Genomic DNA, 57,671 nt, shown 5'->3' on the forward strand with positions numbered 1-57,671 from the left:
TACCGGCCCGCGGCATGTGAAACGTCGCAAACTGAGGCCTGACACATGACCGTACCCGATCACATGTACAAACTGTTGAAAGAATCTCTTGCATTGAACGGGGCATCCACACATGGGAGGGAGACCCAATGCTGCTTCGTCAGAAGTTTGGCAAGGCAAACGTGACGTCATTGGTTGAGCGCATCAGTCGCTTCACTGTGTTGCAAATGAACTTAAACCGAACAACTGCCCGCGTTATGGGGTATCTGGCGAAAGTCATGCGAACTCTGCCCTTAACGGCGCGCAAGTCTGTGACTTTTGATCAGGGTTCCGAGCTCATGGAGAGGCTGCACTTGCAGGCCTAGGTCGGCACCAAAACATGGTTCTACTATCCCTCAGAACCGTTGCTGAAGGGAACCGTCGAAAACGCCAACCGAAGGGCAAGACGTTGGCTGCCGCGAGAAATCGACCCCATCAATATCTCCAATCATCATTTGGAGAGTATCTGTGCCCGCCTGAATGCCACACCTAGCAAATGTCTGGGATGGAAAACGCCTGCTGAGGTGTTCAAAGAAAAGGTCTTGATTAAAGCCCAAAACTCACCCCAACTCAAAAGTCGCGGTTCATGTAGCGCTCACATGATGCAGCGCGAAAAAACGCGGCACGATCAAGTTTACAATTAATATGGCTCAGAAACAGAGGCCACAGTGATAGCTGGTCCATCAAAAACACTGTCAAAGGGTCCGTTTCCAAATTGTCCTCCTAAGCCAGAAATACTAGCTACTGGCGCTCCGCCTAGAAGGCCAACGATATAATCGACACATTCATCATCGGGGTTGAGGAATAGGAGTTTCTCTAGCTCCTGCTGAAGCACAGAGCGATCACTAATGTTCTTGTAAGCTTCGCAACGAATGTTAAGATTTATCAATGCCGCAGTTCGTGCATCCGCGTCTTGCGAAAAAGCCGCATCTGGAACTCCCATGCGCAATGTAATTGCCGCTAACGCTGCTACGATCCCAAGTTTCTTATTCATTTCGTCATCCCCTTATCTATTATAATAGAAGCGATAAAGTCATCAAATCTGCATAATTGCGTTAGACCTGAAATGGTCTTAAGGCAGAATCGCGAGCACGCATCATCATATTCTAGCCACTTGCTTGCCTAATTCTTGCCACAATATCAAGCCCTTTAAGGCAACCGTGCCTTATTTTGCAAAAAACAGACTGTTTCCAATAAATGACGGAATTCCCAAAAAACGGACGCTTGGTGTTGGCACACGGTGTCAAACGGACTTTAGGCAATAAAGGTTGTTTTCATTATGTTGCGATCAAGACACATGCATCGTGCCTAACAAAACCACGAGTTCTCAAACCAAACGGTTCGGATATCGAGGAAAATTATAGTCTGGACACATCTTCAATCGACTCAATTCTACTAAAGGGTGCTCGTTGATGGTTTGCCACAGCGCCGGTGCAATTGCTGCGATTCCAAAAGCCGCTAAGTAAGTGTATAAATTGAGTACACATGCGTGATCGCCTCTTGGAAGAATTGGGCAGAATCCTAAGTCTAAGATTTAGTCTGATTGGGATAACTTTTCTGGGCCGAAATGTATTACGTATCGGGGTCACAAAAAAACGATCATTCAACTTCACATCGTTCAGCACTCTTCCTGGCCAGTTGGAGCTGTCACAAAACGCGCTGATGGTCAGCATTCTGCTGTGCGCCCAACCGTTCGACGCAACATGTTTAACAAGCTTTCAGCTTGAGTGTAATATTTCACAACTCTGCGGAAGCCCGCATTCAACCATCTATTAATCGCGACGGGAGTGCCGTCGGACAAGTTCAAACTCGCCTTATCTAGGCCTGTAAGGCTATGTTTTTAGCCGAGCACGGGCCGCGCCACTCGGCGAGAGCGGCGGTTCGGACTAACTTGAAATGAACTCTTTGCGAAAGGCTGCGATCCTGACTGAAACGGTTGAAAACGGATGCGTAAACGGAAATAAATTTCTGCAGACTTTGCGTCCGACGAAAGCGGAGCATAGCACGCGCACTTCGTGGAAAACGTAGGTGTGAATTTTGGCTCTATTGTTATTCAGGCGGCCGGCCTCATTTCTGGTCACATTCCCGATAACTTTCGTCGTAGCATCATTTGAACGTAACCTGTCAGTCACGATGATTTTCCCTAGCCCATAGCGTTTCATCACATCATTATGAATTTGGGGGCTACGACACTTGGTGGCGTAGCTTTCCAGCACCTCTCCTTCGTAATCCACAGCTCGTACTAATAGTGTCGCTCGCCGTTCATTTTTACGAAAACCTCATCCAGATGCCAATTCCATTGAGGTCAGGATCACAATCGCTCCACTCGTTTGCGCCGGATTTCCGAGGCGAACATCGGGCCGAACCGGGACCAACAAAACGGAATGGTTTAATGGTTAACGTCGATGCCGCATTCGTATCGCAAGTCTTCTACATTTATGAGGTAGAGTGGAAAACTGACGTACATCATCACCGCAAGGCGAATGATCTCTTGGCTCGTTTTTGAAATAGCTAAAGGAAGTGGATTTTGTAATACACTGAAGCTAGTTGGCTACCCCGGTTCGCATAGGTCAGTTTCCTCTGACACTACCTTCCGGTGCGTTCCAAAAGTCAACTTTTGTCCCTTTAAGGCATGAACTGCCAGAGCTAGCCTATCGTTTGATTTCTCTGGATTCGTCGCGTTAAAAACAAATCACAGTTTGAAGCGAGATTTATTATTGAGAGGCTTTTATCTTCTTTACGTCCACGCCCCGAGAAATCAATTTATAGTCAAACTTGTTCTTCGAATAGACCCCATGCTTGAAATAGAAAGTCTTGGACTTGAAGGCCCCCTTAAAATTGGGTTGGGAATAGATTCCTGAGACCGCTGGCTTGCCATCAACCCAAACATCAGTACTAAACTCACCACGCCCTTTGAATTGGATCAGAATCCGAAGGTTATGCTCCACCCCATCACGACTTATTGTAACATTTGGTCGCCCGGTTTCTCGGATTTCCTCTTCGCACTGTTTACCGGACCCGAATTTAACGCCGCTTTGCAATCTGATAGTTCCATTCGGCGCCACTTGGACTTTTAGAGGCGGAGCACAGCTGTCACGACCGTCATGAATTTGGAAAATGTCGAATTTTTCCTTTGATTTGCTCTTCATGGCGACGTTTGTCTCGAACAGATATATACCCGTAATGTTGGAAGAGACCTTTTCGGATTTGATTTCCGCACGTTGATTGTATGACCCGTTTTCACAGCCGTTGGTACTTGTTTTGAAGGTGTAGGTTCCTCGCTTTCTCTTTATTGCTCCTTTGTCAACCGAGCATGATATCGTCCAGCGGTCCAAGGGCGTGGCGTTACCAGATACGGGCAAGCAGAGCGCACAGAAGAGAACAATGGTTGATATAGCATTCATAAATCGGCCCTTTCTTCGATAGTTTTTTAAAACGTAACTCATTTCAGAATAAGGATTCTGATTTTCCCACGGTTCCAATGCTTTGAACCAGAAGACACATTCTGCTCATTTGCCAATTATTGTACACCAAAAAGACCGACTTAAGAATAAACGGTGGTGTCAGACTAATACGAACTCGTCGCAGCTAGGCTAGGATCCCTGCCCTTTTATGCCGCGCAAAGACCGCTCCACTCAGCCAGAGCAACGGTGCGATTGGCTTAGAAATGAACTCTTTGCGATAGGCTGCGATCCTGATTGAAGTGGTTGAAAACGGATGCGTGAACGGAAACAAATTCCTGCAAACTTCGCATTCGGCGAAAGCGGTGCATCGCTCACTCTCGTCGTCGGAACGGCAAGTGTGAATTCTCAGCGCGATTGTTTTTCCAGCGTCCTGTTTCCTGTTTAGCCGCGCTACCAATCACCTTCATCGCGGCGCCGAATGAGCGAAGTTTGTCAGTGATTATAGTCTCAGGTTGGCCGTACCGTTTCATCGCTTTCTTCATGAAATTAAGGGCTGCGCCCTTATCGCGACGTTTGGTGACGTAGCTTTCCAACACCTCACCTTCATGGTCAACCGCACGCCATAAGTAGTGACGTTCGCCGTTTATTTTCACAAAAACCTCATCTAGGTACCACTGCCATTGAGGCCAGGATCGCAATCGTTCCACTCGTTTCTTTCGTATCTCAGGTGCAAAAATTGGCCCGACCCGGCTTCACCAAACCCGAACTTTTTCGTGGCTGACGTCAATCCCTCGTTCGTGGAGTAAATCCTCTACGTTTCGAAGTGAGAGCGGAAATCGGACGTAGAGCATCACCGCTAGACGGATGATTTCAGGGCTCGTTTTGAAATAGCGAAAAGGGGAGTGTTTTGTCATGGCCCTAACCTAGTTACTTACCCCGCCCCGCCCCGCTCAAGTCAGTTTCCTCTGACAACACCCGCGACTAGATCAGGACCGGGCGGGATAGTAAAATTTAAGCTCGGGCAGTTCGAAGGTAAAAAGTTGAACGCAATTCGCTGCAATTCTAAGCGATTTTTTTATGTGGGGTATTATTTGCGGTATCTAGTCATATTCGTCATTTTATCTAATGATTTCAATAGAAAGTGGCGGAGGAGCAGTCCGTTAGGCAATATTTCAATATTTGAAAATATATAATTATTTCAAACACTTAATAATTAATGCCGTCAACGGTAGTCGGCGAAATGTGCACCATATTGTGTACCGAAGTGTGTACCCATTTTGGCATTCACTCATGCACCGCCTCGACGAAAAACTAGGGGAGCGTTGCGGAAATTGAGACAGAAAACTTACACTTCAAGCTTCAAAATTGGGAGGACAATGCGCTAAACACTCATTGAGGTGGTGTCAGACCAATTCGAACTCGTCTCGGCAAGGACATCGAGGCTGTCCTTTATGCCGCGCAGAGTTCGCGCCATTCAGCAAGAGCGGCAGCGCGATTGAGCTTGAAATTGTTTCTGCTGTAGAGCGCGCGTTCTTGGTTGAAATGGTTGTAGACGGAGGCATGAACGGTGACGAATTTCTGCAAACTTCGCATGCTGCGGAACCGCTGCATGGCTCGTTCTCGTCGTCGAAATGGCAGGTGCGAGTTCTCGGCTCGATTGTTCAACCAACGGCCTGTTTCTTGCTTCGGAGCATTGCCGATGACTTTCATCGCAGCAGCATATGAACGTAGCTTATCCGTTACGATGATCTGCGGCGGACCGTGCCGCTTCATTGATTTCCTGAGGAATTTCAATGCCGCCTTGCGATTCCGACGCTTGGTGACGTAGCTTTCTAGCACCTCGTCTTCGTGATCCACGGCCCGCCAAAGGTAGTGCGTTTCGCCGTTGATCTTCACGAATACCTCGTCCAGATGCCACTGCCAGTTCGAGTAAGAACGCATCCGGCTAACCCGGTTTCTGCGGATTTCAGCGGCGAACATCGGACCAAATCTATTCCACCAATATCGAACTGTTTCGTGGCTTATGTCGATGCCGCGCTCGTGCAGCAGGTCCTCGACATTTCGGAGCGAAAGCGGAAAGCGAACGTACATCATGACCGCCAGGCGAATGATCGCAGGGCTGCTGTGAAAGTACTTGAAGGGGTCGCGTTTTGTCATGGATGGACGCTACGGAACCGCCCTGCCCGCCTCAAGTCAAACCCTTCTGACAAGACCCCAGAGATCCCTCTAGCACCAACTAGCTCTGCTCGGCTTGGCATTTCTTTAGGGCTACGATTGCGCGCTGGCTACCCGCTAAATCGATTTCTTCAGAGTCACCACTCTCACCAATAATCGTGACTGATAAACGCTTTCCGATTTCAGTTGTGAATTCTGGGTTGTTGAAAAAAGCATAACCTCCGAGAATCCCATTCTCGGAAACGCCCAGAACCTCGCCACCAAAGCGGGAAACTCCAAAATCGAAAATCACTGTTTTGGTTTCTGCAACCTTAATTCCAAACCAGTTCTGGTTAAAGGCGGCAAAAAAGGCGCCCTCACGGTTTGGAACGAACCCCACCCGAACGATAGTTCCGCTCGGAAAACCGCGCTCCATGAAACATCCGTTGTCCGCAGAAGAGACAACTTTTATTGCCCAATCTCCTGACATGTCCCAGTCCTGTGCCGGGCCGGCGACAACGCTGCTTGCCATCAAACAAAAACATCCAAATGCGAGCTTTAACATCGGGTTACTCCTTTTCCGCCAAGGGCAGTTTGTTCATGTGCAAGGCTCCGAGTTTTGAACCAATATTCCGAAGCTCATTAACAAACGGGCCATGGTAAGTTACGTTTTCCTGTATCTTTTATTCATTTTAATTGGAGAATGTCTGGCTGGCAGGGTGTCCTCTCGGCTGGCATTTGATCGGCTCCATCCGTGCGCTTCATGCGCGAACCACCAATATCCAACTTGAATTTAGGTTCAGACAGCTTGCCCGTGACATCGAAGGGCCATGCGCTGCGTGACAAAGGCTTGCCTGCGCGCCTTGGTTCGGCTCTGATTTGGATTTGATCCTGCACCCAGTCAACTGCGCCACGCGCCACGAGCTGAACGCTTCGTGTTTCAACGACGACGGAGTCAAAACTTACGTTGCCTGCGTTGATCTTAATTGGAGCTCTGACACATCTAATTTCAGTTTGGCGTGCCGCCAGTTCTTCAGAGAAAAGCCACGGAAATATGCCCAAACCCGCGAGTTCCAGTAGACTCGTCCCGATATACCCATTGCCCATGTTGAGGGCCGCTGAGCCGTAAAGGGAGTTCGCGAATACTTTGGCCGATTTGATATTTCCAGTCACGTCAAAGTTCGCGTTTAGCTTGCCGCCGGCATCGATTTTCAGTCCTATAGCATCAAGAATTTTCCCAAAATCCCACCCGTTAGTAGACCCTGAGACCTTCGCAATATCGGGGTTTTCTAAGGCATTCATTGAGGCTTCGACCTTGAAATACCCATCTCCGTAGAAAAACTCGAGGGGGCCAGCTTGGATCATGCCTTCTAGGGCTACGAACGTGCTGGACATTGAGGAAACGCCCGCATCACCGATGAACTCTTTCAACTCAAGCCCAATTTCCAGGTCTGTTTCCGTTAGAATGCGTGTGAGGCTTAATATTTCAGCATCTTCATCTTCTAAAACAAGAGGCTGAATTGGTGGGCGTTCGTCTTCTGGTTCTGCAGCCTCGTTGGAGGGAGCGCCTTTTCCCCTTGTTTTTCCAAGTTCCACAATAGCTTTAGCACCATCCCGAAGGTCCTCAAGACGCATTCTTTCGCTTAAGACAGTTCCGCGAATGACATTGATCTCCTGACTCAGATCGAAAGATACGTTCGTATCTAGATCACTTTTACCGGCCTTAAACTGAATGCCTATGTCGGCGGTTTTATCTTCCCCAGTGAGCTTTAGGCCAAGTTCGAGCTTTCCAACATCAACTGGTTCAACCTGCAATGCCGTGAGGAAGCTGGCAGAATCCTCAATATTCAAACTCGCAGCAATATTCACTCCATCCAACTTGGTTACATCTTCGATTGAGACTTCCGCATCCAATGCCCACAAGTCGGTATCTTCGGAGCGCGCTGAAAGGTTTTGCAGGCTTAGACTACCAGAAGCATCAGACACTCCGAAATCGGCAACGATGCGCCCGAACTTGGCAGCCTCGTCTTCGGAAAGCGACTTGAGTAGCAGCGACGACGGCCCCGCCAGTGTTCCAATCAAATCAACTGATTTGAACTTCAGGGCGTCGCCAATGTCGCCAGATGCTGTTAAAAACGGCGCAGCCTCGTCGCCGACATTAGCTTTAATATCCTGCAGACCAATTGTCCCTTCGGGAGTCACTTGGATGCGGCCAATTGATACAGGACCAACTTCGTCTAACCCAAAATCAGATGCATTTGTGCTCAAAACCAATTTTTCGAATTCAAGGTTTTGGTTTTCGCTGACAACGCGGGCATCGATTCCGACCAGCCTAATGTCTTTGATGGCTTCTGCTTTTGCGGGTTGTTGACCTTCAGGATGCAAACGCGCGAGCATTTGAATATCAAAACCCTCTCGTTTCATCAGGTTGTCGACGCCACCCTGGATGGTGATTTCTTGCCCTTCACTCAGTTGCAACACGGTGTCGATATCTTGGATCGACAGGTGATCCGCTTGGGACTTAACCGTGGCTGATAGGTTCCCGCGCCCTTCAAAGCTACGTTGCAAACCTAAAACATCAAAAACTTCGCCAATTTCTCCAGTGTCCAGATCAAAATTGGCCGAGTGACCGCCGCCTTCATCCGCACTGATTACTTCGCCATTATATGATAAAACGATTTGCCCGAAATTGACTATATTGGTGAATGGTTTTCCCTTGGGGTAATCACCATTAAGTTCAAAGGCCTCGCCGTTTACGGAACCATTACTGGTAACGGATACTAAATTACCGTCCTCCAGTTGTTCGAGAAGAACTGATTTGAGGTCAAAGTTGAATTCGAAGCCGTTTGGTTTACTGTCTATCAAGAGGCCAATATTCGTGAACGTCACGGTTTTATCTTTGAGGAAGCTTAAGATCGAGGTATTTTCGGATCGTGTGGCTTCTGTCGGAGCCCCTTCCTCAACAACAGTTTCTTCGACGACAGGGGCCTGCAAACTCTCGCCGTCTGAATCCGTTAACTTTTCTTCCCAACTTGTTGTCCCGTCGTCTTGGGTCAGTAAATTTACCTGAAGGCCGTCAATGATCAAATTGTCTAGAACGATGTGCCGGTCCAATAATGCTGGCAAGTCGAGATCCCATTCAAGTAGGCTCAACTCGGCCAAGTTTACGTTCGAAATTGTTGTGCTCGGAATGCTTGCGCCACTGACATGGACGCGCGTTGTTCGGCCGAGAAGCACACGAACATCGCCTTCGACCAGAAAATCTTGCCCGAGTTGTTTCGTCAGAATATTGCCGACCAGAGATTTGCGAAAATCCGAGAACAATGACGCGGCCAAAACCATCCAGACAAGTAAGGCCGTCACAACTAAGAGAACCACCAGCCATTTTACAGTCGATACAATCCATGTCGGCAAATCTCTTCTCCCCAATTTATTTCTCTCGTTTGCCAGCAGGCGATTTCAGCTCTCTACCACCCAATACCGGATCCACCTCCAAAGTGGGGCAATTGAGATTCCGCAATCAACACCTACTGTCAACCGCTCCAATGCGTGATTGTTTTCATCGAAAATGGATGATGGGTCCGTGTTCAAAGTCTTTAAAAATGACACATCTCCTTTTTCCAATCGATGGAGTGACAGTGTAATCACATTTCCCGAAAGGTCTACATACTTACACGATGGGTTTGATATCTTTCTGTTTTTTCGCCTGAATTCATACGTTCCAGCGATTGGTTAAATGTCCTAATTCTTATCGATGGCGATTGGCGGAAGCCCTCTGTTCAATGGTAAGCGGTGCGTCACTTCCCAAAGTTCCACGGCAGTAACTGCTCAATATCCTTCTGTTTGTGGCCGTTCGCAATGGCTGTGAGAACGCCAGTCAGATAAGCATGCGGCTCGATTTTGTTGAGCTTACAGGTTTCGATAATTGACGCAAGCATAGCCCATTTCTGTGCACCCGCATCATGACCCGCAAAGAGCGCATTCTTTCGGTTCAACGCGATGGGGCGCATGCAACGTTCCACAGTGGTATTGTCGATCTCGATGCGCCCATCGGTGAGGAACAAGTTCAAACCGTCCCAGTATTTGGCAATGTATTTTAACGCCAATCCCGTTGGGGATTTGGCCGAGACCTGCGCACTGTTGTATGTCAGCCATTGTTCAAAGACCTCCATGCGTGGCAACGTTTTTTCCTGACGTATTACTCGACGCTCATCAGCAGGCATGCCCCTGATCTGAGCCTCAATACGGTAGAAAGCTTTGATCTGTTTCAGGCCTTCCTCAGCGATAGGGGCAACATTGTTGATGGTCAGCTCGAACAATTTGCGACGTGCGTGTGCCCAACAATAGGCCAGCGCAATGGGGACGTCATTGCCGCGATTTTTAACACGATTATATCCTGTATAGCCGTCAACTTGGAGAACGCCACCAAACCCCTGCAATATCTCGACAGCATGCTTGCCAGCCCGACTTGGTGCATATGTGAACGCCACGGCTGGGGGCGCAGATCCGCCCCATGGCCTGTCATCTCGGGCAAGTGCCCAGAGATAACCTGCTTTGGTTTTCCCGCGCCCCGGATCGAGAACTGGGGCGGTCGTTTCATCCATAAAGAGCTTGGTGGATATTTTTAGATCCGCCTTCAGGCATTCATAAACTGGCGTCAGTTCATATGCGACGCGGCCCAACCATGTCGCCAGTGTTGACCTATCCAGATGCACACCTTGGCGCGCAAAGATGCCTGCTTGCCGAAACAGTGGTAAATGGTCTGCGTGTTTGTTTATAACAATCGTTGCCAAGGTTGCTTCAGTAGGCATCCCGCCTTCGATCAGGTGTGGCTTTGCTGGCGCTTGGACGATGCCATTCTCACACGCACGACACGCGTATTTTGGCCGACGCGTGACCAACACACGGAACTGGGATGGCACTATATCCAAACGCTCAGTGACGTCTTCGCCAATGATATGGCGTTCGCAACCGCAGTCACAAATGATGCAGTCTGGCTTAAGGACCTCCTCAAAGCGCGGCAAATGCTTGGGCAATGATCCGCGATTGGTGCGCCGCGGCCAGATAGCTGTTGCGCTTTACGGCCTTGCATCCATGCCCCAGCACTTGAAATCCGGGCTTGCTTTTGAGCGGGAAAGTCGTAGCTTTGACGCTTACAGTGATCGGGCAAAATTCCGCACCAAGTTATTCCACTTGAGGAATGCCAGTTTAAGCTATTTCTGGGAGAGAAATTAAATGAATTACCCAATCCGAACTTTTTTTGGCTTGGCATTAGCCTGTTCAGGGCTGACTCCGGTCTTTGCGCAGGACGTTCCTCATACCGCACCCGGCAACGCCGAATACTCCCCCTATCCAGAGCAGAACTTTCCAAATCAGGTCTTCTTTGGGGATACGCATCTGCACACGTCATATTCGACCGACGCAGGCCTTTTCGGGAACAAACTCGGCCCGGATGAGGCCTATCGTTTTGCCAAGGGTGAAATGGTAGAGTCCAGTACCGGTGTTCCTGCACGTCTGGACCTCCCACTGGATTTTCTTGTTATTGCGGACCACGCAGAAAACCTTGGCCTTTCTCCTCTAATTGCGGATTCCGATCCCACGCTTTTGGAAAGTGATTGGGGGCGTGAAATCCACGATCTTACCAAGGCCGGAAAGCTGGCCGATGCCTATACAATGTGGGCTGGTCGCCTCACTTCTCGGGATGATCCGCTTGCAGATCAAAAAGAACTTGTTGGAACAATGTGGGAGCAGATTACGTCCGCTGCTGAGACGCACAATACCCCCGGAAGCTTTACGGCTTTGATTGGGTTTGAATGGACCTCGACCCCGGGCGGAAGCAATCTTCATCGAAATGTGGTTTTCAGAGACGACAAATCGTTTGCAGATCAGATCATTCCGTTTTCAGTCTACGATTCCGAGGACCCGGAAGACCTTTGGGCATGGATGGCGGAGTATGAAAAGAATACTGGCGGCAAGTTACTTGCCCTTGCCCACAACGGAAACGTGTCGAACGGGCTGATGTTCGACGACGTGACATTTACCACCAAGGAACCGCTGTCACGGGACTATGCCGAACGCCGCATGCGGTGGGAACCTCTGTACGAAGTGACGCAAATCAAAGGCGACGGTGAAGCCCACCCGAGCTTGTCGCCGGACGATGAGTTTGCCGACTTCGAAACTTGGGACAAAGGCAGTTTCGGCGCGGCCAAGGATCCCGATATGATACCGCGCGAATATGCGCGCGAAGCTCTTAAGCGTGGCCTTGCTTACGAAGTTGCACTTGGTATCAACCCGTTCAAGTTCGGGATGGTCGGCAGCACGGATGCCCATACATCGTTGACAACTTCACAAGAGAACAACTTTTTCGGCAAAGTTTCTGCGGTAGAACCGACTGCTGATCCAATTCGGTTTGACGAAATGATTACAGGTTATTTGCCGGACCCAGAGGGCCGCGACTATATAACCCGTCACTATGAGGCGTCCGCATCTGGATTGGCAGCTGTCTGGGCGCGTGAGAATACGCGCGAGGCCATCTGGGATGCTATGAAGCGAAAGGAAGTATTTGCGACAACTGGCACGCGTATGCGGGTGCGCCTGTTTGGCGGATGGTCCTATACCGAAGCCGATTTGGTACGGTCCGATTTTGCGGCCTATGCCTATGACCACGGCGTGCCAATGGGGGGAGATCTGTCTACAGCCTCCACTGAGGCACCAACATTCCTAATTCAGGCACTGAGAGACCCGAATGGGGCTAATCTTGACCGTATTCAGATTATCAAAGGTTGGACGGCGGGCGATGGAGAGACTCACGAGATTGTCTATGACGTTGTGTGTGGAGGAGACAGGGTTGTTGAAGGCACCAGATGCGCAGAGGCTGTCGGCAACACAGTAAATGTAGAGGAAGCAACCTATGATAATTCGATTGGCAGTGGAGCTCTTCAATCACATTGGAGCGATCCGGACTTTGACAGTTCTCAGAGCGCCTTCTACTATGTTCGTGTCCTTGAAATACCAACCCCGCGATGGACAACGTTTGATGCGAAAATCTTTGGAGTTGAGCGCCCAACGGATGTGCCTGAAAGCATTCAGGAGCGCGCCTACACCTCGCCCATTTGGTACACGCCGAAATCGTGATCTACAGAAACACTCGATTGGACGAAGTCGCTAAGGCGGTTTCGTCCAATCAGTTCGGTCTGTTGCTCAATTTGATCGGCATAGAAACTTCGTCCCGTCTGATGGGATATGAGCAGGTACGTTGATGTCGCGCATTTTTTTGACCATCGGCAGGATTGTGAAATCTCCGTTGCTCCACTTTTTCCTGATTGGGGCCGCAATTTTTGCGACTTTCGAAGCTGTCTCGGACGGGCCTGAATATCAGGCCGCCGATGTCATCACCCTCACGCCGGAAGCCGCCGGGCGCCTTGCCGAAAGGTTCACCGCCACCCGGTTTCGCCCGCCGACGCCAAAAGAGATGGACGGCCTGATGCGATCCTGGGCGCTGGAAGAAGTCTATGTGCGAGAGGCTCTGGCCCTTGGTCTGGACCGGGGCGATCAGGTGGTGCGACAGCGTCTGAACTTGAAGATGCAGTTTCTGGCAGGGTCCGGCGCCGCCGTACTGGAACCCGACGACGCTACGCTGCAGGCCTATCTGGACAGCAACCCGGATAGTTTCTTGCCACCTGTGTTTATCGCGTTCGACCAACTGCTGTTGCCGAATGAACAGCCCAAGGTCATCGAGGAGATCCGCAATCGTCTGGAGAATGGCGCCGATCCCGCGACACTGGGTTCGCAGAGCCTGCTGCCTGGCACGCTCGCCATGACACCCGCGCCGGTCGTCGAGCGAACTTTCGGAACGGGCTTCTATGAGGCGCTGGCCATCTTGCCAGTCGGCGTTTGGGAAGGCCCGGTGAAGAGTGGCTATGGCTGGCATCTTGTGCGCATCACGGCCAAAAGCGAGCTTCCGGTCCCTCCACTCTCTGAAATCCGCGACCGGGTCGAGGCTGAATGGCGCGCCGCAAAATCAAAAGAATTGCAGGCAAGTTTTGGCGAGGCGCTGCTCGGGCGTTACTCCATTAACATGCCGCGCGCGGACGAGGTTCTGGGGCAATGAGGCGGCTACTACTGGTGCTTCTGAGCCTTTTCGCAACCTGTCAACCGGTACTGCTGTCTGCCCATGCGCTTGATCCGGGCTATCTCAATCTTGCCGCGATGGGGGAAGACCGTTGGCGGGTGACCTGGCGCATACCGGACCAGGGCGGCCGCCCGATGCCAATCGAGGCTTTGCTGCCCGAGACCTGTTCCTACGAGCCTCCGCCTGCGCCGGTTTTCGACGGGCGCGCCTGGATGAGCAACTGGGTTGCTACATGTCGGGGCGGATTGACCGATGGTGTCATCGAAATTCGCGGGCTGGATCGCACAAATACGGATACGCTGGTCCGATACGAACTGGAGCCAGGCAAGTCGCAAGTTTACCGCCTGACATCCGAAGAAGTCGCCTTCACCGTACCATCGAACCCGGGCCTCATTGGTGTCCTGTCGAGCTACATAGCACTCGGCGTCACTCATATCCTCGAAGGTGTCGACCACCTTCTCTTTGTCTTCGCGCTGTTGCTTCTGATCCGTAACCGGTCCCGGCTCTTTTGGGCGATCACGGCATTCACTCTGGCCCATAGCGTCACGCTTGGCGCCGCCACCCTGGGCTTGCTGAACCTTCCTTCGCCCCCGGTCGAAGCAGTGATCGCGCTGTCCATCGTTTTCCTGGCATACGAATTGAACTTTGCGCCAAGGGACCGCGACCAGGTGACCCAACGATTCCCCTGGATCGTCTCGTTTGCATTCGGCCTTGTGCATGGTCTGGGCTTTGCCGGAGCACTGCGCGAGATAGGCTTGCCACAAGACGACATTCCTCTCGCCCTGTTCTCCTTCAACATCGGCGTCGAACTCGGACAGCTTCTGTTCATCGCAGCGGTTCTGACCATTGGTGTCGTGGCGCAACGTCTCTTCCCGCGAGTCCAAACCCATGCGGCGGCTCTGACGCGAGTGGCAAGCTATGGAACCGGCAGCTTGGCAGCATTCTGGGTGATAGAGAGGGTCGCATCGTTCTGACCAGCCATCTGCTGCAATATGCACGAACGTCTGACCCACGGCGCAGAGTTCTTCCAGCCGTTCCTCATACGCTTTCCGTGAAATACACTGCCTGGGTCGTCGACCTTGTCGTAAGCATCCGGCGTGGACCGCGGCTAGCCTCTGGCATATCCGCCGCTGTGACCTCGACACCGCTTTCGATGCTTGGTGGTAACCGCTCCATTGTTACCGCAGTGACTGAGCCTTAATTCGGCTGTCTCTGACCTGCCCCCCAAGGCTCCCTCATTTATAACGAGAGTTTGCGGGTTTGGATTTCATATTCTTCATCGTCAGTCTGGGCAAGCGCGTCGTGCGCGGAGCCTTCAAATTTCTCAAGCGCTCGACGCGCTTCTGCGGGTGTTTGGTTTTCCAGCGATGAATGCGGTCTGACGTTGTTGTAGTCGTAGCGCCAAAGGGCCAGTTTGCGGCGGGCATCGTCTAACGTGTCAAACAGTTCTTCGTGAATTATAGCCGAAAGTTGACGGGGCGGTAAAAAGTGGTCGTCCGAGCGTTTGTGGTGCCCGTTTCTACACTTTTTGATTGCGCAATTACCCTTTGCTTTCATGCCAGCGCCGCAGATCAGGCGACAGGCCCGGCTTTATGCCTGAACTGCCGTACATCTGCGGATATTCAGTCCTAGGGCGCGCAGATTGACTGTGTATCGCATCGCAGGCATGCCACGAACCCGCAAATGCGCAAGGTTCATCTGATATTTCAGGCGTGACATTGTCGCTTCGATGCCCGCGCGCCAGCGATAGATTTCTCGGAATGTATCGCTGCTTTCGTAAAGTCTTCGTTTCCGGTTTTTGGCTCGTGTTGGCGTGTATTGAAAGCGAGCGAATTGCCCATCGTGTTTCTCTGCCTGCACAAGACAGCGTGCCCTGTCGGGGCATTCCCTGCATGTGGAAAGATCTAAACGCGCCTGCCGTTTCGTGGTTGACGCAGAGGTCGACACCGGTGCGACGCCGTTTGGACACTCGAGCACCAGACCGGCCTCATCGAGGCTGAAGTCCTCGAGGGTCAGGCACCCTGAAGAGCCGCCTTTGGCCGTCCGTGCTGGTGCCGTGAGGTCAATACTGCGGTCATCGGCCAAGGTCATGTTGTCAGCCGACCCATAATGTGAATCGGCCAGCAACACTTTCGGCGTGAGCGAGCGGTCGGCAAGGTCGTCCAATGCGTCTGGCAATCGGTGCCCGTCATGCACTGTCATCTTGTGAACCGCCACATGGGTGATCAGATCGGGTGACCGGGGTTCCGCTTTATGCGTGGGACTATCATCTTCGGCATAGGTTTCGACGATCTGCGCCATATAGCCCAACCCCTTGTGAGCATTGTAACTGGCGTCTGGATCAGAAGGGTTGCTGACGCCATCGCAGGACATCTCCGCTGGTTTGCGCGGCATGGCGATTGTAGAGAGTGTATCCTCATCCTCTCCTTGTGAAATCTCGAACTGCTCATTCAGGACCTGATCCAGCAACAGATATCCGGGCATTTGTGCAGCCGCCGTATTTCTGAACTGTGTCACAAGTTGCAGCAGATCGCGCCCGGCCTCATCAAGCCTGCGCCGGGACGTGCTTGGTGCTGTATTCGAAAAGCAGCCAGCACCTGTCCGATCAACATATCGCCGGATGATGTCGTCATCGATCAGCGCATGCAGCGCGGGATCAAACAGCTTAAGCTCACGCGCAAATTTCGAAATGGTCTCGACGACGATCCCGAGCCGCGTAAGGCTTCGCATGGCCGAGCGTAACGCGGTAGAATCCATGCGCTGGCGGCTGGTATCCACCGCAAAGGCACGCACCAGGCGATCAGTCATACTACGGAACAAAACCTCATCGAGCCCTTGTGCAATAAAAAGACGGCGATAATTCCGCAAAGTCTTCTCGCAGAAATAACAATCCGCCTCGAAACGTACATCCAGAGCATGATGCCAGGCCATGTTGAAAGCCAATGCCTCAACCGTTGCTGCATCGCTTAGATCGTGCAATTGTTGCAAGAGCAGAACACCGATGACGATGTGGAAATCCTTCGATGGACGTCCCATACGCTCGTCAAAATGAGGAAACAGTTCATCAACCGGAAGCTCTTCAAGAAGATGGTTTCTGAAAACCTCAGCCCAAGAGCGATCCAGCAGCCGACGCCGCTTCTCGCCCAATTCCGACCGGCGATCAAACAAATCTCCGGTCCGTCTGTCACGCAATGTAATCATGCTTAAATATAGACCGACTGGCATCCTAATTGAACCGACTTTTCACCGCCCCGTCGAAAGTTGGTGACGGCCCAGATGGGCGGCATATCATAGCGTTGTTAGGACGCCGCAATTCTCATTGAGAAAAGGATATGCCACATGACCAAGAATACAGTAATCGACTTCACGAAACCAAGCGATTTTTTACCTGATCCGTTAACAGATGTGCTGCGCGCAGGAGCACGGGAGATTCTGGCCACTGCGGTGCGCGCTGAGGTGTCGGAGTTCCTAGCAGGTCACGTCCACCTTTTGGACGACGAGGGTCGCCAGCGGTTGGTACGGCACGGGTTTCTGCCGGAACGCGAAGTTTTGACCGGGATCGGCAAGGTGTCAGTCCAGGTTCCTCGGGTGCGAGACCGTGGGGCAAACGCGGATGGCTCGAAAGTCCGTTTCAACTCGTCGCTTATCCCGCCCTATTTGCGCAAGGCAAAGTCTGTGGAGGAATTGCTTCCGTGGCTCTATCTCAAAGGCATCTCGACAGGGGACTTCAGCGAGGCACTGGCTTCGTTGGTGGGCCCGGATGCCGAGGGGTTGTCATCCTCGACAATCACACGTCTTAAGGCAACCTGGTGGGACGAGTATGAGGTCTGGCGCAAGCGCGATCTGACAGGAAAGCGCTACGTCTACATCTGGGCCGATGGTGTCTACTTCAACCCGCGCCTGGACGATGATCGTCAATGTATGTTGGTGATTATTGGCGCGGACGAATACGGGGACAAGGATGTTCTTGGTATCATGGATGGGTTCCGTGAGAACGCGGACAGCTGGCGTGATCTTCTTCGTAGCCTAAAGAAACGGGGACTAACGATTGCGCCCGATCTGGCCTGTGGGGACGGTGCACTGGGCTTTTGGACCGCACTGCGGGACGTGTATCCCACGACGAAAGAGCAGCGCTGTTGGGTCCACAAAATGGCCAACATCACGGGCGCGATGCCAAAGCCCATGCATGAGAAGGCCAAGGCGGGGTTGCAAGACATCTGGATGGCCGCAACGAAGAAGGAAGCAATTGCCGCCTTCGATCTGTTTGTTGAAACCTACGGAGTGAAATACGAGCGGGCGGTCAAAAAGCTGACCAAAGATCGTGACGTGTTGCTGACCTTTTACGACTTCCCAGCCGAACATTGGAAACACATCCGAACGACAAACCCAATCGAAAGCATCTTCGCCACCGTCCGCAATAGGACCCGCAAGACCAAGGGCTGCCTGAGCAGGAAAACGGCCCTGTCGATGGTCTTCAAGCTGATGATGTCAGCCAAGAAGAAATGGCGAAAGCTCAGCGGCACAAACCGACTGCCCGAAGTCATTCAAGGGGTTGAGTTCAAAGACGGGATCAAGCAAATTCAAAAAGCCGCCTGATTAGACCGTCACCAACTTTTGGGCATAGCTCGAATCATTTGATTGCATACGGACTGTCTCTCCGCCATCACGCTGGCGCATGCATTTATGGATAAATATCAAATACTTACGGGCAGCCTCTTGATTGCTACCACCCACGCTTAGATTGTATAAGCCCCAATTATCTGTATTCCCTGCCTAATGATCCAATCAGCACTCGAATTCCATCGTGCAGCCCCGCGCTGGGCTACGCTCCTCCGACATAAAAATGGCCCCACCAAAGCAGGGCCATCCACTCAATTCAAATTGGTTTTAGAAGCTTTCGTTACACTCGCGTGCCGCTTCCATCGCTTTGAGCGTCCCATCCAAGTTGATGATAAACGCATATTCAGCCCCCGGGAAAACCGTCATTGTGTATTGTTTGGCAATGTCAGTTGCGAGATTAGAGTTCACTTCGGCGCGGAAATATCCGCCTGTATACCCGTTGCTCACATTGGCCCGCATGCCTTTAGATTCACCCTTGTAATAGTTGTCGCCGACAATAATCTGCAACTCTTGAATTTCGCCTTCTTTAATATCAGTTTCATTCTGGGTAAAAACGCCGAGATATCCAATGGCATGATCCTTCGTAAGGCCCATTTGAACTACATTCGGCCCATCTTTGCGCTCAATCATACAGGACTGGTTGTCCATGTCTTTCCAGACATTCCACCCTTCAACCATACCTACTTCTTCAAATGAACTTTGTGCGGAAGCAGCAGACGCCCCCAAAGCAATCAACGTTGTCGCAGCTAAAATTTTCGTGACCGACATAAGTATTCTCCATTATTAGGTGATGCCTTCTGGCACCAAACACAAATCCACATCCAAACCCTAGCCGTCCCCTTGCCGTGGTTCAATCCCATTCCCGCTCAAAAACGCCCCTTTACACGTCCCTCCGGCATGGCCCCGCGCTGGGCTAAACCTTAGTTGGGAAGGTGGTGAGACCCTCTGGAAGCTCCGTCGTCATTTTCATTTCCGGGACTTCTTGTGCCCGGACCATGCCTGTCGGCAACAGAATGGCTAAAGCCATTGCTGTGTTTTGAAAAAGGTGTCGTAAGACAATATTCAGGTCCTCCTTTGCGTTTCAGTTCAAATAATCTATTGCTATGTCAGTCTAACAGGTTGCTGAAAAACGGTTTTCCGCCAAAAAAATGCGCACTACATGTTGATCGGTGACCGATACTATCAATATGCAGCGCGCCAATTGGGCTATATTGAATGTCAGCCGGAGTTTTTCAGCAGCCTGCTAAATGTCAGCTTTCAAACCGCCTTAATTGCGTCGATTATCCCTTCGCGCCACACCTGCTACACTCACAGGCGTCAGAGGTCGTCCGACCACCGCTTCGGCGCTCGAAACAAAGCTGTGAACGCCATGAACACCTAACCGTTCTCCCAGATCCAGTCCGCCAGCCCCCAATACGAAGGCAAACACAATCAGTCCAAGTCTTTTCGATACAGTCATTTTCATTCTCCTGTCTTAAAGTGGCCTGGCAGTTCGCTCATTTTACCAGCGAGATCAGCCGCGTCGATTTGTGTGGCGCTTGTCGTGTTTTCAAAAACAAACCCACCTGTTTCTGCGTCGCTTCCTGTCATCCAGTTATTGAACTGGATGCTGTATTGCGGCCCACCGGCAATATCCTTCGACGTCACAACATACCGGCATGGATAGGGCCTGTCGCCATGAGCGATCCAGATCTGCCAGTCAACCTCGTCGGTTCGGAAGGCAAGAAAATCGCATTCCACCCCGCCGATAACTCCGCTGCCCAAATCCTTTACATCGGTCACGCCCTGCATCATCTGGTCATATGAATCTGAAAGTAACAGGTGGGCCGCTGGTGGTGACCGGTCAAGTTTTGTCTTCATCGTATCGATCAGATCATCAATCGAACCGGGGGCATCAACCTGCACGTACATATTTGCCGTTTTGCCGAGCAACGTTAAGGTTTTCCCGTCAAAGAATGTCTCTGTATCGGCAAATCCGCCCGAACGGGTCGTGTGGATATTTCCGGGACGATTCAAGGAAACGGTTCCCGAACTGACAAGAGCGAGGCGCTGGTCATCTTTCGTAATAACTTCCAGGCTTGCATCATAACCAAATGAGACAGCATCCTGAGAGGCGATGTAGTCCGACATGGATTTCAAAATGGACTTGGCATCTGCTTCGTCCGCAGCGACCGCAGTCGGTCCAGTCATCCCAAGCACCAAAATCAGTGCGGGGGCTGACAAAGCTCCTCTGACAGTCGAAAGAAGGTTTCTAGGTATTCTAGTCATTCTCATTTACCTTTCTTTACAATAATTGCCCAACCAGGGCGTTTCGTTGTGAGCTGCCCCACTTGAGTGGTCCAATTTGAAAGTTAGTGCATGACTGGTCTTTGGTCCATCTGAATGATGGCTTCGGGCGCAGGTGGGCGATAGCCCAAAGCACTGTGTGGTCCATTGCCCGGCGGTCGATACGTCGTATCGATGAGAGGGGTTTGGTGTTGTAGTGTTTCCTCCATCGTTCGATGATTATTTGGGCTTCGCGTAGTGAGTAGAATATTTCTCCGTTTAGCAATTCGTCTCGCATACGGCCGTTAAAGCTTTCGCAGTAGCCGTTTTCCCAAGGTGACCCCGGTTCAATATAGGCCGTCTTAGCGGGACAACCCCGCTTTTCCTACGGGACCCATGCCGCCGATACGAGACCGGCGGCATGAATATTGGTTAACTTATACAGGGTCTGCGGCGCGCTCTTCCTGTTTACAGTCACGTTTGTCTCCACCAACGATACCCTCCTCCTGGCGACAATCTTGACGAGCGTCGCGACGGTCCTGACGGCGGTCAATATTCTCTGAACAAGCGGACAAGAAAACTGATACTGCAATCAGTGGCAAGATAATCAGGGCCTTGGATGTTGTTTTTCTAGTAGTAATTGGTATTTTCCCCATTTGGTTTGGTTGGTTGTTCTTGTTTTACTAATTGCTAATTGCTAATTGCTAATTGCTAATTGCTAATTGCTAATTGCTAATTGCTAATTGAAATTTAGCGTATTTTCGCGTGGTTTGATGAACAATAAGTCTACTACACAACCTAAATTTTGTTTTTCGACAAGCATTCAATCGCTTGGGTACCATGTTTGTTCAAACCCCGGCACTGTCCGTGGAAAACTCTGAAAACTTGAAGCGGTGCATATTCGATTGATCCTATCCGAAAAAGCCGTAAGAAATCAAGGGCAGCCAAATGCCAAATTTGCGTTTGGACAGGTAATTGCTTTTCCTCTGACATTGCCTCTTGACCGTCTCAAGTTAGTTTAAGCTGACAATGCCCGCGCAAGGCATCACCAACTCCGTGCGCTGATGAACCAAGCGTCGCCCCCCCCGGAACAGCACCGCTCTGGCCTGCTGCTCTTGCAACTTCGGGGCGACAAAGCGCATCTCGGGCGCTGTGCCGCAATCATAATCGCTTCGGCATCGGCGGCGTCATTCTTCTGACGTTTAACAAAAGGCCGCACGTATGATGCGATCAGCTTCACGTCGTGGCCAAACCTAACCATCTAACGCGCCCAGAAATGAGCGCTGCCGCAAGCCTCCATTACCACCAGCGAGGGCGACGGGTCTGCCATAAATTTTCGAAACTGCGGTCGCGTAAGTTTCTTGCTGTATTTTAGGTGGCCCGTCATTGACGCAAAGTGGATTTGGAACACAGCCTTTGCCAAACCCACCCCAACCCTTGTCTCATTCATTTCGCCGTCCTCTCCGCTTAGTGGCTCTTCCAAGATCACATCATGGCACATTGCGATGCCGTCTGAGGAGGGCTGCAACCACTCCATCTTACAACAACGAGCGACCCAACATGGTAGCATCCGCAATGAAACTGAAAATGGCCACGTAAGTTCTAAAGCGGCACCCCGTTAAAAACGGGGGAATTACCGCCACCCTGACCTTCACAACCGAGTTTCCTTTGACGCTGCCCTAGTCTGGGTTACGCGTCATTTTTAGTTAAACCTTGGGAGCCCGGGAAAACGATTGAGGTCGTAAGGCGACAAAATAATAAAAACCAATTGCTTTATCGAATTTCAACGATAGGGTTAAGGTGTGTGGGTTCATTGACGCCTAGAGAGATCCAACTGAGTGAATCTTGAGTGCCGAGCCATTTTCAGTTAACTCTCAATGAGATAGGATCTTAAGGGAGAAAAGCGTTGAGTAACCTGGGTAAAATAAATCGAGGCCTGCGAGCGGCATTTGCGGATAAATCAGTACGAACGGTTTTAGCCATTTCAACAGCTATTGTTTTATGGGCTTCTGTTTTTTATCGCTTCGTTGAAGGTTGGTCTTGGCTGGATTCTATATACTTTTCTGTCGTGACAATTTCTACAGTTGGGTTTGGAGATTTCTCGCCCGAGACGGCTGCTGGTAAGGTATTCACAATTTTTTACATCATCATCGGTCTTGGTGTTTTTGTAACTGCGGCAACGACTGTGGCCGACGCAATCATCAAGCAAGCAAAAGAGGGGGAAGACGACGCGTAAGCCTCGAGCTTCTTCAACGCGGACCCTCACTGCATCCCGTGTATGTTCTTGCAAGTTCGACAACGTTTAATTTGCAAGTGCTACAGGATGAAAGCGGGTTGGTCTGCATATAGAGCCAAATCAATGCTCTATCGCTAACGAGGGTATGCGATGGTTGTATTTCATAAGTTTGGCCTTTCGATGTCTGCTTAAGTAGGCACATTAATTTCAGGCTCGACTGACCGAGACTGAACGCTTTTGGGGAGTTTCTAATGGGTAAGACAGATGACGCACGAATTGTTGACCTAGTCGTTCGGCTAGTTTTCTTGGGGTTGTTCATTTACAGCGCCATCGTAATGGTGGCCCCTTTGGCAAGCGTTGTGATTTGGGCGGTCATACTGTGCGTGGCTTTGTACCCTTTATATACTTGGCTTGAGCAAAAACTCGGGGGGAGGAAATCTCTCGCCTCTGGAATCATAGTCCTTCTTGGTCTTGCCCTCACTTTAGGTCCCGTAGGTTCGGCAATCTCAGGAGCGATTGAAATCGCGCGGAATCTTTCTGACCAAGCCACCGCCGGAACTTTGAAAATGCCACCCGCGCCCGAGGGTCTTAAGGATTTACCCCTCGTCGGCGGTAAACTCTCTGAAGTTTGGTCAGTCTTTGAAAAAAATCTGGGGGATGCCTTAAGGACTTACGGACCACAAATCACGGAAGTCGGCATGGCTATTTTTGGACGCGCCGCGGGAATTGGGATGAGTTTGCTCGGTCTAGCGCTCTCCGTGATTGTCATGGGTTTTCTGTTCTCACCTGGCCCCAAACTTTCTCTTGGCGTCCAAGGGTTTGCGAACCGAGTGTTTGCTCCACGCGGTGGCGAATTCGTTGTGATGGCTGGTGCCACAATTAAAAACGTCACAAAAGGCGTGATTGGCGTTGCTGCAATTCAAGCCGTGTGTGTTTGGGTTCTCCTTGCTCTCTTTGGGATTCAGTCGGCCGCAACTCTCGCTCTGATATGTTTGATCCTATCGATCATCCAGCTTGGCCCCATGATCGTTCTCATTCCGGTCGCCATTTACGCATGGAGTTCCATGTCAGGCGGCGCGGCTCTCGCATTTACTGTTCTTGCCATTCCAGTTGGTATCATGGATGGTTTTCTCCGCCCGATTTTCATCTCCAAAGGATTGCAAACCCCAATGCTGGTCATTTTGATCGGCGTCATCGGTGGTATGATGGCTTATGGACTTATCGGTGTCTTCATGGGGCCGGTTTTGCTGGCCGTATTCTACGAATTGTTTACGCTTTGGTTGGCGTCTGATGCCGATGAAACCGTTAAAGGAGAGGCTGAATGAAGCGCACGATCTGGTCCACACTTGCCGTTCTGCTGGTGTTTCTATGTTGGTATATCGCGGCGGATCGGAGGACTCCTTTCACCGGAAATGCACGTGTGAAAGCCATCGCAACACTTATCGTTCCCCAAGTGTCAGGCGTTGTGACCGAAGTATTGGTCGCGAATGGCCAAGTGGTTTCTGCGGGGGACGTCCTCGCGCGCATTGATCGCAGACCCTATGAGATCGACAAAATGCGCGCCGAGGCGGATTTGGAATCTGCCACTCAAGATGTAGGCGCATCCTCGGCGCAAGTCCGCGCGGCCCAAGCCACGTTAACAAGGGCGCAAAGCGACCTCGACACAATGCGCTTACAGACTGAACGTGTTTTCGCGCTGGAGAAAAAGGGCTTAGTTCCCATTTCAAAAGCGGACGACGCCCGAAAAGAATTGGCAAATGCGGAGGCTCAAAAAGACAATGCGGTTGCTGATTTGGATCGCGCAAAGCTTCAACTGGGAGACGCCGGTCAAGATAATCCAAAAATCCAGAGAGCGCTTGCATCCCTTTCCGAGGCCGAATTGAATTTGGAGTGGACTGAACTTAAAGCCCCTGCCTTAGGCGTTGTGTCCAACTTACTCGTGGCCCCCGGGACCTACGCGCACAGTGGACGGGAGCTTCTGACTTTTCTTGATGCTACAGACGTCTGGGTCGAAGCCTATATGACTGAAAATAATATTGGGCTCGCGAAGGTCGGAGATCCGGTCGAAGTCGTTCTCGATATGCACCCTGGCCAGATTGTCGACGGTGTTATTGAAAGCTTTAGCGGTGCTGTTTCAATTAGCGGTGGAGACACGGCGGGAAAGTTAGCAAGCGCACCCAGTGCAACTGGATTTTTAAGGGAGCCTGAGCGGTTTCCTGTGCGTATTGTGTTGCCTGGCTATGAGGCAGGCTCTCTCGAAGACGATCTTAAGTTTCAATTAAATGGGCAAGCCGATATCATAATGTATCTAACGGACAGTTCATTATTGAACTTCGTTGGCCGTGCATACATTCGTTTGGTTTCTGTTTTCAGCTATGCTTACTGAAGATTACAGATCCGTCGTAAGGCTGGCCGTTGGGACAACTGTGGTGTTTACACTCGGATTGGCTATGGGGTGGCCATTGGCCTTTATCGGCGCCCTTTTTACAACGCTGTTTCTGCAAGCTCCGGCCCCTATGCCCCCTAAAGTGTCATTAAAGCTGTTCACTTTGGCGCTTCTGTTGATGATCACATCATGGGTTCTTTCGTCCCTTCTTTCTCCCTATCCATTAGTGTTTCTCGCCGTCGTTTGTATTGGGATCATAATGTCTTTTACGTGGTCTCTGTCTGGGGCTGGAATTCTACCGGGTGTCCTTGCGCTCATGGCGGCGATGATGGTTCCGAACGTCGTTTTCCAATCACAAGAAATAGCCCTCGTACTCGCGATTTGGATACCTATCAACTTGCTCATCGCGGGGTATACCTCGGCTCTCATGTTTCTAATCATACCTGTAAGAGAGCCCGCCGTTGCGAAAGCCCCGCCCAAGCCCGCGCCGGAATTCGATTCACTCCGACGTCTCCTGAGAATGTCGCTGGTGACAGTGCCATTTGCGCTCATTTTCTTCATTTCAGGCTCGAGCGCTCTTCTGGTGCTTTTCTTCGTAGCCTTACTCTCACAGCAACTTGCAGCCATGGCTGGAGCCGGAAAAAACGTAGGCAAGGCGATGCTGATCTCAAACGGCCTTGGGGCCGTCGTCGCAATTCTTTGCTTCGAGATTAACGTGATTGCGCCAAGCCTCGTGACTCCTGCTTTGTTGTGCTTGCTGCTCTGCTTGTCCTTGGGCGCGCTTGGTAAGTCAAAAAGTAAACTTGCCCCCGCTGCTGGGTCCGCAATTACCACGGCTTTGGTTATCTATGGTGGATCCATTGGATTTTTTGCCGATGAAGCTGACGCAAAAAGCATAACGCGGGTTTTGCAAATTGGGAGTGCCGTTATGTTTGTGATTGTAGCCTACATTGTCGTCGATGAGTTTTGGCCGGAGCGAAAACCACGCAACGCGGTTTAAGGGAAACCGCACCGAGGTGGTGTCAGACAAATTCGAACTCGTCTCAGCTAGGCCAGTGAGACTGCCCTTTATGCCGCGCAAAGACCGCGCCACTCAGCCAGAGCAGCAGTGCGGTTCATCTTGAAATGATCTCTTTGGGAAAGGGTGCGCTCCTGATTAAAATGGTTGTGGATGGAAGCATGGACGGAAACGAATTTCTGCAAGGTTCGCATGCGCCTAAAGCGGATCATGGCACGCTCTCATCGTCGAAACGGCAAGTGCGAATTTTCAGCGCGATTGTTTTTCCAACGACCCGTTTCCTGTTTCGCCACGTTACCAATTACCTTCATCGCGGCGCCGTATGAGCGAAGTTTGTCGGTTACTAGCACCTCGGCTCTGCCATGACGTTTCATGGTTTTCTTGAGGAATTTCAATGCAGCCTTGCGATTTCGACGTTTCGTAACGTAAGATTCCAACACTTCACCCTCGTGATCCACGGCACGCCATAGATAGTGCAGTTCGCCGTTTATCTTCACAAAAACCTCATCCAAGTGCCACTGCCAATTCGAGTAACATCGCATCCGACTAACCCGCTTTCTACGGATCTCAGCAGCGAACATTGGGCCAAATCGGTTCCACCAGAAACGGACGGTTTCGTGGCTGACATCGATGCCTCGTTCATGCAAAAGATCTTCCACATTTCGAAGCGAAAGAGGAAATCTGACGTAGAGCATCACAGCAAGACGGATGATTTCAGGGCTCGTTTTGAAGTAGCGAAATGGCGAAGGTTTTGTCATCCGCAAACGCTACAAAACCGCCCGACCCTGTTCAAGTCAGTTTCTTCTGACAGTGCCCCTGGGCCCATTCCGAGAAGCTGAGGTTGGTTGTTATGATGACGCTGGTCTGCTCATAGAGTTTGCTAAGCAGATGGAACAGCAGCGCACCGCCTGACGAGCTGAACGGCAGGTAACGTCGGCTTCTAATACAGTCATGGTGTCTTCGCCCCGCTTGCCCGCTTCTCCTCCGACATGCCACAATAGAGCTCAAGGGCAGCCTCTATACCGTCCCGCCAAATCAGGTCTAACCAAAGTTCAAAGGCTGAAGTGAAGCTGCTTTCTTTTGCTAAATCACCATAAATTGATTTCTGTTCTAACCAGGTCATTGGCCGTTCACGAGCCGCTTGGGCAGTGCTATTCAGATCGTCCCAAAACGGATCGTTAGGCTCAATCTGACTGCCATCCTCTCTGCTGCCTTCGCACATACGGGCCCACATCGCTTCGATCAGAGCGAGACCCTCGATAGGTGTGCCTGCTGCCAGCGCATCACGGATGATCGGGTGCAAGAAGCCTGCGTGCCGAGACGATCCATCAAAGGTCACGCGGCGGGTCGTGTCGCGAATCTCGGCGTTCGCAAAGCGGCTGGTGATCAGGTCTATATAAGCAAGCTGCGTCATACCCGGCACGGCGGCCACATGCGGTGCGATTTCCTGCGTTTCGATCTTGCGGAATAGCCCCAAGATTAGCGGGTGGCCCATCGTAGCTGCTATAGTATCAACTGAAAGCAATTCGCCCGGTGTCGCAACAATTTGGTGCCCTGCGTTCAACAGGCGCAGCTTCATCGCCTCAAATGCATGGACATCAGGAGTGAACGTCGCACCAGCCTTGTCCCAATCGGGGCGACCTGCACAAAATTTGTCCTCGATCACCCACTGACGAAAGTTTTCATGGGTCACAGGAGCGCCGTCATCGACACCAAATTCTTTTACCAACGCAAGCTCGGCTGGGCCAGTTGCGGGCACGATGCAATCGACCATCGCATTCGGGAATGTCACGTTCTGGTCAATCCACATCGCCAGATCAGGATCGGACAACATTGCAAGGCCAACGACCGTTTGACGCAAAACGTCTCCATTACCTTGTAGATTGTCACAGCATTGGCACGTGAACGGGCCCACGCCGCTGTTGCGACGGGCCTTTAGTGCAGCAACTATCGCGCCGAACGCTGTTTTCGGACTGTCGGGGTTGGCGGCGTCATGCTTGAGGTCAGCGTGCTGGGTATCAAGCTGGCCGTTCGCAGACTGATAATAACCGCCCTCGGTCACGGTCAAGGCCACGATACGAATAGCGGCTTCGGACAAATTCGCAATCAGCGGCGCGTTGTCGTCGGCAACCGGAATGAACCCGATCATTGACCCAATCACTTCGGCAGACTTGCCGGACGGGTCGAGCTCGATCAGCGTTGTCAGACAGTCTTGCGCCAACAGGCGATCACGCTGTACTGCGTCCCCTGCTCGCACACCTGCGCCCAAAATCGCCCAGTCCTGCGCCAATCCCTGATCCATCAAACGATGCAGATACCACGCCTGATGCGCGCGGTGAAAATTGCCCAACCCTATATGAACGATGCCAGCCGTCAGGTCAGAGCGATCATAGGACGGCGTCCGCACGCAGTCAGGCAGGTTTGCCAGATTTTCAAGACTCAGTTTCATCAGCTCATCCACTGTCCGCCGTCGACGTTATACGTCTGCGACACGATATAATCGGAGTCCGGAGAGGCTAGGAAAACCGCCATGCCAGTCAAATCAGCGGGGACCGCAAACCGTCCAGCAGGTACACCTGCGGCGACCTCGGCCTTTTTCTGACCAGGTTTTTTATCTTCGAGCTTGGCAAAAATCGCATCGACATGGTCCCAATGTGCGCCATCCACGACACCTGGTGCGATGGCGTTCACGTTAATCCCATAACGGATCAGATCGAGGCCCGCAGACTGTGTCATCGAAATAACGGCCGCTTTCGTCGAACAATAAACCATGACCAGTGCCTCGCCTCGCCGCCCGGCTTGGGACGCCATGTTGATAATCTTACCGCCGTGGCCCTGTGCAATCATCTGTTTGGCCGCTGCCTGCATAGTGAACAAGGTGCCCGCAACGTTGACCGAATACAGTTTGTCGAAACTGGCCCGGGTGATATTGACGGTTTCGGATGCATCAAACAACGCGGCATTGTTGACTAAAATATCGAGCTTGCCAGATCGTGCAACGACCGACGCGATGGCCGCGTCGATGCTTGCTTGATCAGATACATCGATCTGCACCGCGTAGGTTCCACCGCCCAATTCCGCTGCAGTATTTTGCGCGGCGGCGAGGTTGATGTCAGCAATCGCGACGGTAGCGCCCTCGGCAACGTAACCTTCGGCAAAACCACGCCCTATACCGCGCGCAGCCCCTGTAATCAGGGCCGACTTACCGTTCAGACGTGTCATGCGATGCGCAGTCCCTGCGCGTCAAATCTGTGCAGCTTGTCCATATCGGGGGTCAGATAAATGTTTTCGCCGTGGCGTGCTTCAATGTCACCCGTGATACGAACCGTCATCATGTCCATCAATCCGGTTTCATGGATGTGGATGAACGTGTCTGACCCAAGATGTTCGGCCACGCCAACAGTGCCCTTCCAAAGACCTTCAGTCTTGGAAACAGCCAAATGTTCGGGGCGGATGCCAATGGTTGTGGCATTATGCTTAGCCGCTTCCGCACCTTCAATCTGGTTCATTTTAGGGGAACCGATAAAGCCCGCGACAAACTTGTTGCGTGGTGCATGGTACAGATCAAGCGGGGAGCCGACCTGTTCAATAATACCAGCCTGCAACACCACTATCTTGTCGGCCATAGTCATGGCCTCGACCTGATCGTGGGTCACGTATATCATTGTTGTTTTTAGCTTTTCATGCAGCTCCATTATTTCAAGGCGCATGCCAACACGTAAAGCCGCGTCAAGGTTAGATAGTGGTTCGTCAAACAGGAATGCCGCAGGTTCGCGCACAATCGCACGGCCAATCGCCACACGCTGACGCTGACCACCGGACAACTGACCCGGTTTGCGATCCAGATAATCCGTCAAGTTCAACGCTGCCGCCGCAGCCTCAATCTTGGCGTCTTGTGTTGCCTGATCCAGCTTTGCCATACGCATCGGAAACGCGATGTTCTTGCGCACAGACATGTGCGGATAAAGTGCGTAGGATTGAAACACCATCGCCAGACCGCGTTTGGACGGTGGCAGGGCCGTGGCATCGCGACCATTGATGTCGATGTGCCCAGCTGTGGTATCCTCAAGACCCGCAATCAGACGCAACAGCGTGGATTTACCACAACCCGATGGCCCGACGAAAACAACGAATTCACCTTCGTTAATTTCCAGATCAAGTGGCGGAATGACCTGAACATCGCCAAAGTTTTTAGTGACTTGGTTAAGGGTAATCTGTCCCATGTATCAGGTTCCTTATTTTACCGCGCCAAACGTCAGGCCACGGACAAGTTGTTTCTGGCTGAACCAGCCAAGGATGAGTATAGGAGCAATGGCCATCGTAGAGGCCGCACTGAGTTTCGCGTAAAACAGACCTTCAGGGCTGGAATAGCTCGCAATGAAGGCTGTTAGGGGTGCCGCTTTCGCAGCTGTAAGGTTGAGGGTCCAGAACGCCTCGTTCCACGCCAGTATAAAGTTCAGCAGCATCGTGGACGCGATACCAGGGAGCGCCATTGGCGTCAGAACATACAGAATTTCTGATTTAAGACCGGCTCCATCCATCCGCGACGCCTCGAGGATTTCAACCGGAATTTCACGGAAATACGTGTAAAGCATCCAGACAATGATCGGCAGGTTGATCAACATCAACACAATCGTCAGGCCGACAACGCTGTCCAGCAACCCCATCTTAATGAACAAAAGATAGATAGGGTACAGCACGCCAACAGCTGGCAACATCTTGGTTGAGAGCATCCAGAGTAGAATGTCTTTGGTCCGGGGAGATGGCACAAAGGCCATTGACCAAGCCGCAGGGATCGCAATCATGATCCCGAGGATCGTTGACCCCCCAGCGATGAAGATCGAATTCCACAGAAACCGGCCGTAGTTTGATCGTTCCATCACCGTTGTGTAGTTTTCCGTGGTCCAATCAAAGAACAGGAACAGGGGTGTGTCATTGATGGCCTGCGCTTCGGTTTTGAAGCTGGTCAAGATGGTCCACAAGATTGGGAAGAAGATCAGTAGACCGATGGCCCACGCAATCGTCGTATTGATCGCTTTGCGTTGTGTTGTGACGGAACGTGCCATGTGTCGCCCTCCCTCAGTTATCTAGGTTTTTGCCAACGATGCGCATCAGGAAGATGGCAACGATGTTTGCAAGGATGATGGCATAAACGCCGCCCGCAGAACCAAGTCCAATATTCTGACTTTCAAGCACACGCTGGAAAATTAAGTAGGACAACGTACGGGTACCGAACGCACCGCCGGTGGTCACGAAAATCTCGGCAAAGATCGCCAGCAAGAAAATCGTTTGGATCAAGATCACGATTGTAATAGCGCGGCTCAGGTGGGGAAGCGTGATATAGATAAATCGCGATAATGGCGATGCACCGTCCATCTCGGCCGCTTCGAGCTGTTCACTATCAAGGCTCTGGATTGCAGTCAGCAAGATCAGCGTCGCGAACGGCAACCACTGCCAGGACACAATCAAAATAAGCGACGGCATTGCCGCATCCGACAGCCAACTGACCGGCTCTGCACCAAAGAATTTCCAAAGATGAGCGAACAGACCGTTCGTAGGGTCCATGAAGATATTCTTCCACACCAGCGCCGATACGGTTGGCATTACGAAGAACGGGGCGATGACAAGAATCCGGACGACCCCTTGGCCCCACATAGGTTGATCGAGCAAAATGGCGAGCAAAATACCAAGGATGATCGTAATAGCCAGAACGCCGCTAAGAATGATCAGCGTCGTTAAAATTGCAGGCCAGAATGAACTGGACGTTACAAAGCGGACGTAGTTGTCAAATCCTGCCCAGCCTAGGTCTCCGCCACGCAGCGGTAGATAATTGCGGAACGAAAACCACAACGTCATCGTCAGGGGAACCAACATCCAGCCCAGAAGCAGGATCACGGCGGGAGCCATCATCAGACGGGCGGCTGATCGGGAAGCTTTGGTAGCCATTGGAATTCAACTCCTCTTTGAACAGACTGGTATAGAAAAGGCGACCATGTCTGTCGCAGCTTTCGGACGGCATTCGAGTTGGTGGCTTGCTTGTGATCAGGGGGCGACACACGCCGCCCCCTGATGTGAAGTATAGGTTTAGTAACCTGCAGCTTCCATTGCTTCGGTCGTAATTGCCTGCGCCTTAGCTAGAGCTTCTTCGACGGTCTGCTGACCTGCATAAGCTGCCGAGAATTCCTGACTTACTTCGGTGGCGATGCCCGCGAATTCAGGGATAGCAGCGAACTGGATACCAACATATGGAACCGGATCAACTGTCGGGTTGGTCGGATCAGCCGACAGGATAGAGTCCAGCGTCATCTGAGCAAACGGGACCGCAAGGTAGTCAGGGTTCTCATAGAGCGATGTACGCGCACCAGGAGGAACGTTAGCCCAGCCTTCGTTGGCCGCAACCAGTTCGATGTAGCCAGTGCCAGTTGCCCATTCGATGAACTGCTTAGCTTCAGCTTCTTGCTGGGTTCCAGCTGGGATCGCCAGAGCCCAAGCCCAGAGCCAATTGGACCGCTTACCCAAACCAGTATCTGGTGCCAGTGCAAAACCAACAGAGTCAGCAACAGTTGAATCGTCGCCTGTTACGAAAGACGCAGCAACCGTTGCGTCAATCCACATGCCACATTTGCCTTGGTTAAACAGCGACAGGTTTTCGTTGAAACCGTTTGTCGGGTAGCCGGCTGGTCCAGAAGCATCCATCGTGTTCTTGTAGAAGTTAAGCGTGTTTGCCCAAGCATCTGTGTCAAACTGTGCATTCCACTCTTCGTCAAACCAGCGTGCACCGAAAGAGTTGGACATTGCTGTGATAAAGGCACCGCCCTCACCCCAACCAGCCTTACCGCGCAGGCAAATACCGTTGATTTCAGCGTCACGGTCCGTCATCGCAGCCGCAGCTTTAGCGATGAACTCCCATGTAGGGGCTTCCGGCATTTCGAGGCCAGCAGCTTCCATAAGGTCTGTGCGATACATAACCATTGAGCTTTCACCGTAGAACGGTGCCGCATAAAGCGTGCCGTCATGGCTCAAACCGCCTGCCATTGCGGGCAGGATATCGGCAACGTTGTATTCAGCAGACAGATCGTCAAGCGGGACGAGCCAGCCCTGCGCACCCCAGATCGGGGTTTCATACATACCGATTGTCATGATGTCGAACTGGCCACCCTTTGTGGTGATGTCCGTCGTAACGCGCGAGCGCAGAACGTTTTCTTCCAGCGTGACCCATTCAACAGCAATACCGGTTTCGGCTGTGAATTGATCCGTATAGCCCTGCATACGAACCATGTCGCCGTTGTTCACGGTCGCGATGGTGAGTGTCGCAGAGTGACTGTCTGCGGCAGCGATGCCAGCAGTCAGGCCCAAGCCAACCACACTGGTCAGTAGTGTTTTCTTGATAGACATTTTGATCCTCCCTTTTTTACGTGTGTAAACATTGGCGCTGAAAAAGCTGTGAGTCAAGACTGTTTATCAAACACTAGAATGCTGCATTGCGGCGTTTGCCGTTTGGTCAAGCAGACTCGCGCAACCTCAAGCTCCCCTCAAATAACTGGACCTTAGGGTTTGCGGGATCTATCTCCGCCCCCTGAATAATTTCAATGAGTCGGGAAACTGCCGCCTTTCCAATCGCTTCAAAGTTCTGCTCCACTGTGGTCAGCGCTGGCGTGACAAACGGACACAAAGGATAATCGTCGTGACCCGCAATGCGCAAACCGCCTTCACGGCTCCGACCCGGCGTTAACCCGTGCCGCATTGCAGCACGCAAAGCGCCGATCGCGACGCGGTCATTTACACAGAGAATCGATCTGTCGGTATACAGCCCACGGGAGAAAAAATCGTCCAAGACAGCCTCACCATGAGCCTCAAAATGCCAACCTTCACCAACCATCTCGGTACCAATAATCGTAGCTTCAAACCCCATTTCATGCATCCGTTTGATATAAATTTCTTCGTGCTGAACAGCGTTAAAGTTCACACGAGGCATGCCAAGAAAAACCGGGGGGCCACCAACGCGGCAAAGATATTCAATCATTAAACCAAAGCTTTGCGTGTGATCCGTGCCGACGTATTCAACATTCGGCATCGTCTTGGGTCGCGAGTCAACAAGAACGAACGGAAGGCGTTCACGGAGTTTTTGATGAACGTTAGCGTCACTTTGGTTCCCTAGCGGCACTACGAGCGCCCCATCAACATTCATCGACATAAACGTCCGCGCAGCGCGCGCTTCGATCTTTGGATCCGAGTGGGAACACTGCGTGATAACAGTAAAACCCGCATCCATTGCAGCCATCTCAATTTGCTCCAAGAGCCTAGTGAAAAACAGGTCATTCAAGTAGGGAATGATAACGCCAATAATGCCTGTCGTCTTGCGATTCAGGCGGGTCGCAAAGAAATTAGGGACATATTCAACCTTGCCCAACCCGGCCTCGATCCGTGCCACGGTAGCAGCCTTAATGAGCGTGGGGTTTTGAAAATAACGAGATAGTGTTGGACGGGACACGCCGATCGCAATCGAGAGTTCTTCCATAGTGTTGACACGCGGCTTATTCATAACAGGTCTCCTTATTCCCAATTTCTTCCATGATACGACTTCTTTAGCTCAAGTCGATATTTTTTTTCGCACGTAAAGAAAGTATCACAGTTTTTACATTGAATGGAGTATTATTGCCCAAATTCCCGCCTAGCCCAGCTTTCACCTTGGTGTAGAGATATCTACAGAGCCGTTTTTTACGCTTGCAGGCAGCTGGATAACATCCGTCCCTGCAGCTCAGAATAGCCTCTTCGTTTATTGGCCGCCCCTTAATTGGTATCAATCCTTTCCGAGCTCCCAGCATTCAAAAACAGGCCAGCCTACGATCTGGGAAATCCCACAAACGAGGTGCCCATTTTAACCCAAGCAGATGGAATAAGGCAAAGACGTGACCTGACACCCCGCCGGGGCACCGTCAGAGGAAATTCGCTTGAGGCGGGCAGGGCAACTAACTAGCATTTGACTATGAAAAAATGCTCTCCATTTCGCTATTTCAAGACGTCTCCTGAAATCATCCGTTTAGCAGTGATTCTCTACGTTCGATTTCCACTTTCGCTTCGAAATTGGAAGATCTTTAGCATGAACGAGGCATCGATGTCTGCCACGAAACAGTCCGTTTCTGGTGGAACCGATTTGGCCCAATGTTTGCAGCTGAGATCCGTAGAAAGCGGGTCAGCCGGATGCGATGCTACTCGAATTGGCAGTGGCACCTCGATGAGGTTTTTGTGAAGATAAACGGCGAACTGCACTATCTATGGCGGGCTGTTGACCATGAAGGAGAAGTGCTGGAAAGCTATGTCACCAAGCGTCGGGATCATAAGGCCGCGTTGAAATTCCTTAAGAAAACCATGAAACGTCATGGCAGAGCCGAGGTGCTAGTTACCGACAAACTTCGCTCATACTGCGCCGCGATGAAGGTAATTGGTAACGCGGCGAAACAGGAAACGGGTCGTTGGAAAAACAATCGCGCTGAGAACTCACACTTGCCGTTTCGACGACGAGAGCGTGCCATGCTTCGCTTTCGCCGGATGCGAACCTTGCAAAAATTCGTTGCTGTCCACGCTTCCATCCATAACCATTTTAATCAGGAGCGCACCCTTTCCCAAAGAGATCATTTCAAGATGAACCGCACCGCTGCTCTGGCTGAGTGGCGCGATCTTTGCGCGGCATAAAGGGCAGTCTCACTGGCCTAGCTGAGACGAGTTCGAATTCGTCTGACACCACCGCTCAGGGGCATAGTACAAGCGCTTGGGCTAGTAGGATTTTTCGTTAAGCGATGTGCCATCGCCTTGAACGGGCGCAGAAATGTCCTCCCGTTTGCTTGGATCTAACAAGGAGGTTTCGCTTTTACCGGGTCTTTTCTGTGCCACAACTTATATCCCTTTAAGGGTCATAAGGCCGATTATTGGCCGGATGTATTTGGCCGAACAATATAGACAGAACACTTGGCCCGCCGTGCAACCCGAGAGGCTGTGGACCCCAAGAAATAATCTACAGCAACTGGGTGATGCGCGCCCACAATAATCAGATCGGCACCTATCTCGTTGGCCACTGCCGGGATCCGCACACCAGCTTTGCCCGTCGTAATCTTGCAGTCAATGTCGTCTGCATGTCCGGCCGCGGCCTTAAGCTTTTCCATCATTCGGGCGGTCAGGTGGTTTTCAGATTTGACAGTCACGAATTCGGTCGCAAACCCCGGGATTTGTTCAAGCACCGTCAACAGCGTGATCTTGCCCCCTAGTGCAAGCATCTGGCGCGCAAGGGCAATCTTTTCGGCGACAAGGACTTCGTGGTCAATAGCCACTGGGATCAGAATGGACGAGGGCATGATCGTGTTTCCTTCTTTAGGCGTTATGTAGGGAGGATGGGCAAAAACTTCAGGGCAAGCGCCACAGCCACTGCTAGAAATAATGTCTCGGCCACCAGCAAGGCTGCCGCGGGTTTGCCGACCTTCAAAATCTCTGCCGGGCGGGTCTTTAGCCCGACCGCCGCAATTGCTGTCAATAGCAACCACCCCGATGCGTCAACTGCAATCGAAAGCAGGACGGCGGGTAAGGTTACAAACGAATTCAGCATCGCAAGCAGGATAAATGCCAGAACAAAGCTTGGGATCAGTGGCGGGCGTGCGCCTGACGGATCAGGCATCGAAGTGCTACGCAAGACCAAGGTCGCCAGAACCACAACAGGGGCCAGCATGGCGACCCGCAACAGTTTCACCAAAGTCGCCGTCTCGCCGGCCTGTTCAGAGATTGAAAAACCCGCACCAACCACCTGTGCAACATCGTGAATGGTGGCCCCCAAATAGATGCCAGCCGTCACATCGTCAAAACCAAGCGCCTGGCTGAGGATAGGATAGATAATCATCGCGATCGTCGACAAAATGGTGACACCTACGACCGTGAACACCAGCCTGTCGTCTGATTTTTCATCCTTCGGCAGGATCGCGGCGATGGCTAGGGCGGCAGAGGCCCCGCAGATTGCAACAGCGCCTGCCGACAGAAAGGCAAAACGATAGCGAAAGCCGAAAAGCCGCGACGCAGCAAAGCCAAAGCCGATGGTCAACGGCACCATCAGCGTCACCATCGCAACAATGGGCCAGCCAAGCCCACTCATCATCCCAAAACTGATGCGCAACCCCAACAGCGCCACGCCCAACCGCAGCAACGTCTTTGAGGTGAATGCGATGCCCGGTCCGCAGCGCGGATCATCGGCCAGAAAGTTCAGGCTGATCCCGAACAAGAGCGCCAGCAACATCGAAGGAGCACCATAGTGCTCAGACACGAACTTGCTTGCCATCGCGATGATCATCGCCACCAATCCGCCGGGTATTAGTGATTGAGCGCGAGACTGCATGGCGGCCATATTCATGGGTTTCATCCTAATAGGTTAAGTTCGGCAGGTGTGACCACTGGTACGCTACCCGCCGTCGGCGAAAGTTTTAGCAAGGTTTAGATAGCCTGACTGAACCAACAGCCCGTCGGTTTCAGCGCTGTGGATGGCCTCCCGCCTACGGGTGCCAGGCAGGCGTGCGCCTTCCATGGCCTGGATCGTATCAAGCAGGCTGCTGACCCGGACCAGAAAATCTGAATTTGCATCGGGGCGAATGGCAATCAAGGTTTGCCCGACCATGGGCGCGGGCCCGTCGGCGGTAAAAAAAGATCCGGCCTCTTGGCTAAAAGCACTGCCGGTAAAGGCAGCGGCAAGGATTTCGACCATCAGGGCAAGGGCTGTACCTTTAGCCTCGCCAATGGGGATCATTGTGCCTTCAAGGGCCGCTTTGGCATCGGTTGTCGGTTCGCCCTGCGCATCCAGCGCCCAACCTAGTGGGATCGGTTGGTTGGTCTTATGGGCATTCATCACCTTGCCACGGGCAACCCGCGACAATGACATATCGAGCACCAAAGGATCACCTGCGGCCTGCGGTGTAGCAAAGGCAATCGGGTTGGTGCCAAAAACGGGCTCTTTTGACCCCCATGGCGCAATCGCTTTGGGGGCATTTGCCATCATCAGCCCGATCATGCCCGCTTTGGCAATTTTTTCGACCTGTACCGAAAGCGCGCCGCAATGATGCGAATTGCCCACGGCCATGATCGCGATGCCCATTTTTTCTGCCACGGGCAGCCCCACTTCGAGCGCCGCGTCAAGCGCTGGAAAGGCAAAGCCCCGATCCGCGTCAATCAAAATAGACGATGGCCCGCGAAGGGTCGTGGTGACCTGAGCGCTTAAGTTAATCTTGCCCGACCGCGCCTGAGCAATATAATCGGCCACGCGAGAAAATCCGTGTCCGCTTTGGCTTTCGGCCTCGGCAGCGACAAGCGCTGCGGCGACAGAAACGCAAACGTTGGGCGGTACACCTGCCGCAGCAAGGGCGGCGTGGATTAGAGCCGTTGCATCGGCAATCGAAATACGGGTTTTATCAGTCACTGGTCACAACCTGCCTTCGGCATGGTAATGGGCGGCCCTGCATGCAGGGTCGCCCATTGGTTCATTATGCGCTGCGATACAGCTTGGTCATCGAGAACTCCCGATGCCCAAGGGCCTCGGCTGCAGTGTTGCGGCCATTGGCAGTCCGGCGGATCATTTCGATCAGCGCATCGCCAGCCTCGTCGATGGTCTGCTCGCGGCGCAAGATACCAGACACATCGACATCAACATGCTCTGACATGGTGCGCACTGTGCGGGGGTTTGCTGTGATCTTAATCACAGGCACGATCGGGTTGCCGACCACGTTGCCCTGCCCAGTTGGGAAAGTATGGATCACGGCGCCACCGGCAGCCATCAAGGTCACGCATTCCGCCGCAGCCGAGGAAGAATCCATGAAATACAGACCGTTGCCCTGACCCGGCGCTTCCGCTGGTTCAAGAATGTCGATGAACTTCGACGTACGCCCGATTTTTTCAAGGTTGCCAAGGGCCTTTTCTTCTATGGTGGTCAGACCGCCTTCGATATTGCCTCTGGTTGGCTGGCTGTCGGACAGGTCATCAGTCTGGTGCGCGAAAATCACATCGTTCTGATAGGCCTCCCACATCTTGTACCAGCGCTCGCCGACTTCTGCGTTGATCGCGCGCTCTTTACAGATGTGTTCTGCGCCGGTGATCTCGGATGTTTCGCCGAAAAAGCCGGTGATGCCTTCGGGCAGCAGCTTGTCGTACATGTTGCCGACCGTGGGGCAAGACCCCAGCCCAGTTGTCGTATCGCTTTCGCCGCATTTGGTAGAAATCCAAAGCTCACTTATCGAACATTCTTCGCGCTGAATTTCAGTCGCGTGATGCACAAATTCCTTGGCGGCCCAGGACGCGGCGCGGATGGTCTCGAAGTCACCTTTTTGCTCGATCGAGAATTCGGCCACAGGCTTGCCCGTCGCGCGAATACCATCGGCGATCTTCTTGGTCCAACCGGGTTCGATCCCGATCACAACGACGGCCGCGACGTTGGCGTTGGCACCAGTGCCGATGATCGTGCGGAAGTGGATATCAAGGTCTTCGCCAAATTGCAGACGGCCATAAGCGTGGGGGATCGCCATGGTGCCTTTGACGTTATTGGCCACAGCTTCGCATGCGGCGTTCGAGATATCGTCGACGGGCAGGATGAGCACGTGATTGCGCACGCCAACCCGGCCATTTTCGCGACGGTAGCCCTGTACGGTGATGTTTGAATATTTGGATGTCATGTTATTGGTCCTTACCAGCGCTTTGTTTTGCAGTTTTGGGTGTGGACGTGTTCGCCCTGACCGACATCGGTAATGATCTTGCCGATGTCCTCGCCGTATTTGATAGCGGTTTCGCCCGATTTCAGGTCTTTCAACGCGATCTTGTGACCGATTGGTACGTCATGCTTGGCGGTCAGGCGGAAGGTCGAATTATCGTGGGTGATACAGCAAAGCATATCGGTGCCTGCGGTCAGGCCCTCGACCACGACGACGCCGACATTGTCGGCCTCTTCGTGAACAAGCATTTGCGGAATTTCGTTCGGGATGGGTTTAGTATTGGTCATCAGCGTCTCCAATTATGCTGGTTTAAGAATGATCTTGGGGGCGGCAACCCGGCCTTCGCGAATATCGCAAAACGCCTGGGCACCATCGGAAAGGGGGCGATTTTCAGCCCAGTCAAGCGGGCCAAGACGGCCGTCGAACATCGCCGCGCAAGTGTCGCGAAAATCTTGCGCGGTATAGGTATAGGTTCCGATAAATGTGATCTCCTGCAAGGTCAGGCGGCGAATATCGAGGCCGGCTGTCCCGCCCCCAAGGCCTACGTGCAAGATCACTCCGCCCGGACGGGTGGCGGCGCTGGCCGTAGCGCGGGTGGCGTCATAGCCTACACAATCCACGGTCACATCAAATAGCTTTCCGCTGATATCATCCGGAGACATCACTTTGACTGATGCATCCAGTTGCAGATAGTCACGGCGCAGCGTGTTAGGTTCAACCAAGGTAATATCCGGCACACCTTGGGCGACGAGGCTGATGGCAGCTGCAACCCCTATGGCACCGCCACCAATCACGAGGGCTGTTTCAACGGCCCCCTTTGGCAACGCCTCAAGTCCAAGACGCACAGCGTGCCAGGACACGGCGACAGGTTCGGCCAGGGCTGCTTTTTCAAGGGATATGCCAGTTGGCACCTTCACAAGATTGCGTTCGGGCATCGTGACAAATTCGGCAAACGCCCCTTCGCGCGGCGGCATCGAGATGATTTGCCGCGTGCTGCACAGATTGTCGCGACCCGCCAGACAAGCCGGACAGGTGCCGCATGTCACAAGCGGGTTGATCGTCACACGGGTGCCATCCCATGCACCGCCCAAGACGGTACCCGCCCCTTCGTGACCCAGGATAAGCGGTGCGGGACGGCGGTCGTCATGGCCCAGATAGGCATGCATGTCTGACCCGCAGATGCCTACACTGTCGATCCGGATCAGATGACAGTCCGGGGCCAAAACGGGGTCCGGCACATCGCAGAAATCCAATCCTTCGACACCGGTATAAACAAGCGCTTTCATTTTGCTGTAAACCCCCCATCGACCATTAAAACTTGCCCCGTCACATAGGCGCAGGCATCCGAACAGAAAAACAACAACGGTCCGTCAAGGTCTTCGGGTTCGCCGTTGCGGCCCAGACAGGTTTGCGCTGCGTTGCGGGCAGCACGTTCTTGGTCATTAAACACTGCCGCCGTCAGTTCGGTACGAAAGAACCCCGGACCAATCGCATTCACCGTGATGCCGTCGCGCGACCAAGCTTCGGCCATGGAGCGGGTCAGTTGTGCGATACCACCCTTTGACGCCCCGTAGCTAAGTCCGCCGGCAAAGGCGCGATACGATTGCAGCGAGGCGAAATTGACGATCCGCCCCCACCCCTTGGCCCGCATGCCAGGTACCAGATGCTGGGACAGGAAAAACGGTGCGGCTAGATTAAGGTTCAGCGTGATATCCCAGCCTTCCAGCGTAACATCATCCGCGACTTCGCGGGTGTTGATGCCTGCCGCATGTACCACAATATCGGGCGCTCCAAAGGGTTCAGCCGCAAGGCGCGCGATATCGGCAAGGCCTGCGCGGTCGTTCAGATCGTATGGCAGGGCAAATACTTCGCCTAGTGCCTCTGCTTGGAGCGTCGCCAGCGCGTCAGCGCGCCGAGCAATCGCAATTACCTTGGCTCCTGCCTGCGACAGCACCAGCGCTGCGCGTCGACCGAGGCCAGAACTGGCCCCGGTGACGCAGGCGACATGGCCGCTTAGATCAGGATGATCGCCCGGTTTCATGACTATTCTTCCACCTTCAGATCAAAGGTTTCGTTGGGGAAGAATTTGGCCAGCCGAATGTCGGCAGTCCGTGCATGCGCTTCCATCCCTTCAAGACGGGCAATACGCGCTGTGGCCACGGCAATCGGCTTGGCCCCCTCGCGGGTTGACCGCTGCCAGGTCACGATTTTCATGTACTTGTGCACCGAAAGCCCACCGGTATAGGTCGCAGCACGGCTGGTGGGCAGTACATGGTTGGTGCCTGACGCCTTGTCGCCAAAGGCCACTGTGGTTTCTTCGCCCAAGAACAACGAGCCATAGCAAAGCAGGCGATCAAGCCACCAATCCAGATCTTGGGCCTGAACGGTCAAGTGTTCGGGGGCGTATTCATCCGACGTCGACGCCATCTCTTCGCGGTCAGCGCACAAGATGACCTCGGCATAATCGCGCCACGCAGCGGTTGCGTTGGCTGCGTTCACCTCTGGCAGGGTTTCGATCAGGGTGGGGACAAGGCGCATCACCTCTTCGGCGATGCTTCGGTCATCGGTGACCAGCCACACGGGAGAATTGTACCCATGCTCGGCCTGACCGACCAGATCGGTGGCGACAACCATCGGATCGGCGGTTTTGTCGGCAAGGATCAGACTGTCTGTCGGTCCCGCGATCATGTCGATGCCAACGCGGCCGAACAAGATGCGCTTGGCTTCGGCAACAAACTGGTTGCCCGGGCCCACAAGGATATTCGCCTTCGGCAGCCCGAACAGACCAAAGGTCATAGCTGCAACGCCCTGCACGCCACCCATCGCCATGATCTTGTCCGCACCGCTGATATGCGCGGCATAGACAATCGCAGGAGCAATACCAACGTCGGGGCGGGGCGGGGAACAAGCCACGATATGTTTACAGCCTGCAACCTTGGCTGTGGTCACGGTCATGATCGCAGAAGCGATGTGCGAATAGCGGCCACCGGGCACGTAACAGCCCGCGGCATCGACCGGCATAACCTTTTGACCTGCGATCATGCCCGGAACTATTTCGACTTCGATATTGGTAAGGGTCGCTTTTTGCGCTTCGGCAAAGCGTTTCACGTTGTCGTGGCTAAACTGGATATCAGCTTTGACTTTTTCAGGCACCAGCGCGATGGCGGCGTCTATCTCGGCTTGGGACAGGATGATGCTGCCCTCGTATTTATCGAATTTCGCCGCGTACTCCAAAGCCTTCGCGTCGCCGCCGGCTTCGATATCATTCAGGATGCCCTGAACCAGATCATGCACATCCGAGGCACCGCTGCTGGGTGTGAGGGTCGCCTTCTTTAGATACTCGCGTGTCATGTTAAGAGTTTCCTATTGGTAAGCTTCTGGGAGAAGGATGGTTGAGATCGCTGGGATATAGGCGATCAGAAGGGTTACGATCAGCATGAAGATCACAAACGGGACGGCCTGTGCGGCAATCTTCAGTATTGATTCACCTGTGATGCCCGCAACCACGAAAAGGTTAAGGCCAAGGGGCGGCGTGATGAAGCCGACCCCCAAAGCGGTAATCATCATGATACAGAACTGAATTTCGTTCATCTCGATGTTTTGGGCCAAGGGGAACAAAATTGGGGCAAGGATCACGATATTAGGCGTGGTTTCCATTACGCAGCCCGCTGCTATCAGTATCAGGATCATCATCAGAATTAGCACCCAGGGTTCGTCACTGACGCTCGTAGCGGCTGCAACAAAACCCTGCGGCACTCCTAGGATTGCCAATGCCTGCGCCAGCGGCAGCGAGAAAGCGATAATCGGCAGGATCACCCCGTTCACCTTGGCCGAACTGACCAGCATCGCAGGGAAATCAGAAAACTTGAGCGTGCCAATGATAAAGCCGATGGCAATTGTGACCATAACGGCAATGGCTCCAGCTTCAGTCGGGGTCAGGCGTCCCGAAAAAATGCCGTAAAAGATGATGCCGGGAACCAAGAAGGCGTACCAACCGGATTTGATTGACTGCCAAAGGTTTACGGCCCATTCGCCGAACGTCATTAAGCCGCCGCCTTCGTAGGCGTGACGCCGATTGACAAGCGTGTTGGTGATTAGGATTGCCAGCAGCACCAGCAGCCCGGGAATGACGGCGGCCAGGAACAGGATCGACACGTTCACACCTAGCACAAGGCCAATGATAATATATGCAATTGAGGGCGGGATGAGGATGCCGGTGCAGGCACCCGCAGCGACCAGCGCACAGGCATAGGGGCGCGGATATCCGCTTTCGACAAGACGGTCGATGGTCATGCGACCCACCGCAGCGGCACCCGCGGCATCCGATCCTGAAATCGCTGCGAACATGCCGCAGACCAGAACCGTGGCCGAGCCAAAGCCACCCTTGGCCCAGCAAGTGATTGCTTCGGCCACATCGAGAAATTTCTTCGACAGACCGGTTCGCACCAACACGTCACCGGTCAGAATGAACAGCGGTACAGCCGTCAAAGCAAAGTGGTCGATGCCGTGAAACAAACTTTCGCCCAACAGGCTCAGTGGCAGTGCGCCCGAGATCATCAGCATCAAGATTGCGGCGGCTCCGATCGATGCCCAGACCGGTACGGCCAATGCGACAAGAACAACAAAGACGATGATCGGGATGTAGAAATCCCAGCCAAGCATGACGGGTTGGTTCTGTAGATTTTGCCAAAGCATGTCTTAGCCCTTCAATCGAACAGTTTATCGCCTTCGTAGACGGGACGCCCGTTACGAAGATCGGAGAGATCCCGAAGGAAGGACTGGACAAGCCGAAACGTGACCAGCGCGAAGCCGAAAGGCACAGCAAACAAAAACCAAACTTGGGAAATGCGCAGACCGTGGGTAACAGATCCAAATTTCCACGACACGTGGACGGCTTCCCAGGACCAATAAAGCGCGATCAGTGCGACGATGAACATGATCACATCGCCAAACATATAGATTAGAGTTTTAACAGTGTTAGGGACGTAGTTCAGGATCACGTCGATGCGGATATGGCCACGCTCTTTAACGGCCGCTGATGCGCCGATCCAAGCGAGGTAAATGAAGGAATAGCGCACCATCTCTTCTCCCCATATTGAGGAGTAAGAAAACACCTCGCGGCGGATGACTTCGATGAACATTGTGCCAACCAGCATTACGTAGAAAACAAGAAGCAGCCAACGCTCGGCGTTCTTGTCCAACGTATTATATATCTGCAACATACATTTCCCCCACTCAGGCGCGTTTAAAACGCTACCTGTTCCTTGAATTCAAAACGTCTCGTGAGTATGGTGTGGGCTGGGCCCCAGCGGGCTCCGGCCCTGAGTGCTTTAGGCGTCGTGGACGTAATGACGGCCCATGGTTCCCGCAGCTTCTTCGAGGCGCTTGAACGTATCCATGTCGCCGGCCAGGTCCATCTTGAACTGGTCCCACTCGGGCTTTTGGTAGCCGCCTGCTGATTTCCATTCGCCCAACTGATCATCGTTCAGCGTGTGGAATTCAACGCCATTAGACATCAGTTCTGACATGGCATAGGCGCGTGCGGCTGGCACTTTGGCAAGGTTCTGTGCCTGAGTGATTTCACCTGCGAATTCGATGCCTTCCTGAACGTCCAGCGGCAGCGAATTAAACCATTCTAGGTTGACCGAATAGACTTGGCTGTCTGGAACCGCTTGGGTGAAGGTCACGTGGCTCAGGATTTCACCGAAACCAAAGACATGCAAAGCACCAACCGATGGGTCAAGCGCATCAGCAACACCCTGACGGATTGCAGATGGCGTTTCGCCCCAAGCAACCGGTGTCGGATTGGCACCGACCATGCTGTAATACTGCTGCAACATCGCGGAACCGGGTACCCGGAACTTTACACCAGCCATGTCGGCGGGAGTGATTATGGCGGTGCCGCCCTGACGCACAGCAACAACGCGGGGATCGATGACGATGTAGAACAAGGACTTAAAGCCAGACGCCGCAATCTTGGGGTCAACTTCGCTTTTCCATGTGTCTGACGATGTCAGGTTGGTAAAGCGTTGGTTCGAGCCGCAAAAATATGGCAGATTGATCAGGTCAACGACCGATGCGAAAGGCGCAAAGTTGGCAAGCGAGTGCTGCGCGCATTGGATGGTGCCCGACTGCACTGCCTGCGCTAATGCGCCGCCAGCACCAAGCTGACCACCGGGGGCCAGGCGCACATAGACCTTACCGTTGGTCATGTTCTGGATGTTTTCTTTCAGATCTAGCTGCATGATGGGATAGCTGCGGTCAGCACCCAAAATATACGCTGTGGCCAGTGTCATTGTGAACTCGGCAGCGGCTTCACGCTCCCGCTCTTCGGATGAGGTTTGGGCCACGGCTGCGTTAGACCACAGCATACCACCTGCACCTGCGACCATGGCCGCCGTAAAGCCACCCGTGCCCGCTAGCTTCAGGAAATTTCTGCGTTCTTCGGAAACGATTTCTTTGTTGCGTTTGTTCATTATGGTTCCTCCCATATGGTTTGGATATTTTAGGTATCAGGCGTCTTCGCGCCCTTTTTTGTTTGTGTTTCTCGCTGAAGAATGCCGACCACAAAGGAAATTGATGCCGTCATCAGCATCAGCAGCTCCCCGACATTTCCAATAAGGGGGCCATCGCCAATCGCGCCTACGGCGACATTAGCTGTGAAGGCCAGAAGTAATATTAATGCTATAATAAATGCCATCTATCCCCCCAAATCGCTCATTTATTCGGCCATTCATGAACATGTAAGCGCTTACATTATTTTATGCAAGTGTTTATATTCGATTTAAGATAGCTTAGGGATGCATCTGAAACGGCCCTCGCTAATTTATTGATTTATATTAGAGCCGTGGCTCCTATCTCCGGTAGTTTTGACCCATGAAAAAAGTGTAAAGTCCCATGAACCGATCACCCGATTACAAACAGATTGCGACCCTCGCGGATGTTGCGCGCTACGCAAATGTATCCACGGCAACGGTTTCGCGCTGCCTGAATTCGCCAAATCTGGTCGTACCTCTGACGCGCGAACGGGTGCTAAGCGCAGTGCAATATCTGGGCTACACTCCGAATTTCGGGGCACGCGCTTTGGCCGCCAAACAGACCAACACCATCGGGGTTGTTATCCCCACGATGGAAAACGCGGTTTTCGCCCGTGGCATCCAGGCCTTCCAGGAAGAGCTGGTGCGCAACGGTAAAACGCTTCTGATAGCCTCGTCTGCCTACGACGAAGCCCTTGAGACCGAACAGGTACGCACGATTGTGGCACGCGGTGCCGACGGTGTCCTTTTGATAGGGTACCACCGCAGCGACGGCATTTATGACTTTCTGAAGAGGCGGTCCGTTCCTTTTGTCGTCGCGTGGTCTTTTGACCCCGACCGGCCAGAGCCAGCAGTAGGCTTTAATAATAAAGACGCCATGGCCGAACTGGCCCGACAGGTCATCCTTCACGGCCACCGCAATATCGCCTGTATTTCAGCCCCGACCGCAGCAAACGACCGGGCGCGCGAACGGGTTGCCGGCATCCGGCTCGCCATGACCGAAGCAGGGCTTTCCGAGGATCAACTTGAGTTAACAGAGACCCCTTATGGAATCGAGGCCGGCGAAATTGCCTTTCGATCAACCCTAGCTAAAGCGCCTAGTACCACGGCCGTGATGTGTGTAAACGATGTGCTTGCTATAGGCGCGTTGCGGGCGGCAAAGGAAATGGGGCTGCGGGTGCCTGATGATATCTCAATCACCGGTTTTGACGACATTGAGCTGGCCATGCTGGCCGACCCGGCCTTGACGACGGTGCACGTGCCGCACCGCGAAATGGGTCGGCGCGCGGCCAGCATGTTGATACAGATGGTCAAACAGCGCGAAGCCTGCGAAAGTATTGAGCTTCCTACCGACATACGCCTGCGACGATCTCTGGGGCCCACCCCAGGATAACAGGTTCCAATGGATTAAACATCCTCCAAAGGGTTTGTCGGAGAGAAAGAAGTTCTTGCGGCTAGCGATCCACTTTGCGCCATCCGTAGACAAGCCCCCGCCCGGAACGATCATATGGACATGCGGGTGGTGGGTCATCGCGGATCCCCAAGTGTGAAGGACCGACGTTATGCCAACCTTTGCCCCCAGATGTTTAGGATCGGCGGCGATTTTGACCACAGTGTCGGCGCTCGCCCACATCAGCAGATTATAGATCTCGCGTTTGTTCTGATATGCGATGTCAGCAATCTGCTTTGGCAAAGTGAAGACCAGATGGAAATACCGCACGGGCAGCAGCTCTGCCTCACGCGCTGCCAGCCATGTCTTCGCCGCACCCGCCTGACACTTTGGACAGTGACGATTGCGGCACGAATTGTAGGCGATGTGCTCATGCGCGCAGTCGGCGCACCGCGCGACATGTCCGCCAAGTGCCGCCGTTCGACATCGCACGATCGCACTCATGACTTTGAACTGGTTCAGGCTGATGTGCCCTGCGTTTGCCGCACGCCAGGCAGCACCATGGTCACGGAAGATATTCGCGACCTCCAGTGATGGGCCGGACATGGTGGCTTATGAAGGCTTAGGCTTGCCCTTCTTCCGCTTGGCCCCATTCAGATCATCTAGGGGGCTGTCCACTGCCGCGATCATACCCGTGGCGACGCTGGCATAGCGTGCTGTGGTCGTCAGTTTGGAATGCCCCAAAAGGGCCTGAATGACGCGGATATCCACGCCGCGCTCCAACAGATGGGTTGCAAAACTGTGCCTCAACGTGTGCAGCGTGACCGGTTTGGTGATCCCGGCTTCCCGCGCGGTCTCTTTGAATAGCCGCGAAATCTGCCGCGCTGAAAGGTGCTTGCCACGATATCCGGGGAAGAGGATCCGCTCGGGTGGTGACACATCCTTATCCTGACCGGTCGGACGTTCTATCCACCACGCGCGCAACAGCCCCAGAATGTCCGAGGGCAGCATGACGTTACGGTCTTTGCGGCCCTTCGCTTGCATGATGCGGATGATTTGTTGCGCGCTGTCGATATCGCCAACCTTCAGCTTGACGACCTCACCCGCCCGCAATCCGCAGCCATAGGCCAGCGACAGCATGACCTTGGCCTTCAGGCTTGGGTCCATGGCCAAGATGCGCTTGATCTCCTTCTTGCTGAGGACCAGCGGGACCTTTACCGGTTCCTTCAAATGGAAAACCTCGGCCACCAGATCATGACGTCGCAGGGTCACGCGGAGCAGAAACTTAACGCCTGTCATGGTTTGGTTCCGCGTGCAGATGCTGGTGCCGCTCTCGATTAAATGCTGTTGGAAATACTTCAAATCATCCGGCGTCGCCGTCTCCGGAGACCGCCCGAGTCAGGCCGCAAACCGCTTGCATGCACGCAAGTGACTGGTCTGGGATGCAGGGCCGAGATTGCGCCCGGACATATCCGCGATCATGCGCGCACGAAGGGGCGTCGTTGGTGTGGAATGCTGAATGTTCATGTGAAAACCCTCTGTCATCGAGGCAAAATCACCTCGACCAACATTACACACCCGACATCAAAACACGCGCAACATATTCCTATCTACCGCAACAGCCGACACAAGCGCCCTATCGCGAAGCGATTTAGTGCTTGGGCCGAAAGTAACAATATTTAGGAATGTTTGGCACCCGTTGTTGAAGGTAGTCTAAAGCAAAGAACGGCTGGCTCTGAATCGCAAAGCGTTATATTATAACACCCATGATCCCTTAGCTGTTCATCGAGGCAAACCATGACTATTCACACTAGATTTCATTCACCAGAACACGAAGCCGCATTTCGGGAAAGCTCGCTTCCCTACCGGCGCGGGAACCCCCATGCTCAGATATGCGGCGCACGTCTGCGCACCGGGGCTGCCTGCCCGAACCCGCCTTTACGAGAGGGCGCTGGGCGCTGCTTGAGCCATGCAGGTCCGAAAGCGGCGAACGAGCACCACGAGCGCTTGCATCAGGGTTTCATGTCGGGCCGGGTGAGTGCCGAAACATGGAACCGGGCCGAGGCACGGCGCGCTAAGAACCGGCTTGGCGACCAATGGAAGAAGAACTCTTGGTTGCCCGGAACAACTATCGACCTAGGGGGCCACGAAGACGCATTTAGGGCAGCGATTGGCGGCACCGATATAGACGCTCTGCCCCCCGCCGTCGTCGATTGGTTGCGCTGGAGATACCGGCGCACGCAGATCGACGCGCGGAACGACGGTGCGTGGCACAAAGCATTGACTCAGGGACTCCCAAAACGAGTCGCTAAGGCCGGTTTACGCCCCACTGATATGTCCAAGTACCTAAAAGCGCAGGGCGCGGCTCCTAGGACGTGGATTGCAGATAGTGAAGACGATCACGCTGCATATTCAAAGCGTAATATGCCGGACAAGCCCCGTGCACCGAAAGTCAAACGCGGGAAAGGCTATGCACGGCGCGGACGTCCCCGGACGCAACCTGCGGCAGACGACGAATACGGAGAATTGATGGAAGTGTATCGTGTGCACCGTGACGTGCTTGCACCGATCATGGAAGTGACACTGGGCGAAGCGCGGCAGCTAGCCGTTCTTCGATCCTTGCGGGACTACATGGCGCGACCACAGGACGCAAATGCCGTCCAGCAGTGGATAGATATCGTTACACAGGTTCAAGTCCGGTGATATAACCTGTCTTCGCGGAAACGGGGGTAAATAGAAAAGGCGCGCCGATATTGACGGCACGCCTCGTTGTTTTAGTATGCGGCTGGGTTAATGCAGCAATCTTCGCCCATCGCTGTAAAATAGCACGCATACGAGTGGTGCAAAATCTCCACTTCCTGGGCCAGACGCTTATTCTCTTTGCGCAAACGATCCAATTCTGCCGCATCTGACTTTTGACGACGCTTCGCTTCAGTTGACTCAAACGCTTCTATCTCAAGCCGCCACGTTTTTAGCTGCGTGCCTGTTATGCCAAGCTCTTTGGCTACGCTGCCCTGTGTCGCTCCTGGCTCATAAAGCCGATCAACCGCGCCTGCCTTGAAATCGTCAGTGTACGTTCTTCGATGTTGTCCCATTTGGTGCCCTGTTCCCGGACTGGGGGTAAAGTACCCCAATGTCCGGGAACAGGGACGAAGTTCAGAATTGTCAATACCGTTAAAGAGACCGCAAGGATGTGTTTTTGAAACCCCTTTTAAAACGCCCACTGGCCTCGCGATTTTCGTCGCCACGGCTTCGGCGGTACTGCAGCGATTTCCGTGATGGTAGGCTCGATTGAGGTTTCTTGCCGACAAAGCACTATGATGTTCCGTTTCAGAATATTACGAACGGTCGTTGGATACCATCTACCACCACGGGCTGTGGCTATTTTGCGGTCGTTTAAAGCATCGGCGATAAAGTGAAGGCTTTGTCCACGTTCAAATAGTTCCGCTATCGAGGGCATTACGGACATTGCAAAGACATTCGCATTTTCTGCATTCTTTAACGCCCCGCTTATTGCTGAGGGATATCTCTCTGCAGATCGGGCCTCGGTGGGTCGCGCGGATTTAACCGACCGCGACGACTTTCCGTCGGCCCTCCCTGACGCGAGTGTCGCGGCAGTCTTGCCAGAAATAATACGGCTTCGGCGCCGGGCTCGCTCCAAAAGCATGATCAATTTTTTCTGATGGAAGCTCGGAACGTCTCCTGATGCAACTTCAACTTGGCTCTCCAGCAATGTCGAGAGGAATACCGGCGAAAGGTCAAGGCGACCGAGTTTGGCAACAAGGAGCGTCGCATTCTCTTCCTTCGCCTTGATTAACGCGCGTGCTAATTGTGGTCGGGATCGTTCTCCATAGGTTTCGATCTCGACGAATTGCCCAACAAGTTTGTCATGAAAGGACATCCAAGCCACAACGGCCTGCTCCTGTTTCTTGAGATGATGGTGGGCCTGGTCGCCAGCGGGGATGCGATAATAGGCTATGAGGCGTTTCATAAAGGCGCGCTCTCGGAGAGCGACCAGTATATGCGATCTCCTCGGCGAGGAAATATGAAATGAATGTCAGTATTTTTCATCGTGTAAACTCGTTTCGTGAGGGTTTCTCTGTCCTGAAAAGGATCCACATAGTGACAATCTGCGTCACGACGCATTTTTTCATATGATCCGTCTGGGAGGGGGGCGGAGAATAATTCCATCATCATCAATCTACTCGGCACCTCAGGCGATATTTGGAATGCCCGCGGTAAGGCTTTTTAGAACAAACTTTGGATCAGCTTTACTTCACGGAAATGGATAACAGTCATGATGCTTTGAAGTGATGTCTGCGTCCCATTCTCAAGAAACTAGAAGATAAGGCAGCACTGCTATTTCTGCTATTTCCGCTATTTTGCGATAAATGTCTGCCACTGTGGCCCCCAAAATAGCAGGAATAGCAGGAATAGCGGGCCGCCAAACCCAAACTTACATTAAATTACCCTACATTAAATCAGATCTCATCCGGAGCATCACCCAGATTCTGCAACACGAACGATCCTATATGCCGTTGTGCGATGGGCACCTCGAACAACAGTTTCCGGCGGGATACGAACGATCCAACCATGTTCTTCCACAACAGCCAAAGCTTCTTTTACTTTCTTGGTGTCGCGTAGGGAGTTTGGGCCGTGCTTTACAACGTCACTCGGTAAAATTTCCTTGTCCGCCCATTTGTTAAGAAGCCATAGTCGCAACATTTCAGCCCTACTAGCTTTCTCGGAAACCAAAGCGGAGTCGACGAGACGTTTGGCTTCAATCAGATAGTAGCGCGCCAAAATAATAGCGTTTCCCATGGTATGGGCTGTGATTTCAGAAGCGTGCACGTTTTCCCACAAAGTCAAAACAGCGGCAATTCTAACAGCTTGCTCGGCACTTTTACTCGCAAAAGGGCATATGCTTGAATATTCGCCCCCCGCTTTTTGCCCTTCTTCAGTGGCTTTGAAATAATACCACAACCTGTCTGTTGCTTCATCCGATAAGGTTAAAGCAGGCGGATCAAGTTCGTTGTTTGAATCTTTCCTTAAAGGTGGTTCAGTTTCCAGCAACAGGCGAAGCTTTGCACCAAACGTTGCGATCTGTGCATCACTTACCGGATCATACCCGCGCCTCGTTCTTGTTCCAATCGTGCTTGGGGGCTCACAAATTAAGAAACGCGCCAAGAAACCTTGACTAGCAACAACAGGGTTAGCCAGCATTGGGCGAGCGGCGACCGGTTGCACCATGATGTGAATAGCCAACCTACGCCCATACATCGTCAGGCTGCCATCGCCCGCACGCGTTCTTACGATTGGTGCTCCGTCCCATAGGCTAGACAGCCCAGCGCACGTTTTTAACACATTGTCTTTATTCATGGCGTGGCCACCGATTAGACCTCCTCCTTCATCTGTGAGCAACCCGAGTGACGGATGGCTTTTTTCATATAGCTTAACCAACCCCTCAAACGTAGGCTCTGTGACCGTTCTGTTGGGCGCGCGAGGCGGGTGCGGTTGCGGGTGGAATGCTTCTAGCTCCGCATTTGCAGCAGCTTGCTTATCTGCAGTTTTTCCATCCATTGCGTCCATTAAGAGTTTTTCTCTCTTCTTTTCCCAAATCCTTAAATCAATGGCGTGCCGCTCCACTTCTGCGTTGTATATTTTTTGAGCATCCTGCTCATACACTCTGATCTGCTCAATCAATAGTTTATCACAACTGCTTTTACGCTCGCCCGACTGTGCGATAGTTAGGACAAATAAACTGCAGGGAAAAATTCGGCCTTCTGTCTCCACATTTCCAAAGGCTTGCGTGGCCAAAGATGCAATCGACAGAGCTGACTGTGCTGCAATAGCAATGGGTGCCTGGGTTTTGTCGTGGACGCCAAGTACCACTTCTTTGAGAGGGCCTAGTGCTTCAACCGGGAATTCTTCTCCCTCGGGGATTTCTCTGATTATTGGTTGTGGGGCATTCCCAAGAAACGGAGTGATTTTTGATGCAGTTTTGTTCATGATGCGGCCCCAGCGACAAGCACATCGTTCCAATCTTTCCCCCTAGGAGCTAGCATCAATGAAACAGACCAGCCCAGCGCTGTCGCTCGCCATGCAAGACTGGTTGCTGCCCGTTTGCCAGCCTCATCACCATCACCACCAATGATCAAGCGGTGGGCCAGCATAGGGAGTTCTAAGCCCTTAATGCCGCTTGTGGACAAGGCAGCCCAAACAGTGGGGGAGCGATCGCCGAAGATTTGCAACAGGCTTAGCCCCGTTTCAATCCCTTCGCAAACGATCAAGGGCCCGTCGCCATTGGAAAGCCCAACAGCACCACCGCTGCAAGGCCCTAACATCATCTTCGCAAAGGTTGCTAAACGCACGCCTCCATGCGTGAAATATGTTCTATGCACCCCGCCGCATGGTTCGACATTAGCAACCATAGCACAACACTTGCTGCTAGATGGTCCGTGATAGATATCCGGAACAAAGCGCAAGCTTTTTGGAAGCGGAATTGATATACCGCGACCTTGCAAGTATGCCTCCGCCTCGGTGCCTTGTATCGGCCTGCTTTCTTTCCATAAAGTGCGCGCCCTCCTTGTTTGGGCAAGCTGGCATTTGGTGAAGACTTTGACCGCCCCTTTCTGGGCTTCAAACTCATAGCCAGCCTCTCTTGTGGGCAGCTTTGCCGCCAATGCAATTTGCGCATAACTGCACTCCGACTTGAAACAATGGGCGAGAATTCTGTTTCCTTGCAGTAACAGGCTTAAAGCATTTTGATCGTTTCTACGTTCAGGCTGACAGATCGGGCACGGCGCCTGGCCTTTACCATTGTGATATGTGCCCCCCAACCTAAGCGTGAGTGATTGGATATCCATTTATACTATTCCTTCATTTCAGTTTTGGTTTGAAATTCGGAACGGGTCTGGTACACTAAAACTCTATCACAAGTCTAAAGTATCCCTCGAAAACCCCGTTTATCCGAATGGGGTTTTCGTTTATTTTGAAGGCTCGATGCGCTGGGCATTTGCCCATTTATTTAGATCTGAACCTTGATAAATGATTTTGCGGCCCTGACGGTAAAAGGCAGGCGAGCGTCCATGATGGCGCATTTGAGCCTGCTTCTCGCGGCTTCCAAGCAACGTAAGGATAAGTGGGTCCGTCACTTGATAGTGTCGTTCTTCGTCAAATAAGGCTGTCATGGGGTTATCTCCATAGGTTTAATTATGGTTCCCAATTAACAACGCGTATTTCGGCTTAAATAGGTGTCACGATTAAATTAGCGTTTCGAAACAGTGTCACGATTTACGCCCCGGCTTGGATAAATATGGGAAATCCTGTGCCACTTTCGCCCAAACTCGCTGCTGCGCTCGAACTTTCAATCCACTAGCAAACTTTGCAGCGAAGCGTTCTTTCGTTATCTTCGGGCAACCATTTTCTGTTAGGAACAGGCAAAACTCTCTCTCCACCATCCTTTCTGTTTTTTTGCTTTGTTCGGATTGGTCCTCAAGTCCACTAAATGTAAGTTGAGTTTTGTCATCATCGAGTTCTTTTTCACCTCGCATGTTCCAAAAATCTTTCCAGCCTTCATGATACAGCCTCTCTGGGATACAAACCGCATATCCGTCAAATTGCCTTAGAACGCCGGCTACTGATACCATGTCTTCAAATAAGCATATTTCCTTAGCTTCATCAGCTTCATCGTCCAGTTTTGAAAGATGGTCATACAGCTTCATGGAAATGGTACCGGTTCGGTAGTCTAAAAAAAGTTTTGGGCTGACATGCCCGATTTTATCGATATACGTGGAATCGAGGCTCTGGGCTATTTCATCTCCATTTACTTGTTGCTCAAGGTTTATTTCACAGTCCGTGTTAACCGCATCAGAAAAGAATTCACCCCGCTCTGAGAAATCTGAGGCATCTTTTCGTGAGACTTCCTCACATAAGTCATGTTGAGCCATCAATTCATCAGTTAGCTTAAGGGTTATGATGAGATCTTCACTAAAATGGCTGCACATAGCGCCCCAGCGGAATACCCCACGGGTAAATGGAATGTGACTTATTCGAATTGGAAAAGAGCCATCTTTGGTTAGGTGAAGTTCTTCTTTGCAAAAGTCCATTATCCACTGTTTTACTATGTCGTTAGGCATATCTGCATAAAACCTAGAAGAAAATAGATCCGCTTGATCCAGATATTCATGAGCTTGATAATCTTCGTTGTAGGCAGCCTCGAACAAGTCAATCAATGGGATATAACCAACGGGTGCAAACATTAAATTTCTCCTTACAATTCCAGCGCTGCTTCCGGCAACATACGGCGACCGGAGCTCCATCAAGTCTTTATGGCGCCTCAATGGATCAGAACGTGCGTAATTAAAACAGTCCCCACGTTATGTACATATTATAGCTAACTTCCCACTTCCAAAGTGCTGAAAACATAGAAGCATCCATCCAGCGGATAGTCTTTGTGCAATTAAGGGGGCCGAGGCGTCTTGTCCAAAAGCGACCTCATTCAGTCTCTCTAGAATGGTTGATTTTAATAGGTACTAGGGGCCCACTACTGGATCTTTTTTAGAGAAAAAAGCAATATTCACCGCTATGGAGATCACTTTTATAGACCTCAAAAAGCGATAGCGTTGATTGCCTCGAACTTTTGTTCGAGCGACGCCCCTGATCCGTAGCGTTCGCGCACAAGCGCATGTCCCATAAGGTCGGCTGCAAGCCTATCGGGCACGTTCTTGGCTAATAACCTGTCTTCAAAACTGTGACGCAAGCAATAGACGCTATGTTTGGGCGTTTCACGCAATCCGTTCTCGGTCAAAAACTTATTTATCGTGCCTGACAGGCTAGCGCTATCTGCCCCATATCGCGGAAACCCTTGGGGATGCGCCCTGAACGATTCTAGGCTCACCCCAACCAAGGGTATTGTGCGCTCCGAGTGGTGATTTTTGAGGGTGCGACCCACTGGTTGGATGATGATATGAGGGATGTTGTGATCAAGCCTGATTTGATCGCTTGTGAGGCAAGCCCCTTCGGAGGGTCTGTATCCGGTGTTTATCATGCCCAACAGGATCGCGCGCGCTTCCGTGTTCAATCCGTCCATGGCGCCAGCTTTGAGAAGCTTTTCCCTGATCCACGTATCCGAGAAGGGTGGGCGCGCGTATTTCTTACCTTCCTTTATCTTCAACCCATCAAATGGAAGTGTGAGGTTAAGCCCCTTGGCGCGGTTCACCTTGCGCAGAATGGATGTCAAATAGGTGAAATCCTTGTTAGCCGAATTTGGCGTGACGCCTTCCCCTTCGATCCGGTCCATCCACCAGCTCCTGAACTCATTCATCGTGTCTGGGGTGATTTGTTCCAACTCAAGATCACCCACAATGTCGATGAAGTTTTTGAATGCTTTCATCCGAGGATTGCGCCAATGTCTGATCTGCAAATCGCTTTTCCCCTGCACCATATCGCGCGCCATGGGCCAATATGCGTCCAATGCCCCGCTCAAGGTTAATGCGGGCGGATCAACGGTTCCAGCCAAGGCGGCAAGTTCGGTTTCGTTTATTTTCCCTGATTTGTCGGTGGCCGCTTCTATTCGTTTCAGAACTTCTTCGAGCGGGAGTTGAACCACTTGTAGTGCGGTCAGATAGGTGAAGCCTTTGCTCTTGGCGATGTTGATCGCGGCTTGGTATCGTCTTTCCGCGCTGTCGGAATCCCCCTCAAGACGCAATTCCCACGTGGCAATGAGATAGTCCCAAACCTTTCTGGCTTTTTCTTCTGCTATTTGCCTGGAATCCGTGTTCAGGG

47 protein-coding genes and 10 pseudogenes (1 of these 57 running past the window's edge) are annotated in these 57,671 nt (G+C 52.4%); 12 read left to right on the top strand and 45 right to left on the bottom strand.

Features of this window, described 5'->3' with window-relative positions:
- The first annotated feature begins 128 nt into the window (after positions 1–128).
- Entirely contained in the window at positions 129–344 is a 216-nt protein-coding gene (locus tag AB9F27_RS12755; RefSeq protein ID WP_369757791.1) for a hypothetical protein, read from the top strand.
- A gap of 314 nt (positions 345–658) precedes the next feature.
- On the opposite strand, the gene AB9F27_RS12760 is transcribed toward AB9F27_RS12755, so the two are convergent.
- The 8 genes and pseudogenes from AB9F27_RS12760 to tnpC form a co-directional block, all read right to left on the bottom strand.
- Complete coding sequence (locus AB9F27_RS12760) at positions 659–1,012, bottom strand: hypothetical protein (RefSeq protein WP_335586479.1); 354 nt, start codon at positions 1,010–1,012, stop codon at positions 659–661.
- Between the two features lie 824 nt (positions 1,013–1,836).
- Positions 1,837–2,552: pseudogene (locus AB9F27_RS12765) on the bottom strand (transposase).
- Between the two features lie 180 nt (positions 2,553–2,732).
- The gene (locus tag AB9F27_RS12770; protein ID WP_335586480.1) at positions 2,733–3,422 is read right to left on the bottom strand and encodes a heparin lyase I family protein; all 690 of its coding nucleotides are present in this window, start codon (positions 3,420–3,422) and stop codon (positions 2,733–2,735) included.
- A 257-nt stretch (positions 3,423–3,679) separates the two neighbouring features.
- Positions 3,680–4,336, bottom strand: a pseudogene (locus AB9F27_RS12775) (IS6 family transposase).
- A gap of 535 nt (positions 4,337–4,871) precedes the next feature.
- On the bottom strand, positions 4,872–5,579 hold the full coding sequence (locus tag AB9F27_RS12780) for an IS6 family transposase (RefSeq protein ID WP_335586481.1): 708 nt from the start codon (positions 5,577–5,579) through the stop codon (positions 4,872–4,874).
- Between the two features lie 79 nt (positions 5,580–5,658).
- Positions 5,659–6,141, bottom strand: a complete 483-nt coding sequence (locus tag AB9F27_RS12785) for a hypothetical protein (RefSeq protein WP_335586482.1) — start codon at positions 6,139–6,141, stop codon at positions 5,659–5,661.
- 122 nt (positions 6,142–6,263) lie between these two features.
- Complete coding sequence (locus AB9F27_RS12790) at positions 6,264–8,990, bottom strand: AsmA-like C-terminal region-containing protein (RefSeq protein WP_335586483.1); 2,727 nt, start codon at positions 8,988–8,990, stop codon at positions 6,264–6,266.
- A 383-nt stretch (positions 8,991–9,373) separates the two neighbouring features.
- Positions 9,374–10,633, bottom strand: a pseudogene (gene tnpC, locus AB9F27_RS12795) (IS66 family transposase); the annotation flags it as partial.
- Between the two features lie 178 nt (positions 10,634–10,811).
- Between tnpC and AB9F27_RS12800 the strand changes: the two are divergent.
- The 3 genes from AB9F27_RS12800 (at position 10,812) to AB9F27_RS12810 (ending at position 14,681) form a co-directional block, all read left to right on the top strand.
- The gene (locus AB9F27_RS12800) at positions 10,812–12,710 is read left to right on the top strand and encodes a DUF3604 domain-containing protein (protein WP_335586484.1); all 1,899 of its coding nucleotides are present in this window, start codon (positions 10,812–10,814) and stop codon (positions 12,708–12,710) included.
- Between the two features lie 124 nt (positions 12,711–12,834).
- Entirely contained in the window at positions 12,835–13,686 is an 852-nt protein-coding gene (locus AB9F27_RS12805) for a peptidylprolyl isomerase (RefSeq protein ID WP_335586485.1), read from the top strand.
- A complete protein-coding gene (locus tag AB9F27_RS12810; protein WP_335586486.1) occupies positions 13,683–14,681 on the top strand; it encodes a HupE/UreJ family protein in 999 nt (332 codons plus the stop codon). The genes AB9F27_RS12805 and AB9F27_RS12810 overlap by 4 nt, the downstream gene beginning before the upstream one ends.
- A 265-nt stretch (positions 14,682–14,946) precedes the next feature.
- Here AB9F27_RS12810 and AB9F27_RS12815 read toward each other — a convergent pair.
- Together AB9F27_RS12815 and AB9F27_RS12820 are read right to left on the bottom strand one after the other, a co-directional pair.
- Positions 14,947–15,168, bottom strand: a pseudogene (locus tag AB9F27_RS12815) (integrase core domain-containing protein); the annotation flags it as partial.
- 129 nt (positions 15,169–15,297) lie between these two features.
- On the bottom strand, positions 15,298–16,899 hold the full coding sequence (locus AB9F27_RS12820; protein ID WP_335586487.1) for a transposase: 1,602 nt from the start codon (positions 16,897–16,899) through the stop codon (positions 15,298–15,300).
- A gap of 147 nt (positions 16,900–17,046) precedes the next feature.
- On the opposite strand from AB9F27_RS12820, the gene AB9F27_RS12825 reads away from it, so the two are divergent.
- Positions 17,047–18,303, top strand: a complete 1,257-nt coding sequence (locus AB9F27_RS12825; RefSeq protein WP_335586488.1) for an IS256 family transposase — start codon at positions 17,047–17,049, stop codon at positions 18,301–18,303.
- Between the two features lie 291 nt (positions 18,304–18,594).
- Here the strand turns inward: AB9F27_RS12825 and AB9F27_RS12830 are convergent, their stop codons facing one another.
- From AB9F27_RS12830 to AB9F27_RS12845, 4 genes and pseudogenes are all read right to left on the bottom strand, one after another.
- Positions 18,595–19,095 carry a hypothetical protein gene (locus AB9F27_RS12830; protein WP_335586489.1) on the bottom strand — a complete coding sequence of 167 codons (501 nt, stop codon included), beginning with the start codon at positions 19,093–19,095 and terminating at the stop codon, positions 18,595–18,597.
- Between the two features lie 499 nt (positions 19,096–19,594).
- Positions 19,595–19,786: a hypothetical protein gene (locus AB9F27_RS12835; protein WP_335586490.1), complete on the bottom strand. Its 192-nt coding sequence runs from the start codon at positions 19,784–19,786 to the stop codon at positions 19,595–19,597.
- A 2-nt stretch (positions 19,787–19,788) separates the two neighbouring features.
- Positions 19,789–20,517, bottom strand: a complete 729-nt coding sequence (locus AB9F27_RS12840; protein WP_369757792.1) for a DUF2092 domain-containing protein — start codon at positions 20,515–20,517, stop codon at positions 19,789–19,791.
- A 194-nt stretch (positions 20,518–20,711) separates the two neighbouring features.
- Positions 20,712–20,956 (bottom strand): annotated as a pseudogene (locus tag AB9F27_RS12845) (transposase); the annotation flags it as partial.
- Between the two features lie 1,542 nt (positions 20,957–22,498).
- Here AB9F27_RS12845 and AB9F27_RS12850 point away from each other — a divergent pair.
- From AB9F27_RS12850 to AB9F27_RS12865, 4 genes are all read left to right on the top strand, one after another.
- Positions 22,499–22,828, top strand: coding sequence for a potassium channel family protein (locus AB9F27_RS12850; RefSeq protein ID WP_335586492.1), 330 nt, complete (start codon positions 22,499–22,501; stop codon positions 22,826–22,828).
- 251 nt (positions 22,829–23,079) lie between these two features.
- Positions 23,080–24,153: an AI-2E family transporter gene (locus AB9F27_RS12855; protein WP_335586493.1), complete on the top strand. Its 1,074-nt coding sequence runs from the start codon at positions 23,080–23,082 to the stop codon at positions 24,151–24,153.
- Entirely contained in the window at positions 24,150–25,214 is a 1,065-nt protein-coding gene (locus AB9F27_RS12860; protein WP_335586494.1) for an HlyD family secretion protein, read from the top strand. The genes AB9F27_RS12855 and AB9F27_RS12860 overlap by 4 nt, the downstream gene beginning before the upstream one ends.
- The gene (locus AB9F27_RS12865; RefSeq protein ID WP_335586495.1) at positions 25,204–26,214 is read left to right on the top strand and encodes a DUF2955 domain-containing protein; all 1,011 of its coding nucleotides are present in this window, start codon (positions 25,204–25,206) and stop codon (positions 26,212–26,214) included. Before AB9F27_RS12860 ends, AB9F27_RS12865 begins: the two co-directional genes overlap by 11 nt.
- Before the next feature lie 68 nt (positions 26,215–26,282).
- Here AB9F27_RS12865 and AB9F27_RS12870 read toward each other — a convergent pair.
- From AB9F27_RS12870 to AB9F27_RS12915, 10 genes and pseudogenes are all read right to left on the bottom strand, one after another.
- Positions 26,283–26,990, bottom strand: a pseudogene (locus AB9F27_RS12870) (IS6 family transposase).
- A 34-nt stretch (positions 26,991–27,024) separates the two neighbouring features.
- Positions 27,025–27,162: pseudogene (locus tag AB9F27_RS12875) on the bottom strand (ATP-binding protein); the annotation flags it as partial.
- 19 nt (positions 27,163–27,181) lie between these two features.
- On the bottom strand, positions 27,182–28,681 hold the full coding sequence (locus AB9F27_RS12880) for a mannitol dehydrogenase family protein (RefSeq protein WP_369757793.1): 1,500 nt from the start codon (positions 28,679–28,681) through the stop codon (positions 27,182–27,184).
- Complete coding sequence (locus AB9F27_RS12885) at positions 28,681–29,454, bottom strand: L-iditol 2-dehydrogenase (protein ID WP_369757794.1); 774 nt, start codon at positions 29,452–29,454, stop codon at positions 28,681–28,683. Before AB9F27_RS12885 ends, AB9F27_RS12880 begins: the two co-directional genes overlap by 1 nt.
- Positions 29,451–30,455, bottom strand: a complete 1,005-nt coding sequence (locus AB9F27_RS12890) for an ABC transporter ATP-binding protein (RefSeq protein ID WP_369757795.1) — start codon at positions 30,453–30,455, stop codon at positions 29,451–29,453. The genes AB9F27_RS12885 and AB9F27_RS12890 overlap by 4 nt, the downstream gene beginning before the upstream one ends.
- Before the next feature lie 12 nt (positions 30,456–30,467).
- A complete protein-coding gene (locus AB9F27_RS12895) occupies positions 30,468–31,298 on the bottom strand; it encodes a carbohydrate ABC transporter permease (RefSeq protein ID WP_369757796.1) in 831 nt (276 codons plus the stop codon).
- Between the two features lie 13 nt (positions 31,299–31,311).
- Entirely contained in the window at positions 31,312–32,178 is an 867-nt protein-coding gene (locus AB9F27_RS12900) for a carbohydrate ABC transporter permease (protein ID WP_369757797.1), read from the bottom strand.
- A 138-nt stretch (positions 32,179–32,316) separates the two neighbouring features.
- A complete protein-coding gene (locus AB9F27_RS12905) occupies positions 32,317–33,627 on the bottom strand; it encodes a sugar ABC transporter substrate-binding protein (RefSeq protein ID WP_369757798.1) in 1,311 nt (436 codons plus the stop codon).
- 106 nt (positions 33,628–33,733) lie between these two features.
- Positions 33,734–34,774 (bottom strand): LacI family DNA-binding transcriptional regulator, encoded by a 1,041-nt coding sequence (locus AB9F27_RS12910; RefSeq protein ID WP_369757799.1) that lies wholly within the window; start codon positions 34,772–34,774, stop codon positions 33,734–33,736.
- 283 nt (positions 34,775–35,057) lie between these two features.
- Positions 35,058–35,153 carry a Tn3 family transposase gene (locus AB9F27_RS12915; RefSeq protein WP_369757800.1) on the bottom strand — a complete coding sequence of 32 codons (96 nt, stop codon included), beginning with the start codon at positions 35,151–35,153 and terminating at the stop codon, positions 35,058–35,060.
- Between the two features lie 65 nt (positions 35,154–35,218).
- Between AB9F27_RS12915 and AB9F27_RS12920 the strand changes: the two are divergent.
- A pseudogene (locus tag AB9F27_RS12920) lies at positions 35,219–35,925 on the top strand (IS6 family transposase).
- Positions 35,926–36,155: 230 nt separating this feature from the next.
- Here AB9F27_RS12920 and AB9F27_RS12925 read toward each other — a convergent pair.
- The 12 genes from AB9F27_RS12925 to AB9F27_RS12980 form a co-directional block, all read right to left on the bottom strand.
- Entirely contained in the window at positions 36,156–36,581 is a 426-nt protein-coding gene (locus AB9F27_RS12925) for a universal stress protein (protein WP_369757801.1), read from the bottom strand.
- A gap of 23 nt (positions 36,582–36,604) precedes the next feature.
- Positions 36,605–37,621, bottom strand: a complete 1,017-nt coding sequence (locus AB9F27_RS12930; protein ID WP_369757802.1) for a YeiH family protein — start codon at positions 37,619–37,621, stop codon at positions 36,605–36,607.
- A 48-nt stretch (positions 37,622–37,669) separates the two neighbouring features.
- Positions 37,670–38,677, bottom strand: coding sequence for an Ldh family oxidoreductase (locus AB9F27_RS12935; RefSeq protein WP_369757803.1), 1,008 nt, complete (start codon positions 38,675–38,677; stop codon positions 37,670–37,672).
- A 64-nt stretch (positions 38,678–38,741) separates the two neighbouring features.
- Positions 38,742–39,923 carry a UxaA family hydrolase gene (locus AB9F27_RS12940; RefSeq protein ID WP_369757804.1) on the bottom strand — a complete coding sequence of 394 codons (1,182 nt, stop codon included), beginning with the start codon at positions 39,921–39,923 and terminating at the stop codon, positions 38,742–38,744.
- 11 nt (positions 39,924–39,934) lie between these two features.
- Positions 39,935–40,246, bottom strand: coding sequence for a UxaA family hydrolase (locus tag AB9F27_RS12945; protein WP_369757805.1), 312 nt, complete (start codon positions 40,244–40,246; stop codon positions 39,935–39,937).
- A 12-nt stretch (positions 40,247–40,258) separates the two neighbouring features.
- Complete coding sequence (locus tag AB9F27_RS12950; RefSeq protein WP_369757806.1) at positions 40,259–41,245, bottom strand: alcohol dehydrogenase catalytic domain-containing protein; 987 nt, start codon at positions 41,243–41,245, stop codon at positions 40,259–40,261.
- Positions 41,242–42,000 (bottom strand): SDR family NAD(P)-dependent oxidoreductase, encoded by a 759-nt coding sequence (locus AB9F27_RS12955; protein WP_369757807.1) that lies wholly within the window; start codon positions 41,998–42,000, stop codon positions 41,242–41,244. The genes AB9F27_RS12950 and AB9F27_RS12955 overlap by 4 nt, the downstream gene beginning before the upstream one ends.
- 2 nt (positions 42,001–42,002) lie before the next feature.
- On the bottom strand, positions 42,003–43,310 hold the full coding sequence (hisD, locus tag AB9F27_RS12960) for a histidinol dehydrogenase (protein ID WP_369757808.1): 1,308 nt from the start codon (positions 43,308–43,310) through the stop codon (positions 42,003–42,005).
- A gap of 12 nt (positions 43,311–43,322) precedes the next feature.
- A complete protein-coding gene (locus tag AB9F27_RS12965; RefSeq protein WP_369757809.1) occupies positions 43,323–44,654 on the bottom strand; it encodes a TRAP transporter large permease in 1,332 nt (443 codons plus the stop codon).
- A gap of 11 nt (positions 44,655–44,665) precedes the next feature.
- On the bottom strand, positions 44,666–45,181 hold the full coding sequence (locus tag AB9F27_RS12970; RefSeq protein WP_369757810.1) for a TRAP transporter small permease: 516 nt from the start codon (positions 45,179–45,181) through the stop codon (positions 44,666–44,668).
- Positions 45,182–45,289: 108 nt separating this feature from the next.
- Positions 45,290–46,435 carry a TRAP transporter substrate-binding protein gene (locus AB9F27_RS12975; protein WP_369757811.1) on the bottom strand — a complete coding sequence of 382 codons (1,146 nt, stop codon included), beginning with the start codon at positions 46,433–46,435 and terminating at the stop codon, positions 45,290–45,292.
- A gap of 29 nt (positions 46,436–46,464) precedes the next feature.
- Positions 46,465–46,659: a hypothetical protein gene (locus tag AB9F27_RS12980; RefSeq protein WP_369757812.1), complete on the bottom strand. Its 195-nt coding sequence runs from the start codon at positions 46,657–46,659 to the stop codon at positions 46,465–46,467.
- A 197-nt stretch (positions 46,660–46,856) separates the two neighbouring features.
- Between AB9F27_RS12980 and AB9F27_RS12985 the strand changes: the two genes are divergently transcribed.
- The gene (locus AB9F27_RS12985) at positions 46,857–47,888 is read left to right on the top strand and encodes a LacI family DNA-binding transcriptional regulator (RefSeq protein ID WP_369757813.1); all 1,032 of its coding nucleotides are present in this window, start codon (positions 46,857–46,859) and stop codon (positions 47,886–47,888) included.
- Between the two features lie 42 nt (positions 47,889–47,930).
- Here the strand turns inward: AB9F27_RS12985 and AB9F27_RS12990 are convergent.
- Positions 47,931–48,491, bottom strand: a pseudogene (locus AB9F27_RS12990) (transposase zinc-binding domain-containing protein); the annotation flags it as partial.
- Between the two features lie 6 nt (positions 48,492–48,497).
- Positions 48,498–49,412 (bottom strand): annotated as a pseudogene (locus AB9F27_RS12995) (tyrosine-type recombinase/integrase).
- Positions 49,413–49,682: 270 nt separating this feature from the next.
- Here AB9F27_RS12995 and AB9F27_RS13000 point away from each other — a divergent pair.
- Positions 49,683–50,588, top strand: coding sequence for a hypothetical protein (locus tag AB9F27_RS13000; protein WP_369757814.1), 906 nt, complete (start codon positions 49,683–49,685; stop codon positions 50,586–50,588).
- Between the two features lie 71 nt (positions 50,589–50,659).
- Here AB9F27_RS13000 and AB9F27_RS13005 read toward each other — a convergent pair whose 3' ends face one another.
- The 7 genes from AB9F27_RS13005 to AB9F27_RS13035 all read right to left on the bottom strand — a co-directional run.
- The gene (locus AB9F27_RS13005) at positions 50,660–50,980 is read right to left on the bottom strand and encodes a transposase (RefSeq protein WP_369757815.1); all 321 of its coding nucleotides are present in this window, start codon (positions 50,978–50,980) and stop codon (positions 50,660–50,662) included.
- A gap of 116 nt (positions 50,981–51,096) precedes the next feature.
- The gene (locus tag AB9F27_RS13010; protein WP_369757816.1) at positions 51,097–51,876 is read right to left on the bottom strand and encodes a recombinase family protein; all 780 of its coding nucleotides are present in this window, start codon (positions 51,874–51,876) and stop codon (positions 51,097–51,099) included.
- A 509-nt stretch (positions 51,877–52,385) separates the two neighbouring features.
- Entirely contained in the window at positions 52,386–53,894 is a 1,509-nt protein-coding gene (locus tag AB9F27_RS13015; RefSeq protein ID WP_369757817.1) for a YfjI family protein, read from the bottom strand.
- Complete coding sequence (locus tag AB9F27_RS13020) at positions 53,891–54,751, bottom strand: toprim domain-containing protein (protein WP_369757818.1); 861 nt, start codon at positions 54,749–54,751, stop codon at positions 53,891–53,893. Before AB9F27_RS13020 ends, AB9F27_RS13015 begins: the two co-directional genes overlap by 4 nt.
- Before the next feature lie 120 nt (positions 54,752–54,871).
- Positions 54,872–55,075, bottom strand: a complete 204-nt coding sequence (locus tag AB9F27_RS13025; protein ID WP_369757819.1) for a MerR family transcriptional regulator — start codon at positions 55,073–55,075, stop codon at positions 54,872–54,874.
- Positions 55,076–55,171: 96 nt separating this feature from the next.
- Complete coding sequence (locus tag AB9F27_RS13030; RefSeq protein WP_369757820.1) at positions 55,172–56,146, bottom strand: hypothetical protein; 975 nt, start codon at positions 56,144–56,146, stop codon at positions 55,172–55,174.
- A 347-nt stretch (positions 56,147–56,493) separates the two neighbouring features.
- On the bottom strand, positions 56,494–57,671 hold the 3' portion of the coding sequence (locus AB9F27_RS13035; RefSeq protein WP_369757821.1) for a DUF6538 domain-containing protein. It continues 139 nt past the right edge of the window; the window shows 1,178 of its 1,317 coding nt (coding positions 140–1,317); its start codon lies beyond the right edge, outside the window — the gene reads right to left on this strand; its stop codon occupies positions 56,494–56,496.

It is taken from the genome of Falsihalocynthiibacter sp. CO-5D18 (genome assembly GCF_041205445.1).
Lineage (GTDB): Bacteria > Pseudomonadota > Alphaproteobacteria > Rhodobacterales > Rhodobacteraceae > Falsihalocynthiibacter > Falsihalocynthiibacter arcticus.

Excerpts from the sequence above, each read along its gene's own strand:
- AB9F27_RS12755 (WP_369757791.1), top strand. The coding sequence starts at position 129 with ATGCTGCTTCGTCAGAAGTTTGGCAAGGCAAACGTGACGTCATTGGTT.
- AB9F27_RS12760 (WP_335586479.1), bottom strand. The coding sequence starts at position 1,012 with ATGAATAAGAAACTTGGGATCGTAGCAGCGTTAGCGGCAATTACATTG.
- AB9F27_RS12770 (WP_335586480.1), bottom strand. The coding sequence starts at position 3,422 with ATGAATGCTATATCAACCATTGTTCTCTTCTGTGCGCTCTGCTTGCCC.
- AB9F27_RS12780 (WP_335586481.1), bottom strand. The coding sequence starts at position 5,579 with ATGACAAAACGCGACCCCTTCAAGTACTTTCACAGCAGCCCTGCGATC.
- AB9F27_RS12785 (WP_335586482.1), bottom strand. The coding sequence starts at position 6,141 with ATGTTAAAGCTCGCATTTGGATGTTTTTGTTTGATGGCAAGCAGCGTT.
- AB9F27_RS12800 (WP_335586484.1), top strand. The coding sequence starts at position 10,812 with ATGAATTACCCAATCCGAACTTTTTTTGGCTTGGCATTAGCCTGTTCA.
- AB9F27_RS12805 (WP_335586485.1), top strand. The coding sequence starts at position 12,835 with ATGTCGCGCATTTTTTTGACCATCGGCAGGATTGTGAAATCTCCGTTG.
- AB9F27_RS12810 (WP_335586486.1), top strand. The coding sequence starts at position 13,683 with ATGAGGCGGCTACTACTGGTGCTTCTGAGCCTTTTCGCAACCTGTCAA.
- AB9F27_RS12825 (WP_335586488.1), top strand. The coding sequence starts at position 17,047 with ATGACCAAGAATACAGTAATCGACTTCACGAAACCAAGCGATTTTTTA.
- AB9F27_RS12830 (WP_335586489.1), bottom strand. The coding sequence starts at position 19,095 with ATGTCGGTCACGAAAATTTTAGCTGCGACAACGTTGATTGCTTTGGGG.
- AB9F27_RS12835 (WP_335586490.1), bottom strand. The coding sequence starts at position 19,786 with ATGACTGTATCGAAAAGACTTGGACTGATTGTGTTTGCCTTCGTATTG.
- AB9F27_RS12840 (WP_369757792.1), bottom strand. The coding sequence starts at position 20,517 with ATGACTGGACCGACTGCGGTCGCTGCGGACGAAGCAGATGCCAAGTCC.
- AB9F27_RS12855 (WP_335586493.1), top strand. The coding sequence starts at position 23,080 with ATGGGTAAGACAGATGACGCACGAATTGTTGACCTAGTCGTTCGGCTA.
- AB9F27_RS12860 (WP_335586494.1), top strand. The coding sequence starts at position 24,150 with ATGAAGCGCACGATCTGGTCCACACTTGCCGTTCTGCTGGTGTTTCTA.
- AB9F27_RS12865 (WP_335586495.1), top strand. The coding sequence starts at position 25,204 with ATGCTTACTGAAGATTACAGATCCGTCGTAAGGCTGGCCGTTGGGACA.
- AB9F27_RS12880 (WP_369757793.1), bottom strand. The coding sequence starts at position 28,681 with ATGAAACTGAGTCTTGAAAATCTGGCAAACCTGCCTGACTGCGTGCGG.
- AB9F27_RS12885 (WP_369757794.1), bottom strand. The coding sequence starts at position 29,454 with ATGACACGTCTGAACGGTAAGTCGGCCCTGATTACAGGGGCTGCGCGC.
- AB9F27_RS12890 (WP_369757795.1), bottom strand. The coding sequence starts at position 30,455 with ATGGGACAGATTACCCTTAACCAAGTCACTAAAAACTTTGGCGATGTT.
- AB9F27_RS12895 (WP_369757796.1), bottom strand. The coding sequence starts at position 31,298 with ATGGCACGTTCCGTCACAACACAACGCAAAGCGATCAATACGACGATT.
- AB9F27_RS12900 (WP_369757797.1), bottom strand. The coding sequence starts at position 32,178 with ATGGCTACCAAAGCTTCCCGATCAGCCGCCCGTCTGATGATGGCTCCC.
- AB9F27_RS12905 (WP_369757798.1), bottom strand. The coding sequence starts at position 33,627 with ATGTCTATCAAGAAAACACTACTGACCAGTGTGGTTGGCTTGGGCCTG.
- AB9F27_RS12910 (WP_369757799.1), bottom strand. The coding sequence starts at position 34,774 with ATGAATAAGCCGCGTGTCAACACTATGGAAGAACTCTCGATTGCGATC.
- AB9F27_RS12925 (WP_369757801.1), bottom strand. The coding sequence starts at position 36,581 with ATGCCCTCGTCCATTCTGATCCCAGTGGCTATTGACCACGAAGTCCTT.
- AB9F27_RS12930 (WP_369757802.1), bottom strand. The coding sequence starts at position 37,621 with ATGAATATGGCCGCCATGCAGTCTCGCGCTCAATCACTAATACCCGGC.
- AB9F27_RS12940 (WP_369757804.1), bottom strand. The coding sequence starts at position 39,923 with ATGACATCCAAATATTCAAACATCACCGTACAGGGCTACCGTCGCGAA.
- AB9F27_RS12945 (WP_369757805.1), bottom strand. The coding sequence starts at position 40,246 with ATGACCAATACTAAACCCATCCCGAACGAAATTCCGCAAATGCTTGTT.
- AB9F27_RS12950 (WP_369757806.1), bottom strand. The coding sequence starts at position 41,245 with ATGAAAGCGCTTGTTTATACCGGTGTCGAAGGATTGGATTTCTGCGAT.
- AB9F27_RS12955 (WP_369757807.1), bottom strand. The coding sequence starts at position 42,000 with ATGAAACCGGGCGATCATCCTGATCTAAGCGGCCATGTCGCCTGCGTC.
- hisD (WP_369757808.1), bottom strand. The coding sequence starts at position 43,310 with ATGACACGCGAGTATCTAAAGAAGGCGACCCTCACACCCAGCAGCGGT.
- AB9F27_RS12965 (WP_369757809.1), bottom strand. The coding sequence starts at position 44,654 with ATGCTTTGGCAAAATCTACAGAACCAACCCGTCATGCTTGGCTGGGAT.
- AB9F27_RS12970 (WP_369757810.1), bottom strand. The coding sequence starts at position 45,181 with ATGTTGCAGATATATAATACGTTGGACAAGAACGCCGAGCGTTGGCTG.
- AB9F27_RS12975 (WP_369757811.1), bottom strand. The coding sequence starts at position 46,435 with ATGAACAAACGCAACAAAGAAATCGTTTCCGAAGAACGCAGAAATTTC.
- AB9F27_RS12980 (WP_369757812.1), bottom strand. The coding sequence starts at position 46,659 with ATGGCATTTATTATAGCATTAATATTACTTCTGGCCTTCACAGCTAAT.
- AB9F27_RS12985 (WP_369757813.1), top strand. The coding sequence starts at position 46,857 with ATGAACCGATCACCCGATTACAAACAGATTGCGACCCTCGCGGATGTT.
- AB9F27_RS13000 (WP_369757814.1), top strand. The coding sequence starts at position 49,683 with ATGACTATTCACACTAGATTTCATTCACCAGAACACGAAGCCGCATTT.
- AB9F27_RS13005 (WP_369757815.1), bottom strand. The coding sequence starts at position 50,980 with ATGGGACAACATCGAAGAACGTACACTGACGATTTCAAGGCAGGCGCG.
- AB9F27_RS13010 (WP_369757816.1), bottom strand. The coding sequence starts at position 51,876 with ATGAAACGCCTCATAGCCTATTATCGCATCCCCGCTGGCGACCAGGCC.
- AB9F27_RS13015 (WP_369757817.1), bottom strand. The coding sequence starts at position 53,894 with ATGAACAAAACTGCATCAAAAATCACTCCGTTTCTTGGGAATGCCCCA.
- AB9F27_RS13020 (WP_369757818.1), bottom strand. The coding sequence starts at position 54,751 with ATGGATATCCAATCACTCACGCTTAGGTTGGGGGGCACATATCACAAT.
- AB9F27_RS13025 (WP_369757819.1), bottom strand. The coding sequence starts at position 55,075 with ATGACAGCCTTATTTGACGAAGAACGACACTATCAAGTGACGGACCCA.
- AB9F27_RS13030 (WP_369757820.1), bottom strand. The coding sequence starts at position 56,146 with ATGTTTGCACCCGTTGGTTATATCCCATTGATTGACTTGTTCGAGGCT.